Annotated in this window: 45 protein-coding genes and 1 other RNA gene (1 of these 46 cut by a window edge); 21 read left to right on the forward strand and 25 right to left on the reverse strand. The window is 71.2% G+C overall.

Going from position 1 to position 56,413, the window contains the following annotated elements; translation table 11 throughout:
• Window positions 1-99: 99 nt before the first annotated feature.
• Entirely contained in the window at window positions 100-2,139 is a 2,040-nt protein-coding gene (locus tag ABD240_RS09970; RefSeq protein ID WP_344337045.1) for a potassium transporter Kup, read from the forward strand.
• 158 nt (window positions 2,140-2,297) lie between these two features.
• On the opposite strand, the gene ABD240_RS09975 is transcribed toward ABD240_RS09970, so the two are convergent.
• Window positions 2,298-3,578 carry an Rv2578c family radical SAM protein gene (locus ABD240_RS09975; RefSeq protein ID WP_344337046.1) on the reverse strand — a complete coding sequence of 427 codons (1,281 nt, stop codon included), beginning with the start codon at window positions 3,576-3,578 and terminating at the stop codon, window positions 2,298-2,300.
• Window positions 3,579-3,805: 227 nt separating this feature from the next.
• Here ABD240_RS09975 and ABD240_RS09980 point away from each other — a divergent pair, with 227 nt between their 5' ends.
• Window positions 3,806-4,222, forward strand: coding sequence for a hypothetical protein (locus ABD240_RS09980; RefSeq protein WP_291798653.1), 417 nt, complete (start codon window positions 3,806-3,808; stop codon window positions 4,220-4,222).
• Window positions 4,223-4,358: 136 nt separating this feature from the next.
• Here the strand turns inward: ABD240_RS09980 and ABD240_RS09985 are convergent, their stop codons facing one another.
• The 3 genes from ABD240_RS09985 to ABD240_RS09995 form a co-directional block, all read right to left on the reverse strand.
• Window positions 4,359-6,608 (reverse strand): TRAP transporter permease, encoded by a 2,250-nt coding sequence (locus tag ABD240_RS09985; protein ID WP_344337047.1) that lies wholly within the window; start codon window positions 6,606-6,608, stop codon window positions 4,359-4,361.
• A gap of 118 nt (window positions 6,609-6,726) precedes the next feature.
• A complete protein-coding gene (locus tag ABD240_RS09990; RefSeq protein WP_291798658.1) occupies window positions 6,727-7,383 on the reverse strand; it encodes a DUF1850 domain-containing protein in 657 nt (218 codons plus the stop codon).
• Between the two features lie 3 nt (window positions 7,384-7,386).
• Window positions 7,387-8,415 carry a TAXI family TRAP transporter solute-binding subunit gene (locus ABD240_RS09995; protein ID WP_291798661.1) on the reverse strand — a complete coding sequence of 343 codons (1,029 nt, stop codon included), beginning with the start codon at window positions 8,413-8,415 and terminating at the stop codon, window positions 7,387-7,389.
• 243 nt (window positions 8,416-8,658) lie between these two features.
• On the opposite strand from ABD240_RS09995, the gene ABD240_RS10000 reads away from it, so the two are divergent.
• The 3 genes from ABD240_RS10000 (at window position 8,659) to ABD240_RS10010 (ending at window position 10,380) form a co-directional block, all read left to right on the forward strand.
• A complete protein-coding gene (locus tag ABD240_RS10000; protein WP_344337048.1) occupies window positions 8,659-9,627 on the forward strand; it encodes a TAXI family TRAP transporter solute-binding subunit in 969 nt (322 codons plus the stop codon).
• An 88-nt stretch (window positions 9,628-9,715) separates the two neighbouring features.
• Window positions 9,716-9,967 (forward strand): type II toxin-antitoxin system Phd/YefM family antitoxin, encoded by a 252-nt coding sequence (locus ABD240_RS10005; protein ID WP_291792977.1) that lies wholly within the window; start codon window positions 9,716-9,718, stop codon window positions 9,965-9,967.
• Window positions 9,964-10,380 carry a type II toxin-antitoxin system VapC family toxin gene (locus tag ABD240_RS10010; protein WP_291792974.1) on the forward strand — a complete coding sequence of 139 codons (417 nt, stop codon included), beginning with the start codon at window positions 9,964-9,966 and terminating at the stop codon, window positions 10,378-10,380. The genes ABD240_RS10005 and ABD240_RS10010 overlap by 4 nt, the downstream gene beginning before the upstream one ends.
• An 86-nt stretch (window positions 10,381-10,466) precedes the next feature.
• Here the strand turns inward: ABD240_RS10010 and ABD240_RS10015 are convergent, their stop codons facing one another.
• The 4 genes from ABD240_RS10015 to ABD240_RS10030 form a co-directional block, all read right to left on the reverse strand.
• On the reverse strand, window positions 10,467-12,002 hold the full coding sequence (locus ABD240_RS10015; RefSeq protein ID WP_344337049.1) for a sensor histidine kinase: 1,536 nt from the start codon (window positions 12,000-12,002) through the stop codon (window positions 10,467-10,469).
• The gene (locus ABD240_RS10020; RefSeq protein ID WP_291792968.1) at window positions 11,987-12,664 is read right to left on the reverse strand and encodes a response regulator transcription factor; all 678 of its coding nucleotides are present in this window, start codon (window positions 12,662-12,664) and stop codon (window positions 11,987-11,989) included. The genes ABD240_RS10015 and ABD240_RS10020 overlap by 16 nt, the downstream gene beginning before the upstream one ends.
• Window positions 12,665-12,805: 141 nt before the next feature.
• On the reverse strand, window positions 12,806-14,389 hold the full coding sequence (locus ABD240_RS10025) for an AbgT family transporter (RefSeq protein WP_344337050.1): 1,584 nt from the start codon (window positions 14,387-14,389) through the stop codon (window positions 12,806-12,808).
• A gap of 88 nt (window positions 14,390-14,477) precedes the next feature.
• A complete protein-coding gene (locus tag ABD240_RS10030; RefSeq protein WP_291792962.1) occupies window positions 14,478-15,854 on the reverse strand; it encodes a M20 family metallopeptidase in 1,377 nt (458 codons plus the stop codon).
• Between the two features lie 339 nt (window positions 15,855-16,193).
• Here ABD240_RS10030 and ABD240_RS10035 point away from each other — a divergent pair, with 339 nt between their 5' ends.
• The 3 genes from ABD240_RS10035 (at window position 16,194) to ABD240_RS10045 (ending at window position 22,391) form a co-directional block, all read left to right on the forward strand.
• Window positions 16,194-19,622: a carboxyl transferase domain-containing protein gene (locus ABD240_RS10035; RefSeq protein ID WP_344337051.1), complete on the forward strand. Its 3,429-nt coding sequence runs from the start codon at window positions 16,194-16,196 to the stop codon at window positions 19,620-19,622.
• A gap of 102 nt (window positions 19,623-19,724) precedes the next feature.
• Window positions 19,725-21,578, forward strand: a complete 1,854-nt coding sequence (locus ABD240_RS10040) for a class I adenylate-forming enzyme family protein (RefSeq protein ID WP_344337052.1) — start codon at window positions 19,725-19,727, stop codon at window positions 21,576-21,578.
• Between the two features lie 102 nt (window positions 21,579-21,680).
• Entirely contained in the window at window positions 21,681-22,391 is a 711-nt protein-coding gene (locus tag ABD240_RS10045; RefSeq protein ID WP_291792953.1) for a TetR/AcrR family transcriptional regulator, read from the forward strand.
• Between the two features lie 153 nt (window positions 22,392-22,544).
• Here the strand turns inward: ABD240_RS10045 and ABD240_RS10050 are convergent, their stop codons facing one another.
• The 5 genes from ABD240_RS10050 to ABD240_RS10070 are packed head-to-tail and all read right to left on the reverse strand — an operon-like array spanning window position 22,545 to window position 27,821.
• Window positions 22,545-23,435 carry an ABC transporter permease gene (locus ABD240_RS10050; protein ID WP_291792950.1) on the reverse strand — a complete coding sequence of 297 codons (891 nt, stop codon included), beginning with the start codon at window positions 23,433-23,435 and terminating at the stop codon, window positions 22,545-22,547.
• Window positions 23,435-24,379 (reverse strand): ABC transporter permease, encoded by a 945-nt coding sequence (locus ABD240_RS10055; protein WP_344337053.1) that lies wholly within the window; start codon window positions 24,377-24,379, stop codon window positions 23,435-23,437. Before ABD240_RS10055 ends, ABD240_RS10050 begins: the two co-directional genes overlap by 1 nt.
• Window positions 24,376-25,251, reverse strand: a complete 876-nt coding sequence (locus ABD240_RS10060; RefSeq protein WP_344337054.1) for an ABC transporter ATP-binding protein — start codon at window positions 25,249-25,251, stop codon at window positions 24,376-24,378. The genes ABD240_RS10055 and ABD240_RS10060 overlap by 4 nt, the downstream gene beginning before the upstream one ends.
• Window positions 25,248-26,303 (reverse strand): ABC transporter ATP-binding protein, encoded by a 1,056-nt coding sequence (locus ABD240_RS10065; RefSeq protein ID WP_291792940.1) that lies wholly within the window; start codon window positions 26,301-26,303, stop codon window positions 25,248-25,250. Before ABD240_RS10065 ends, ABD240_RS10060 begins: the two co-directional genes overlap by 4 nt.
• A 6-nt stretch (window positions 26,304-26,309) precedes the next feature.
• Window positions 26,310-27,821, reverse strand: coding sequence for an ABC transporter substrate-binding protein (locus ABD240_RS10070; RefSeq protein WP_344337055.1), 1,512 nt, complete (start codon window positions 27,819-27,821; stop codon window positions 26,310-26,312).
• Window positions 27,822-28,074: 253 nt separating this feature from the next.
• On the opposite strand from ABD240_RS10070, the gene ABD240_RS10075 reads away from it, so the two are divergent.
• Window positions 28,075-29,499, forward strand: coding sequence for a short-chain fatty acid transporter (locus ABD240_RS10075; protein ID WP_344337056.1), 1,425 nt, complete (start codon window positions 28,075-28,077; stop codon window positions 29,497-29,499).
• A gap of 71 nt (window positions 29,500-29,570) precedes the next feature.
• On the opposite strand, the gene ABD240_RS10080 is transcribed toward ABD240_RS10075, so the two are convergent.
• The 3 genes from ABD240_RS10080 to ABD240_RS10090 form a co-directional block, all read right to left on the reverse strand.
• Window positions 29,571-35,006 (reverse strand): DEAD/DEAH box helicase, encoded by a 5,436-nt coding sequence (locus tag ABD240_RS10080; RefSeq protein ID WP_344337057.1) that lies wholly within the window; start codon window positions 35,004-35,006, stop codon window positions 29,571-29,573.
• A 112-nt stretch (window positions 35,007-35,118) separates the two neighbouring features.
• Entirely contained in the window at window positions 35,119-36,903 is a 1,785-nt protein-coding gene (locus ABD240_RS10085; protein ID WP_344337058.1) for a hydantoinase B/oxoprolinase family protein, read from the reverse strand.
• Window positions 36,900-39,185: a hydantoinase/oxoprolinase family protein gene (locus ABD240_RS10090; RefSeq protein ID WP_344337059.1), complete on the reverse strand. Its 2,286-nt coding sequence runs from the start codon at window positions 39,183-39,185 to the stop codon at window positions 36,900-36,902. Before ABD240_RS10090 ends, ABD240_RS10085 begins: the two co-directional genes overlap by 4 nt.
• 176 nt (window positions 39,186-39,361) lie before the next feature.
• Here ABD240_RS10090 and ABD240_RS10095 point away from each other — a divergent pair, with 176 nt between their 5' ends.
• Window positions 39,362-40,042: a GntR family transcriptional regulator gene (locus ABD240_RS10095; RefSeq protein WP_344337060.1), complete on the forward strand. Its 681-nt coding sequence runs from the start codon at window positions 39,362-39,364 to the stop codon at window positions 40,040-40,042.
• Window positions 40,043-40,127: 85 nt separating this feature from the next.
• Window positions 40,128-41,456 carry an MFS transporter gene (locus ABD240_RS10100; RefSeq protein ID WP_344337061.1) on the forward strand — a complete coding sequence of 443 codons (1,329 nt, stop codon included), beginning with the start codon at window positions 40,128-40,130 and terminating at the stop codon, window positions 41,454-41,456.
• 153 nt (window positions 41,457-41,609) lie between these two features.
• Here ABD240_RS10100 and ABD240_RS10105 read toward each other — a convergent pair whose 3' ends face one another.
• A complete protein-coding gene (locus ABD240_RS10105) occupies window positions 41,610-42,572 on the reverse strand; it encodes an HAAS signaling domain-containing protein (protein ID WP_291792920.1) in 963 nt (320 codons plus the stop codon).
• Complete coding sequence (locus ABD240_RS10110) at window positions 42,569-42,916, reverse strand: PadR family transcriptional regulator (RefSeq protein ID WP_344337062.1); 348 nt, start codon at window positions 42,914-42,916, stop codon at window positions 42,569-42,571. Before ABD240_RS10110 ends, ABD240_RS10105 begins: the two co-directional genes overlap by 4 nt.
• Before the next feature lie 117 nt (window positions 42,917-43,033).
• On the opposite strand from ABD240_RS10110, the gene ABD240_RS10115 reads away from it, so the two are divergent.
• The 5 genes from ABD240_RS10115 to ABD240_RS10135 are packed head-to-tail and all read left to right on the forward strand — an operon-like array spanning window position 43,034 to window position 46,385.
• Window positions 43,034-43,906 carry a DUF1707 domain-containing protein gene (locus ABD240_RS10115; protein ID WP_344337063.1) on the forward strand — a complete coding sequence of 291 codons (873 nt, stop codon included), beginning with the start codon at window positions 43,034-43,036 and terminating at the stop codon, window positions 43,904-43,906.
• Window positions 43,903-44,748, forward strand: coding sequence for a DUF1707 SHOCT-like domain-containing protein (locus ABD240_RS10120; RefSeq protein ID WP_344337064.1), 846 nt, complete (start codon window positions 43,903-43,905; stop codon window positions 44,746-44,748). The genes ABD240_RS10115 and ABD240_RS10120 overlap by 4 nt, the downstream gene beginning before the upstream one ends.
• A 46-nt stretch (window positions 44,749-44,794) precedes the next feature.
• Complete coding sequence (locus tag ABD240_RS10125; RefSeq protein ID WP_344337065.1) at window positions 44,795-45,691, forward strand: DUF1707 domain-containing protein; 897 nt, start codon at window positions 44,795-44,797, stop codon at window positions 45,689-45,691.
• Window positions 45,688-45,963, forward strand: coding sequence for a hypothetical protein (locus ABD240_RS10130; RefSeq protein WP_344337066.1), 276 nt, complete (start codon window positions 45,688-45,690; stop codon window positions 45,961-45,963). Before ABD240_RS10125 ends, ABD240_RS10130 begins: the two co-directional genes overlap by 4 nt.
• Window positions 45,960-46,385, forward strand: coding sequence for a hypothetical protein (locus ABD240_RS10135; protein WP_344337067.1), 426 nt, complete (start codon window positions 45,960-45,962; stop codon window positions 46,383-46,385). Before ABD240_RS10130 ends, ABD240_RS10135 begins: the two co-directional genes overlap by 4 nt.
• 129 nt (window positions 46,386-46,514) lie before the next feature.
• Here ABD240_RS10135 and ABD240_RS10140 read toward each other — a convergent pair whose 3' ends face one another.
• The 5 genes from ABD240_RS10140 to ffs form a co-directional block, all read right to left on the reverse strand.
• A complete protein-coding gene (locus ABD240_RS10140; protein WP_344337068.1) occupies window positions 46,515-47,048 on the reverse strand; it encodes a type 1 glutamine amidotransferase domain-containing protein in 534 nt (177 codons plus the stop codon).
• Between the two features lie 198 nt (window positions 47,049-47,246).
• Window positions 47,247-48,182 carry a cation diffusion facilitator family transporter gene (locus ABD240_RS10145; RefSeq protein WP_344337069.1) on the reverse strand — a complete coding sequence of 312 codons (936 nt, stop codon included), beginning with the start codon at window positions 48,180-48,182 and terminating at the stop codon, window positions 47,247-47,249.
• A 161-nt stretch (window positions 48,183-48,343) separates the two neighbouring features.
• Window positions 48,344-49,276: a DUF808 domain-containing protein gene (locus ABD240_RS10150; RefSeq protein WP_344337070.1), complete on the reverse strand. Its 933-nt coding sequence runs from the start codon at window positions 49,274-49,276 to the stop codon at window positions 48,344-48,346.
• 303 nt (window positions 49,277-49,579) lie between these two features.
• Entirely contained in the window at window positions 49,580-50,029 is a 450-nt protein-coding gene (locus ABD240_RS10155; RefSeq protein WP_291793920.1) for a MaoC/PaaZ C-terminal domain-containing protein, read from the reverse strand.
• 49 nt (window positions 50,030-50,078) lie between these two features.
• An RNA gene (gene ffs / locus ABD240_RS10160) (signal recognition particle sRNA small type) lies at window positions 50,079-50,174 on the reverse strand.
• Window positions 50,175-50,415: 241 nt separating this feature from the next.
• Here ffs and ABD240_RS10165 point away from each other — a divergent pair.
• Window positions 50,416-50,772 (forward strand): VOC family protein, encoded by a 357-nt coding sequence (locus tag ABD240_RS10165; RefSeq protein ID WP_344337071.1) that lies wholly within the window; start codon window positions 50,416-50,418, stop codon window positions 50,770-50,772.
• Window positions 50,773-50,888: 116 nt separating this feature from the next.
• Here ABD240_RS10165 and ABD240_RS10170 read toward each other — a convergent pair whose 3' ends face one another.
• Window positions 50,889-52,058: an RtcB family protein gene (locus ABD240_RS10170; RefSeq protein WP_344337072.1), complete on the reverse strand. Its 1,170-nt coding sequence runs from the start codon at window positions 52,056-52,058 to the stop codon at window positions 50,889-50,891.
• Between the two features lie 428 nt (window positions 52,059-52,486).
• Here ABD240_RS10170 and purU point away from each other — a divergent pair, with 428 nt between their 5' ends.
• Window positions 52,487-53,341 carry a formyltetrahydrofolate deformylase gene (gene purU, locus ABD240_RS10175; protein ID WP_291793928.1) on the forward strand — a complete coding sequence of 285 codons (855 nt, stop codon included), beginning with the start codon at window positions 52,487-52,489 and terminating at the stop codon, window positions 53,339-53,341.
• Between the two features lie 74 nt (window positions 53,342-53,415).
• On the opposite strand, the gene ABD240_RS10180 is transcribed toward purU, so the two are convergent.
• Window positions 53,416-53,886, reverse strand: a complete 471-nt coding sequence (locus ABD240_RS10180) for an NAD(P)H-dependent oxidoreductase (protein WP_291793930.1) — start codon at window positions 53,884-53,886, stop codon at window positions 53,416-53,418.
• A gap of 78 nt (window positions 53,887-53,964) precedes the next feature.
• Between ABD240_RS10180 and ABD240_RS10185 the strand changes: the two genes are divergently transcribed.
• The 3 genes in view from ABD240_RS10185 to ABD240_RS10195 are tightly spaced (at most 2 nt apart) and all read left to right on the forward strand, a layout consistent with a single transcriptional unit that may run on beyond the window.
• A complete protein-coding gene (locus ABD240_RS10185) occupies window positions 53,965-54,978 on the forward strand; it encodes an alpha/beta fold hydrolase (protein WP_344337073.1) in 1,014 nt (337 codons plus the stop codon).
• Window positions 54,979-54,980: 2 nt separating this feature from the next.
• Entirely contained in the window at window positions 54,981-55,955 is a 975-nt protein-coding gene (locus tag ABD240_RS10190) for a Sir2 family NAD-dependent protein deacetylase (RefSeq protein ID WP_344337074.1), read from the forward strand.
• Window positions 55,891-56,413, forward strand: partial view of a TIGR03085 family metal-binding protein gene (locus tag ABD240_RS10195; RefSeq protein ID WP_291793937.1) — the 5' portion only. It continues 254 nt past the right edge of the window; 523 of the gene's 777 nt are visible here — the first part of the coding sequence; the start codon lies at window positions 55,891-55,893; the stop codon falls past the right edge of the window. Before ABD240_RS10190 ends, ABD240_RS10195 begins: the two co-directional genes overlap by 65 nt.

Here is a 56,413-nt window from a genome sequence, read left to right on the forward strand (position 1 = left end):
GGAGTTAGCGCTTCTGATCCTCGGGGACCTCGACCCCTACCCGCCGAACCTCACCCGGCGCGCCCCCCACCGGATGTCCGAAGAGCCACACTGTGAGTCATGTCCCCTACACGGCGCACCCCACGCACGGGCACTCGGCACAAGGCACACGATTCCGAAGGCACAGCCGCCGCTGCACCCGGGACGGCGCCCGACGACAGGACCGCACGCGGCCGCGGCGGGTCCGCCGCCGTGATCGGCAGCCTCGGTGTGGTGTTCGGGGACATCGGCACGAGTCCGCTCTACGCCATGCGCACAGCCTTCAGCATGGACCACAACGCCGTGGCGCCCACGCCTGCGAACGTCTACGGCATCATCTCCCTGGTGCTCTGGACGCTCACGCTCATCGTCACGGTCAAGTACGTGCTGCTCGTGACGCGGGCGGACAACGACGGACAGGGCGGCATCCTCGCACTGGTGGCCCTCCTGCGACGGCGGATCACCGGCCGCAGGGGCGTCCTCGTCGTCACCGCGCTGGGCATGCTCGGGGCAGCGCTGTTCTACGGAGACTCCGTCATCACCCCCGCGATCTCCGTGCTCAGCGCCGCGGAAGGCCTCACCACTCTCTCACCGGGCCTCCAGCCCCTCGTGGTGCCGGTCTCCGCAGGCATCCTCGCGCTGCTCTTCGCGGTGCAGCCGTTCGGCACGGGAAAGGTGGGACGTGCATTCGGGCCCGTCATGCTGGGCTGGTTCCTCGTCATGGCCGCGCTCGGAGTGCCGCATGTGCTCGCCCATCCGGAGATCCTCATGAGCCTGTCCCCGCACTGGGCGGTCGAGCTGATGCTCCGCCAGCCCTTCGCCGCCTTCGTCCTCCTGGGCGCCGTGGTGCTCACGGTCACCGGGGCCGAGGCCCTCTACGCGGACCTGGGGCACTTCGGTGCCCGGGCAGTGCGGACGGCCTGGCTGGCCGTGGCCCTTCCCGCCCTCGCCCTCGTCTACCTCGGCCAGGGCGCGAGCGTCCTCACGGCCCCGGCCTCGGCGAGCGATCCCTTCTTCCGCCTCGCGCCCTCTGCTCTCCAGGCGCCGCTGCTGGTGCTTGCGATGGCGGCGACGGTCATCGCCTCCCAGGCGGTGATCTCCGGGGCCTTCTCCGTCACCCGCCAGGCGATCCGGCTGGGTCTGCTGCCGCGGCTCACGGTGCGCCACGCCTCGGCCCGGGAGGAGGGCCAGATCTACCTGCCCACCGTGAACTGGGCGCTCTTCGCCGGTGTGATGTCCCTGGTGCTCGTCTTCTCCTCCTCCGAGAGGCTGGCGGGGGCCTACGGGCTCGCGGTGACCGGGACGCTGCTGCTGGAGTCTGCGATCTTCCTGGTCTTCGCCCGCGCGGTCTGGGGCTGGGGGCCGTGGCGGATCGCAGCCTACGTCTGCGCGGTGGGTCTGCTGGAGTGCCTGCTCTTCGCGGCGAACACCGTGAAGCTGCTGGTGGGCGGCTGGCTGCCTCTGCTGGTCGCCGGCATCGTGCTCGTGCTGATGGTCACCTGGCGGCAGGGCTACGGCCGGGTGGCTGCGGAGCGCCGGCGCATCGAGGGGCCGCTGCTCCCGTTCGTGCAGGCCCTCGCCGAGGAGCCGATCGCCCGGCCTCCCGGCACTGCCGTGTTCCCGCACCCGGACGCGCGGACCGCACCCTTGGCGATGGTCCAGTGCGTCCGGAGCCTTCGCGCGCTCCCCGGGAATGTGGTGCTGGTGCGCCTGGTCGATGCGAACGTGCCGCATGTGCCGGCCGAGCAGCGCATCCGGGTGGAGGACCTGGGCCGTGCGGCCGGCGGCGGGGCTGCAGGCAGTGCGCACCGCAGCGTCACTCCGTCCCGGTGCGGGATCGTGCGGGTGACAGTGTCCGTGGGTTTCACGGACTCGCCTGACATCCCCCGCAGCCTCGCGCTCGCCGCACGGCAGCTGGAGGAGGCTGGCATCGCGCTCGACCTCGACGAGGTGCGCTACTTCCTCTCCGTGCTCGCGCTGCAGCCGCGTCGCACTCACCGGCTGCGCGAGTGGCGGCAGAAGCTGTTCCTCGCGCTGGAGAAGAACCAGGCGGATCGCACCGAGGCCTTCCGTCTGCCGCCGGACCGCACTATCGTGCTGGGCTCTGAGCTGGAGGTCTGAGCAGGGCGAGATCCGACCGCTCGTTCAGCGACCTCACGTTTCGCAGTGTTTGACGGTGTGCGCGCGGCTGCACGCATCCACACCGTCAAACACTGCGAAACGAAGGCACGAGCGCGGGTGCAGCCGGCAAGGCGGATCAGACACTGTGCGGAGCGGGCTCAGAACAGTGTGGGCACCAGCGGTTCCAGCGCGGGAATGCCGCCGAGGCCTGGGGTGCTGCCCGACGTGCGGCCGAGAGCGCTCCCCGTGGTGTCGCCCGGTCCGCCTCCCGAGGCCCCATGGGCTGAGCCGCCGGCCTCCTCGCCGGCCCCGATCTTGCGGCCGTAGCCGCCGCGCCTGCCTCCCGGCGCTCCCGGCGCCCCCGGCGCGGCGGTCTTCTCCCGCTGTGCGCGCAGCCGGGCGAAGCGGCGGGCCTCCGGGGTGTCCTCGTCGGCGGAGGCGCTGAGCCCGTGCTTCCTCAGCAGCGGGCGCATGCGCTCGTCCAGCCATTCCCGGTACCGGGCAGAGGCATAGGAGGAACCTGCGTACATGCGCTGATACCGGGACGAGAGCTCAGGGTGCTCCCGGTCGATCCATGCGAGGAACCACTCCCTGGCCCCCGGCCGCAGGTGCAGAGCACCGTAGACCACGCGCGCGGCCCCGGCCTCCCTGATGGAGCGCAGCGCCTCGTCCAGCTGCGCACGGGAGTCCGTGAGCTTGGGCATGACGGGCATGAGGAACACCGTCACGCGGAAGCCCAGATCCGCTGCCGCGCGCACCGTCGCCAGACGCGCGGCGGTGCGGGGTGTGCCCGGCTCCACGGCCTGCTGCAGCTTGTCGTCGAAGACCGCGATCGACATCGCGAGATCCACCTCCACCTGCTCCGCGGCCTGGGCCAGCAGCGGCAGATCCCGCCGCAGCAGGGTCCCCTTGGTGAGGACGGAGAAAGGGGTGCCGCTCTCCGCCAGCGCGGTGATGATCCCGGGCATGAGCCGGTAGTGGCCCTCAGCGCGCTGATAGGGGTCCGTGTTGGTGCCCAGCGCGACATGCTCCCGTGACCACCGCGGGCGCGCGAGTTCTGCGGCCAGGACCTCCGCCGCATTCACCTTCACCACCACCTGCCTGTCGAAGTCCCTGCCGGCATCCATGTCCAGATAGGTGTGGGTGCTGCGTGCGAAGCAGTACACGCAGGCGTGCGAGCAGCCGCGGTAGGGGTTCACGGTCCAGCGGAAGGGCATCGAACTGGCCGGCGGCACCTTGTTGAGCGCGGACTTGGCGAGGACCTCATGGAAGGTCATCCCGGCGAACTCCGGCGTGCGCACGCTCCGCAGCAGTCCGCGGAGGCTGAAGAGCCCAGGGGCGGCTTCCGCGGGAGCTGAAGCGGGGGAGGGCTCCGCGGCATCCGCACCCGAGGCCGGCTCAGGTGTGCGGGAGGTGGCGGCTTCCGTGGTCCAGCGCATGACAGCAGTCGAACACACGTTCTAAATCATGTCAATGCAGTACCCCCCCCGGGGCGGTGGGCGGGAGGCTGCGGTGCCTCCGGTCTCGGCCCATGGGTGTGAGGTGGCCGTCATCCTTCGCAATCAAGCCCCTCCGGCGGGGGCGGCTCCGATAGTGTGGCTCCGCTCCCGTGCGTGCCGGTGCTCAGGTCCGGCGCGCACATCCCGGCAGACGAAAGGCCTCATCCATGTCGCGATCCCTCACCACTGCGATCCTGCGAGGCGCAAGCGGCGCCACCATCTTCAACGCCGGCGTGGAGAAGCTGGGTCTGAGCGAATCGAGCGCCGGCTACCTGCAGTCGATGGCGGCGAAGGGGTTCCCCGTCCTGGCGGAGCTCGACGCACAGCAGTTCGGCAAGCTGCTCGCCGCTGCGGAGATGGCGGTGGGTGCCGCTCTGCTCGCGCCGTTCATCCCCACGCGCCTGGCCGGACTGGCATTGGGCGGATTCAGCGCGGGGATGCTCACCATGTACTTCCGCACGGAGGAGTTCACCAAGGGCGACGGCATCCGGCCCCAGGGAGAAGGCGTCTCCGTCTCGCACAACGTCTGGCTCGCCGCGATCGCTGCGGCACTCGTCATCAGGGGCGGCTCGCGCAGGAAGTGAGCCGCGCATGCACGCAGCCGCGCAGGCGGTGCGAAGGCCCGTCCGCACCGGGTGCCTCCCGGTGCGGACGGGCCTTCGCCGTGTTCGCCGGCGATGAGCGCTCGGCGGCGTGAGCGCATGCGGACGACGGTGCCGATCAGCTGCCCCGCTCGTCCTCCCGGCCTGCGGTGGCGGAGTGCGTCCCCGGCTCGGGCTGGGGGCTCGCGGCGGCCCCGGGCTGGGAGCCCGTCCCCGGCTCGGGCTTGGGGCTCGCGGCGGCCTCGGCGGCGGCCCTGCGCGCCTCCTCCGGCTCTGCTCCCTCCCGCTCCTCCATGGGAGTCACGACCACGGGGCTGATCCGCTGGGCGAGGACCTGCCAGACCACGAATGCGAGGATGACGAGCGTGCCCACCCACAGGAAGACGTCCGAGGCCACGGTCACGCCGAACAGGCTCTCCGCCCAGCCGGTCCACTCCGGGGCCACGAGGGCGAGCAGGGCTGCGACGGCCAGCACGATGCGCTGCCACACGCCGGCCGGCCGCAGGAGATAGCCCTCGATCGCGACTGCCGCGCCCACCAGTGCCACACAGCCGGTCACCGTCGCCACGGTCACCTCCCACGGCGTCCCCGTGAGCAGGAGTGCCGAGTACGCGAACATCAGCGGGATGAAGTACAGGCCCTTGGCGAAGATCCATGCGTGGAAGGCCGAGCGCATGGGCGAGGAGTTCGCGATGCCCGCGGCGACGAAGGCCGCGAGCGCCACCGGCGGGGTCACGTTCGAGTCCTGGCTGAACCAGTAGACGATGAGGTGCGTGACGATGACCGCGAGACCCAGCTCCTGCAGGGCGGGGCCCGCGAGGATGATGAGCACCACGTACGAGGCCGTCACCGGCAGACCCACGCCCAGGATCAGCGAGGCCAGCGCCACCATGATGAGCGTGAGCAGCAGGCTGCCGGCGAATGCGCTCACCAGCACGTCCGAGATCACCAGGCCCAGGCCGGTGAGGCCCACGACCCCCACGATGATGCCCGCGATGGCACAGGCCGCACTCACCGGCAGGGTGTTGCGCGCGGCGATGACGAAGACCTCGCCGATGTCGCGCAGGCTCAGCCGGCTCATCGACCGCAGCATCGCCACGACGAACAGCGCCGCAGTGGCGTAGAGGCCCGCCCGGCCCGGCGGCACGTACTGCAGGAGGAGCACGATGAGGAGCACGAGCGGGGCGAGGAAGTGCCAGCCGCCCTTCATGACCTCCTTGAAGACCGGCAGCTGGTCCTTGGGGATGCTGGACATGCCGCGCTTGCGCGCCTTGATGTCGACGAACAGGTAGACGGTCCCGAAGTACATGAGGGCCGGGATGATCGAGACGAGGACGATCTCCGCGTACGGGATGCCGGTGCGCTCAGCGATGAGGAAGGCGCCCGCGCCCATGATGGGCGGCAGGATCTGCCCGCCCGTCGAGGCCGCCGCCTCCACGCCGGCCGCCTCCTCCTTATTGTAGCCCACCTTCTTCATCATGGGGATGGTGAAGGGGCCGGTGGTCGCGACATTGCCCAGGGCGGTGCCGGAGATCGAGCCCATCATGGCCGAGCCCACCACGGCCCCCTTCGCCGGCCCTCCGGGGGAGCGCCCCGTGAGCACGAAGGCGAGGCCGATGAAGAAGTTGCCGCCCCCGGTCTTCTGCAGAAGGGCGCCGAAGAGGACGAAGATGAAGACGAAGGTGACGACCACGCCCAGGGTCATGCCGAGGATGCCGTCATTGCCCAGGTAGACGTAGGCGGAGAGCCGCTCGATGGTGGCCCCCCGGTGGTTGAACGCCCCGGGGAACCAGGGGCCCGCCCAGGCGTAGAACATGAAGGCGAGCACCAGCACGGACATGAACCAGCCCACTGTGCGGCGGGTGGCCTCGAGCAGGAGCACGATGAGCACGATGCCCAGCACCCAGTCGGTCGTCTCGTAGGCGCCGGCGCGCCGGGCCAGTTCCGCGGCGTTGACGATGGGATACACTGTCGCGGCCACGGCGGCGAGGACGAGGAGTGCGTCGAGTGCCAGCAGGGGGACGGAACGGCCCCATGCGGACTTCGCGGCGGGGACCGTGAGGAAGATGAGCGTGAGCACCAGGAGCAGGTGCACGAGGCGCTGCTGCCGTGCATCCATGTCGAAGGTGATGCCGATGTAGAGCTGGAACCCGCCGAGCGCGAGGGCGAGTGCGAGGATGATCCATCCCATCGCCCGCTGCAGTCCGCCGGTGCCCACGCGCTGCTCCGCCAGGCGCTGCCACAGCGGCTGAGTCGAGTCCTCCTGGTCCTCGTCCTCGGCGCTCACCTGCGCGTTCTCGCGGAACGCGTCCGGGAGCAGCTCGGCACCGTGGTCCTGGGAGGCATCCTTGAGGCCGGGCCGGCTCATGCCTGCCTCCCCGCCAGGACGGGCTGCCCGACCGCCGTCAGCTTCCGGTATCTCTTCTGCTCCTCGGACATATTCTGCTCCTCAGCTTCTTCGCCCAGCTTCTTCGCGCTGCGGCTTCTCAGCTCAGCGCGCACTCGGCATCGGCGGCCTTCAGCAGCCTGAGCGCCGAGACGCGCTGTGCGGTGATCGTGATGCGCTCTCCCGGCATGCAGGCCGAGAGCGCGAGTTCCGTGGTGTCGATCCGGAGGCGGTGGTCGACCTCGGGGGCTCCCGCGCGCAGGTGCATCTCCGCGCCTATGTCCCTGCCCATGTCGTCGATGACCCACCACCGGCCCTCCTGGCGACCGTGGCCGTGGCCCTCGATCTGGCCCATTCCCGCCCCGAACTGCCTGAGCCGCGTCCTCTCGACGACGAGCCGGCCCTCGTCCACCTGCAGGTCCTCTTCGATGGGCAGCCCGTCGATCGAATGGACGTAGGAGATCGAGAAGCGGTCGTGCCCGACGACGGCCAGGGTGCGCTCGCCGCCGGAGACGGTGACAGCCGGCCAGACGGGGGCGAAGGCGGCTGCCGCGGCTCCCGCGGCGAGCACCGCGAGCCCCACGGAGACGGCGGCTCGTGAGGTGCGCCTGGGACCCGAGGCGCACCTCGGCTCCGCGCTGTGCGCCGGCACCGCACCGCTCGCCGGACTCGTGCCGCCTGCGGGACCCGCACTGCCCGCGAGACCCTCCCCACCGGCCGGCTCCGCACCGCCCGCCGTGCCCCCGTGCGAGGTCACCGCTCAGCCGGCGAGGTCTGCCGGCACCTCGATGCCGGCCTCCTCGAAGTACCGCATAGATCCGGCGTGGAACGGCACGGGGGAGTGCTCCATGTTCTCCGGGGTGATGTAGTCCTCGAGCGGTGCGTAGACCTCGGACAGCTGGTCCAGGTTGTCGAAGACGGCCTGCGTGAGCTCGTAGGCCTGGTCCTCGTTGAATCCCTCCGGGACCACGAGCACGTTCCACGTGGCGATGGTCTGCACGTCCTCGTCCACGCCGGTGTAGGTGCCCCCGGGGATCGTGTGCTCCGTGTAGCCGCCCGCGCCGTCGAGGATCTGTGTGATCTCGTCATCGCACATGGGGACCAGGGACACATCGTCCGTCGCGGCGAGCTCGTTGATGCCGCTGTGGCCCTCGCCCACCACCCAGGAGCCTGCGTCGAGGCCGCCGCTGGTGAGTGCGTTCGAGGTCTCCGCGTAGCCCAGCTGGCTGCGGTCGATGTCCGAGGTCACATCCAGGCCCAGGGACTCGAAGACCTGATTGGTCGTGGTCTCGTTGCCGCTGCCCACATCGCCCACCGAGTAGCGGTGCCCTTCGAGGTCCGCGAAGCACTCCAGGCCGAGCCGGTCCTGGATCGAGCTCAGAGTGACCGTGTGGTAGACGTTCGGGTAGAGCACTGCGAGGGCGCGGGTGGTGATCGGCTCCTCGTCGTCGAAGTCGCCGGTGGCGTTGTACGCCTGGTCGACCGAGTCGCCCTGGGCGATCGCGATGTCCGCGGAGCCGGAGTCGATGAGCCGGAGGTTCTCCACAGAGGCGCCCGTCGCCTCGACGGAGGCGGAGGTGCCCTCGAGGTTGTCTGCGATGACGCCGCTGAGCGCCCCGCCGATCGGGTAGTAGACGCCCGAGGTGCCCCCGGTGGCGATCGACATGCTCGAGATGCGGTCCATCTCCTCACCGTCGCCGCCCGCATCGGCCGGCTGACAGCCGCTGACCACCAACCCGACTGCGGCAGTGAGTGCGAGTGCGGCGGTTGCGCGGGGGTGTGCCTTCATGGGGAGCTCCTCGTCGAGTCGTGGCCGAACCGAGGTCGCAGTGCATGCGACCATCTCCCCGCAAACTATGATGTCACTCACAGCGATGTGAACGTCAGCGCCCATTCTTGAGGAAGACTTGAGACTCGGGGGAAGCCGCGGCGGCGGGGCTCGCGGCCGAGCTCATGGCCTCGGGGCCCGCAGGCGAGGCGGCCGACGGGATTCACTGCGGAAGGGCAGACGGGTGGAGCGAAGGGGGAGCGGATGCGGATGCGGATCGGGCGCCCGGCGGCCCTGCTCTGCCTCGCGCTGGTCCTCGCCCTGAGCAGCTGCACGGAGGCGCGGCGCGCGGCTCCGGCGGTCATCGCCACGGGGCCGCAGGGCGGCGTCTATCACGCGCTGGGGACGGCGTTCGAGGAGGTCAGCGCCGACTGGCGGGTTCCGCTCACCGCTCTGGCCTCGGGCGCCTCGGTCGCGAACCTCGAGCAGGTGGGCGCCGGGGAGGCGGATCTGGGGTTCGCGCTCGCAGACATCGCCGCGCTGGCCGTCGCCGGGGACCCACCCTTCGACTCGCCGCAGCCCATCAGCGCCCTCGCCAAGCTCTACGACAACCACACCCACCTGATCGTGCAGGACGGCTCCGAAGTCCGGCAGCTCGCCGACCTGGGCGGTGCGCTCGTGGCGCTGGGGCCGGAGGGCTCCGGCACGGAGCTCATGTCCGGCCGTCTCCTCGAGACCGCAGGTCTGATGGGCCCCGAGGCCGGTCCCGCCCGGGTGGAGACGGTGACGATGGACCTGCTGGAGTCCACGCAGGCTCTGGCCGAGGGTGAGATCGACGCGCTCTTCTGGTCCAGTGGGATTCCCGCCGAGGCCGTGACGGTGCTGGCGGAGACCACTGCGGTGAGGCTCATCGACCTCTCGGAGTGGGTCGGTCCGCTCACGGAGCGGTATGGCGGTCACTATGCCGAGGTTCCGGTGCCGGTGGATGCCTATCCGGGAGTGCCCGGTGTGCGCACGGTGGGCGTGGCGAGCCTGCTGGTCGCCCACTCGGGCCTGGCGCGGGGCACGGTGGACGCGCTCACCGAGGACCTGTTCGCCTCACGCGAGGCGCTCGTGGTGCACCATCCCTCGATCCGGCAGCTCAGTGAGCGGGCGGCCATCGGCACGCTGCCGGTGCCGCTGCATCCGGGTGCCGCGGACTACTTCAAGCGCGTGAAGACCGCCCAGCACTGAGGTCCTCCCGGCGGCGGGTGGGTGGGCTGCCATGCGGGGCAGTCCGTGGGCATCGCTTGCGTGCTACGTGTGGTGCTACGCTTGATCTATGGCCACCATCACGCATCGCGAACTCCGCAACAACTCAGCCGACGTGCTGCGTCGCGTCGCTGCCGGGGAGGCGATGGAGGTGACGAACCACGGAGTCGTCGTCGCACACCTCTCCCCTCCGGCGGCGCCCGTGCTGCCCTTCCCGGTATCGCGCCTCGCCCGGAGGAAGGGCGGCTGGTCGGCCCTTCCGAAGGTCGCGCTCAGGCACTCCGTGACTGAGATCATCGACGACGAGCGGAGGGAACGATGATGACGGGTGCCGCTGCCGCATCGACGATGACCTCGGTGGTCTATCTCGACACCTCGGCGGCGGTGAAGCTGCTCAGCGACGAGCGGGAGTCGGATCGCCTGCGCAGCTACCTGGACGAAGGGCCGACCCTCGTCTCCAGTGATCTCCTCGAAACCGAGCTGCGCCGGATCGGAATACGCCACGACATCGACCAAGTGCTGATCACCGCCGTTCTCGACGGTGTGACGCTCACCCCCTTGAGGAGGGACCAGTTCCGCGAAGCGGGTCTGTACCCGCAGATCGGACTGCGCAGTCTCGATGCACTGCACCTCGCCGGTGCGCTCGACATCGAAGCTTCGGCGATCCTGACCTACGACATCAGGCTTGCCGAAGCCGCCCGCGCGCACGGGCTTGAGGTCGTCGCGCCTGGGTGACCCTCTCTCCGCTCAATGCGCCGAAGGCGGCGAGAGCTTGGTGCAGAACCGTGGAACCGGACAGTCGCGCGGTCGAGGCGCTACTGCTATCGGGCCCCACTCAGCGTCACCACGGCCCTGCTGCCGTGCGGCTGAACGGGCTGGAGCTCGAGGCGCCCGCCGTCGAGCTCCAGCAGGGTCACGACGACGGAGAGCCCGAGGCCGGAGCCGCCCGGCCCATCGCTGTCACCGGAGCCGGACTCAGACGCGCGCCCGCCGCCGGTGCTGGACCAGGACTCGGCCTCCGAACCGACCTCGGCCTCGGCACCCATCGCGTCATCGGCCTCGTCCCCCGCCGTGGGGACGAGGGCGCGGCGCTCCGGCTCGCTGCGCCAGAACGGCACGAGTGCGGCATGCAGCAGATGCTCCGGCAGACCGGGCCCGTCGTCCTCCACGCTGATGTGCACACCGTCCTCCCCGCGGCGTTCGGCCGAGACCCGGACCCGCACGCCCCTGCCGCCGAACTTCAGCGCATTGTCGATGAGCACGTCGAGGGTCTGATCCAGAGTGTGCTCCACGCAGCGGACCACCAGGGCGGGCGGGACGTCGACCTCCAGGGAAGCGCCGAGCTCCTGCGCGATGGGTGCCCACGCCCGCGCACGGGCATGGGCGATCCGGGAGACGTCTGCGGTGATGCGCTCCGGTTCCACCTCGGCGGAGCGGGCCAGTGTCAGCAGGCTCTCGCAGGTGCGTGTGAGGCGGTCGAGCTCCTCCAGCGCCACCATGTGCGCCTCGCTCTGTTCCGGCGGGAGGGACAGCCCCAGTGATTCGACCCGCAGGCGCACCACGGCGAGCGGATTGCGGATCTGGTGCCCGGCGTAGGCGACGAACTGGCGCTGCCGCTCGAGCATCTGCGCGATGGTGGCGTTCATGCGGTTGAACGCGCGGGCGAGGCCGCGCAGCTCGCCCGGCCCGTGCCCTTCCGAGACCCGTGTCTCCAGATGTCCGCGGCTCACGGCCTCTGCGGCCTCGGCGAGCTGGGTCACGGGACGCAGCACCCAGCGGCTCAGAGGCCGGGCGGCCCATGCTCCTGCGAGGAGGACGAGCGCCACACCGGCCGCGGCCACTGCCCACTGCACGGCGACTCCGTGGCGGAGCGCTGCGGTGGGCGAGGCCGTGACGACGGCGCCGATCGTCTCGCCGCTGTCATTCACGGGCTCGGCCACGAGGAGGTCGTCGCCCGACCACGGCCAGATGCGTTCGTCCAGGTCCTGCCGCACTCCGGCCAACGCCAGCATGACGGGTTCCGCCGGTCCGGGGCCGGTGATCCCCGCCGCCTCCTGCAGGTCCCTCAGGGAGGTGCCTGCGCTGCTCCCGGCGACGAGCTCCCCATCGGCGTCGACGAGCACGGCGGCGATCCCGTAGAGGTCCTCGTAGGCCTCGAGCTCTGCCGTGAGCGTCTCCGCCTCCCCCGTGAGGACCGCGGTGCCGGCCAGAGAGGAGAAGCGGGCGGCGTCCGCCGTCCTGTCGAGGAGCATGTTGGTGGACGCCCGGTCCAGCACTGCCAGCGCGAACGGCACCGCGAGTCCGATCGTCGCAGCGATCAGGAGGCCCAGGTAAATCGCGATCAGTCTTTCGTGCACGGCCGCTCCCGCAGGCGGTAGCCCACGCCGCGCACCGTCTCGATCCGCTCGCTCCCGCCCAGTTTGGCGCGCAGGGCACTGAGGTGCACCTCGAGCGAGCGGGCGGTGGAGGGCCAGACGGTGCCCCAGACCTCGAGGATGAGCTCATCGCGGGGCACGGTGCGGCCGGTGCCGCGCACCAGGGCGGCGAGCAGGGAGAACTCCTTGGCGGTGAGTTCGACGGGTGTGCCGTTGAGCGCGGCCTGCCCGTTGCGGAGGTCGACGACGATGTCGCCGGCGGAGATCTCGGCCTCCTGCCGGTGGACCGATCTGCGCGCCACCGCCTCGATGCGTGCGGTGAGCTCGGCGATCGAGACGGGCTTGACGATGTAGTCGTCGGCCCCCGCACGCAGCCCTGAGACCCGCTGGGCGGTCTGGCCGCGTGCGCTGAGGATGAGGATGCCGGCCCCGGCCATGTCGAAGCGCGCCCGCAGCCGGGCCAGGACCTCGGCACCGTCCATGTCCGGCAGGCCCAGGTCGAGCAGCACGATGTCCGCCGTGGCGGCCGTGAGTGCGACGGCGCCGGTCGCGACGTGCTCGACCTCGAAGCCGCCGGCGGAGAGCACCTGGGTCAGCGCGGATGCCAGCCGCACGTCGTCCTCGACGATCAGCACACGAACCATGTCGAGAGTCTATGTGCCCCGCCGCGGCCGGCCCCAGACGACGTTTCGCACCTTCTGACGGTGTGCGCATGCGTGCACATGCGCACACCGTCAGAAGGTGCGAAACGAAGGTGGTACCGAGGCCGCAGCCCGCCGCGAGGCTCAGTCGGCCAGGTAGAAGTCCTGTCCCGGGCCCAGCGGCAGGTCCGCGAAGAAGAACACGGCCAGGATGACGGTCCACACCAGCCAGAACGGGATGACGAACGGCAGCATGCGGGCGATGAGCGAGCCGAGGCCCGCCTGCGGTTCGTACTTCCGCAGCATGCCCAGCAGCACCACCATGTAGGGGTTCATGGGAGTGATGACCTGGGTGGCCGAATCGCCCACGCGGAACGCCGCCTGGGTGGCGGCGGGCTCGTATCCCAGCAGCGCGAACATGGGCACGAACACCGCGGCCATGATCGTCCACATGCCGGAGCCGGAGATGATGAACAGGTTGAGGAAGCTGGCCAGGATGATGAAGCCCACCAGCGCGGCGAAGCCCGTCAGGCCGATGCTCTGCAGGCCGTTCGCACCCGTGACGGCGATCCAGGAGCCGATCCCGGACCAGTTGAACAGGGCGATGAACTGGCCCAGGATGAACGCCAGCACGATGAACGGCAGCATCTCCTTGAGCGCGTCGCTCATCATCCCCACGGCGTCACGGGTGGAGCGGATGGTGCCCACCACCGCGCCGTAGGCGATCCCGACGACCACGAAGTAGATGAAGACGAGGAAGACGATCGAGCTCAGCAGCGGGGAGGCGGGCAGGAAGCCGCCCTCCTCGTTGCGCCACGGCGAGGTGGGGATGAGCGTCGCCCAGAGGACCAGCGCGGTGAGCACCACGGCGCTGAGGACGGCGATGAGCAGGCCCTTGTTCTCCGCGGGGGTGAGCTTGGCGCGCATCTGCTCGGCGTCCGTGCCGGTGTCGCCCTCGACGGCGACCTCGTCGATCGGGATGCCCTGGCGGAACATCCGGGGCTCGATCACCTTGTCGATGATGAAGCCGGCGACGAAGCCCAGCACCAGGGATGAGGCGATGTTGAACCACCAGTTGGAGACGGGGTTGACGAGCGTGGCGTCGATGCCCGGCAGCGACTCCATGACGGAATTGGTGATGCCGGCGAAGAGCGCGTCCAGGCTGGTGGGGAAGATGTTCGTCGAGTAGCCGGCACCGGCGGCCGCGAAGCCGCCCAGCAGGCCCGCGACGGGGTGGCGGCCCGCCGCCTTGAACACCAGTGCGGCCAGCGGCGGGATCACCACGAAGGCGGAGTCGGCCATGATCGAGGCGACGACGCCCACGAAGCCCACCACGTACGGCAGCAGCCACTTGGGGGAGGAGCCGAACAGCTTGCGCACGGCGGCTGCGAGCATGCCGGAGTGCTGCGCGATGCCGATCGCCAGGAGGATGGGCATGACGGTGAGCAGCGGCGGGAAGCCGATGTAGTTCTCGCCGAGGCTGGTGGTGAGCCAGGTGAGGCCCTCCGCCGTGAACAGGCCCTTGATGACGGTGGGCTCGTCGCTGCCGGGCACCTCCACGACCACGTTCGCCCAGGCCATCGCGGTGGACACGATGCCGGTGATGAGGAAGAGGAGGAGGAACAGCATGAACGGCTCGGGCAGCTTGTTGCCCACGCGCTCGACGCCGTTGAGCAGCTTGTCCATGCGGGTGATCCGGACCTTGGGGTCCAGGGTCGGTTTGTCCATGGGGTCTCCGTTGGGTTGTGAGGGAGATGCCGCTCGGGTGCGGGCGGCGTGGGGATCTCCGCTGAGGATGAGCGAGGTGAGGGGCAGGTCAGTCGAAGTAGGTCTCGACGTCGATGGCGCCTCCGGCGGCCTCGAATTCGTCCGCGACTGCGCGGGCGAGCTCCGGGTCGTGGGCCACGTCCAGGAGCGTGGCGGCGAGCCCGTAGGCGCCGTCCGCCGCCGCCGATTTCGCAAGCTCGGAGGTCGCGGCCTCGGCGAACTCGCGGGTGTGAAGGGCGACCTCGGCGTCACTGATCCTGATGAGCGGGTGCATGCCCGGCAGCCGGAAGCTCACATTGCCGAAGTCCGTGGAGGCCGCGAGCGTCTCCGAGACCACTCCGCGGGGCAGCGGGTCGCGGCCGCGGCGCCGCTGGGCCTCCACCCAGCGGCCGGTCAGCGCCTCGTTGGTGCGCACGGACAGGGAGGGCGGGTGGTTGTCCCAGCTGATGGTCACACCGCAGTCCGTCATGAGCGCCGCGCCCTGCGCGATGCGGTGGACGCGTGACGACAGATCGCGCAGAGTGGCGGGCTCCGGGGAGCGCACGTACATCTCCACGCGTGCGTAGTCCGGGATGACGCTGGCGCGGTCGCCGCCGGAGGTGAGGACGGCGTGGATCCGGTCCGAGGGCGGCACCTGCTGGCGGAGCAGCCCCACGCCCTGATACATGAGCGAGGCCGCGTCCAGGGCGTTGCGTCCCATGAAGGGCTGCGCCGAGGCGTGGGCCGTGTGGCCGTGGAACTCCACCGTGAGGGTGCGGCGGCCCAGCCACAGCTGATCGGCGAGGTCGTAGCCGTAGCCGTGGGCCATGACGGCGGCGTCGAGGCCGTCGAACGCTCCGGCCCGCGCCATGACCTCCTTGCCGCTGTGGCCCTCCTCCGCCGGCGTGCCCAGGTAGACGATGCGCGCGGGCACGGCGGCCGGGTCCTCCTCGGCCAGCTTGGCCAGGCCCAGGAAGCCGCCGAGGCCCATCACGGCGATGACGTTGTGGCCGCAGCCGTGGCCCACCACGGGCAGGGCGTCGTACTCGGAGAGCACCGCGAGGGTGGGGGCGTCCGCCCCGGCGCTCTCCGGCGCGGGGAGCTCCGCGCGGATGGCGGTCTCGACGCCGTGCACGCCCTTCTGCGCGGTGATCCCGTGCCGGGCGAGCAGGTCCACGATCGCCTGGCTGGAGCGGTGCTCCTCGAAGGCGACCTCCGGGTGCGCGGCGAGGTCCAGCATGAGGTCGACCATCTCCGCGCGCACGCTCTCGATGTGCGCCTCGAGGCGGGTGTGCAGGTCCTCGCTCGCGCCCGCGAACGCGGAGCCGGGGTGGCGCTCGGTCTTCAGCGCGGCGGCGGTCGCGGCGTCGAGCTGGTCGGCGAAGTGTGTGGACGGTGCGACGGCGCGCGAGAGGTCGCGCACGGACGCGGATGAAGTTTCAGACATGGCGGTCACCTTATACATGGGGGTGTTTCAGGAGCGTTACGCGCGCGGCAGGGCTCGTCTCCTGCCGCGACGGGGACGGCTGAGCGCTGGGGGCCCGCGCACGTGCTCGGCCACCCAAGGATATGCGGGCGGTGGGCCCTTTTCACGGGTTCTGGTCGCTGCGCGGCCAGGGCACACCCCGGGGACGGGGGCTCCCGCCCACGTGTATGCGGGCGGCTGAGCACGCACGCGGGGTGTGCCCTCGCGGCGGCACCGGCGTCGCCTCCTGCCGTTGACACCACTGACCCGGCGTGCTTCACTTCACATTGACACAGATGTCAATACAGCGATGGAGCACCGATGTCCACTGTCCTCATTGCCAACCGCGGCGAGGTCGCCGTACGGATCATCGACGCCGTGCACGCGCTCGGGTGGACGGCCGTCGCCGTCGGCACCGAGGACGACCAGCTCCACTGCCGCCATGCCGACGAGGTGGTCCTCCTCGAAGGGACAGGGCCTGCGGCGTATCTGGACGTGCCCGCGATCATCGACGCGGCGCGGCGGACCGGTGCCCGCTGCATCCACCCCGGGTACGGCTTCCTCTCCGAGAGCGCGGCGCTCGCCCGAGCCTGCGCGCAGGCCGGACTGGTCTTCGCGGGCCCGTCGCCGGAGACCCTCGAGGTGTTCGGCGACAAGGCGGCCGCCCGCGAGCTCGCCCAGCGCTCGGGTGTGCCGGTGGTGCCGGCGACCGGCCTGTCGCCCACCGTGGAGGAGGCGGAGGAGTTCTGCCGGCTCCACGGGCCGGTGATGGTCAAGGCCGCGTCCGGAGGCGGCGGTCGCGGCCTGCGGAGGGTCACGGAGCCGGCCGAGCTGGCAGGGGCGATGGAGGCCTGCGCCCGGGAGGCCGCGCAGTTCTTCGGCTCGGCTGCCGTGTTCGTCGAGAAGCTCGTGGAGGCGCCCCGCCACATCGAGGTGCAGGTGGTGGGCGACGGCCGGGAGGTCCAGCACCTGTGGGAGCGGGACTGCTCCGTGCAGCGGCGCAACCAGAAGATCGTGGAGATCTCCCCGAGCCCCTCCCTGCCGCCGGAGCTGCGGCAGCGCATCCTCGACGCGGCGCTGCGGCTGGCCCGCGCCGTCTCCCTCACCTCGCTGGCGACGGTGGAGTTCCTGGTCTCCGGTGAGGACTTCTGCTTCATGGAGGTGAACCCCCGCCTGCAGGTGGAGCACACCGTCACGGAGGAGATCACCGGCGCGGACCTCGTCGCCGCACAGCTGCGGATCGCCGCCGGAGAGGACCTCGCGGCGGTCGGACTGGACCGGCCGCCGCGTGCGCAGGGGTACGCGATCCAGGCGCGGGTGAACGCGGAGACGATCGACGCCTCGGGCGAGGTGCTTCCCGCAGCGGGCCGGATCGACGACCTGCGCCTGCCCGCCGGCCGGTATGTGCGCGTGGACACCGCGCTCGCGGGCCGCTGCGCCGTCAGCCCCCGGTTCGATTCGCTGGCCGCCAAGGTGATCGGGCACTCGCCCACCTTCGCCGGTGCGGCCGCTGTGACGGCCGAGGCCCTGTGCGACCTCTCGCTCCGGCCGCTCACCACCAACCGCGCGCTCCTCCACGCAGTGCTCACCGACCAGGAGTTCCTCGCCGGACGCACGCACACCGGCTACCTCGACAGCGCGCTCCCGCGGCTCCTCGCGCACACGCTCCCTGCGGATGCGGAGGATCCGGGGGAGGGCGCCGCCGGTGCGGAGACCGGGGCGGATGCGCCGGGTGAGGCAGGGGTCCCGTCCGGCGGCGCCGGCGGTCCCGGGGGTGCCGCGGCTGTGGAGGTGCCCGCAGGAGCGGAGCGGATCACCGCGGGACTCTCCGGGGTCGTCGCGGCGCTCTCGCTGGAGGAGGGCGAGGCGGCCCCTGCGGGTGCTCCCGCGGCCGTCGTCGAGGCGATGAAGATGGAGCACCCGGTGTCCGCACCGCCGGGCCTCGTGATCGACCGCGTGCTGGTGTCCGTGGGCGACATGGTGGAGGCCGGCCAGCTGCTGGCCTACGGCCGAGCCCGGGAGGACGCGGGGGCGGCGGGCGCGCCTGCCTCGGCGAACGGCGCAGAGGTGACCGGTGCACAGGCGGCCGGTGCAGCGGGGCCCGAGGCCGGAGAAGGTGCCGCGGGCGGCCTCTCCGGAACCGGAGCGCCCGGGGAGCCCGCTGCCGGCGCTGATGCCGGAGCCGGTGCCTCCGGTGACGACGACTGGGCGGACGAGCTCGAGGAGCTGCGCCGCCGGCACACCTTCGCCGCGCAGCTGGGCGGGCCGGAGAAGATCGCCCGCCAGCACGCGGAGGGCAGGCTCACGGCACTGGAGCGGATCGCGATGCTGGCCGACGAGGGCAGCTATGACGAGATCGGCCCGCTCGCAGGTTTCAGCGAGTATGACGCGGAGGGCAACCTCGTGGGGGTGAAGCCGTCCAACCACCTCACCGGCACGGCCCGGCTGGACGGGCGCAGGGCGATCCTGGGGATCGACGACTTCACGATCCGCGGCGGGTCCGGCGACGCAGCTGTGCATGAGAAGCAGATCTTCGCGGAGGAGCTCGCCGGGGAGATGCGGGTGCCGGTCGTCCGCGTGCTGGACGGGGCCAGCGGCGGCGGCAGCGTGAAGAAGGTGCTGGAGGCGGGCGCGATGTACCTGCCCGTGAATCCCGGCTGGGATGCGGTGGTGGACAACCTCTCCCGCGTGCCCGTCGTCTCCGTGTGTGCAGGCCCCACGGTGGGCCTCGGAGCGGCGCGCTTCGTCATGTCCCACTTCGGTGTGATGGTGAGCGGACTCGGGCAGCTCTTCACCGCAGGCCCCCCGGTGGTGAAGGCGGCCACCGGCGAGGACCTGAGCAAGGAGGGCCTGGGCGGTGAGGCCGTGCACCGGGGGAACGGCACGGTGGAGCGGTTCGTCCCGGACGAGGAGACCGCCTGCCGTGTGGTGCGCGACTTCCTCTCCTACCTGCCGTCCTCCGTGGACGAGCTCCCGCCCGTCGTCGACTGCGCGGATCCGCTCGAGCGGGCGGAACAGTCTCTGGTCTCCGCCGTGCCGCGCAACCCCCGGCGGATCTACGAGATCGGCCCCATCCTCGAGGCGGTGTTCGACCGCGGCTCCGTGTTCCGCTTCGCGGAGTACGGCGACGGCACCTTCACCGCGCTCGCCCGCCTGGGCGGCCGGCCGGTGGGCGTCATCACCGCGGACCCCTCCCGAGGCGCCACCCTGTCCCGCGAGGGCGCACAGGCGGTGGAGCGGCTGGTGGACCTCTGCGAGACCTTCCACCTGCCGCTCGTGAGCCTCACGGACCAGGCCGGGATGACCATCGGCTCCAAGGCGGAGCGGGACGCCACGATCCGTGCGGGAGCCCGTGCGATCACGGCCGTGTACCAGGCCCGGATCCCGCAGGCGGAGATCATCCTGCGCCGCGTCTACGGCGTGGGCGGCGCCGGCATCGTCAACCGGCATCGCGCGGTCCGGAGCTGGGCGTGGCCCTCCGGGGACTGGGGCTCGCTCCCGCCGCAGGGCGGCATCGAGGCCGCCTTCCGCGCAGAGCTCGCCGCCAGTGAGGACCCTGCCGCGCGGCTGGCGGAGATCACGGCGGAGCTGGAGAAGGTGTCCTCGCGGTTCCGCACCGCGGAGACGTTCAGCGTGCAGGACATCATCGATCCCCGCACCACCCGCAGACGGCTGTGCGAATGGGCCGAGGACGCCTACCGGGTGCTGCCCAGGCTCGCCGGACCGCCGTCGTTCGGTGTGCGTCCCTGAGGCTCGGGGTACGAGGCAACGCCGCGGCAGGGCCGCAGACGCGCGTGAACGGACTCGCGCAGCAGTACAGGAGGAACACGATGTGGACGAAGGAGTACCGCGATGACGGCTGAGGAACAGACCGCTGGAGACGGCGCCGGCGGAAGCAGTGCCGGCGGAACCTGCGCCGGTGGAGGCACGGCCACGGGAGGAGAGGAGATCTTCGAGCTCCTCACAGCCGATGGGGTGACCCTGCTGGACCGGCTCGACCACTGGGCGGAGCGTCGTCCGGAGGCCGTGTGCATCTACGACGGGGAGGCGGGGGAGGAGGTGACGTACCGGCAGTTCGCTCGTGACACGGACAGGATGGCAGGCAGCCTCGCCGCACTCGGGATCCGCAAGGGCGACCGGGTGTCCGTATTCACCACCCACAGCGTCCTGGCCGCGCAGACCGTCTTCGCCTGCTGGAAGGCGGGCGCGATCTACTGCCCCGTGAACTTCTCCTACCGGGGGCGGCTGCTGTCCTACCAGCTGAACGACACCGGTCCGCGGCTCGTCATCACCGATGAGGACCTCGTCGGGCGCATCGACGAGGTGTGGGCGGAGCTCGAGGAGCCCGGCCTCGGGGCCGCGGTGCTGGGCCACGAGGGCACTGCGGGCGGCCTGAGGGAACACGCCTCGGCGACCGCCGCCTCGGGCACGGCCGGCCCGGACGCCCAGGGCTCTGCTGAGCCGTCCGGAAGCACCGGCGCGCCGCGGGTGCCGTGGAGCAGCCTCACCGCGGACCTGCCCCGGCCTGCGGTGACGGTGGGCCCCGGGGATCCGGCGAACATCGTCTACACCTCGGGCACCACCGGTCCCGCCAAGGGCGTCCTGCAGCCGCACCTGTGGGTCAACCAGTACACCTTCGGCATGCGCGGCAACCTCGACGAGGACGACGTCGTGTACAACGACCTGCCGATGTACCACGTGGGCGGTGCGTTCGCGAACTTCGGCAAGGCGGTCTGGGCCGGCTGCGAGACGGCGCTGTGGAACCGCTTCTCCGCCTCGGAGTTCTGGGACAGGATCGCCCTGCGCGGGGCGACCTCCGCGATCCTCCTCGACGTCATGGTGCCCTGGCTCATGAAAGCGCCTCCCAGTGAGACGGACCGGGAGAACACCCTGTCCAAGGTGCACATGCAGCCGCTTCCGCTCCATCACACGGAGGTCGCGCGCAGGTTCGGCATCGACTTCGTGTCCGCCGGGTTCGGTCAGACCGAATCCGGCGCGCCGCTCAAGCTGCTCCTGGACGAGTGCCCTCCCGGCACGGGCACGCCGGAACACCTGCTCAGGGGAAAGCGCAGGGCGGACATCCTCGCCGACTGCGCACGCCGGGGCACCACGGTGGTCGACGGAGCGCAGGTCACGGTGAAGGGCGCCATGGGCTATCCGGCGGCCTTCTGCGAGGTGGAGGTCCTCGACTCCTTCGAGAAGCCGTGCGCACCGGGGCAGCCGGGCGAGCTGGCCGTGCGGCCCAGGATCCCGGACCTCATGATGCTCGAGTACATCGGCAAGCCGGATGCCACCGCCCACGCCTGGCGCGGCGGCTGGTTCCACACGGGCGACTCGGCCCTCCGGGAGGAGGACGGCTCGTTCCGCTTCATCGACAGGCTGGGAGACCGCATCCGGGTGAAGGGCGAGAACCTGTCCTCGTTCCAGGTGGAGGACCTGCTCAACACGCATCCTGCCGTGCAGATGTCCGCCGTCTTCGCCGTTCCCGGCGAGGAGGGGGACGAGGACGACATCGTGGCCTACGTGGTGCCGGCCGAGGGTACTGCGGTGAGGGAGGAGGACCTGCGTGCGCACGCGGAGGAGACGATGCCCCGCTACATGCGTCCCCGCCACATCCGGATCGTCGCAGACATTCCGCGCACCCCCACGAATAAGATCGAGAAGTACAAGCTCCGCAGGGAGTTCGCGGAGGGCACGCGCGGCTGAGCACGGGCCGGCCGCGGGCGGCGGCCTCGCTCCGGACGACGGAGCGGGCCGCCGGACGGTCCTCCCTGCGGCACGACTGCCGACCGGACAGGGGGACCCGCGATGGCCCGCAGCCAGATGAGCGACGCGGACTGGGCGACTGCCCGGGACCTGCGACGTGACCAGGACTCCGCGACGAAGACCGCCCTGCTCCAAGGCGCACGGGCGGTCTTCTCGCAGCGGGGGTTCGCCGCCGCGACGATCGGGGAGATCGCCGCGGCCGCAGGCGTGTCCAGACCCAGCTTCTACGTCTACTTCGCCACCAAGGCCGAGGCGTTCCGCGAGGTCGCGGAGCAGCTCCGGGAGGAGCTCCTCGAGGCGCACCACCACACGGGTCCCACGGCCGACGATCCGGTCCTGCTGTCCCGGGCCTCGACTGAAGCCTTCATCGGCGTCTACGTCGAGAGCCTCGAGCTCGTGGAGGAGATCGCCGGCCGGGCGGAGCACGACGCCCGTGTGAAGGAGATCTACGAGGAGTCCGTCGAGCGTCCCGCGCACAGGACGCGCGGCCACATCCACCGGCTGATCGCGCAGGGGCTCGCAGAGCCCAAGGTCACCGTCGAGTACGCCGCCGCGGTCATGCGGCCGGTCCTCCTCGACTCCGCCCGCGCCATCCGCCGGGACCCGAGCACGCGCGAGCACGTCATCGACCAGGCGACGCGGCTCTACCTCGCGATCATCGGCTATGCTCCCGCGCTGCCCGAGGGCGCGCTGACCGCGCAGACGGAGCCGGGCCTGACGACGCAGGCCGAGCCGGACACGCAGGCGGACTGACGGCGCAGTCTGCGCCGGCCGCGGGCAGATCCACGGTGACCCCGTATGCCCGGGTGCGGGTCCGCAGCCATGGGCAGCGGAGCCCGTTCCCGGGGTGTGGGCACGGAGCCCGGGAGCGGCCTCCGCACGGTCAGGTGCGCCGCCGGTACGCGCTCACTTGCGCCGTTTGGGGTCCAACCACTCCTGGAACTCGTCGGCCATGATGTTCGCGGCGAACACCATGAGTGCGATCGCGATGCCGGGGACCAGGATCGCCAGCGGCGCCTGGCTCATGAAGGAGTAGGCGCGGGAGAGGACCGCGCCCCAGGAGGAGCCGGGCGCCTGCACACCCAGCTGCAGGAAGCTCAGGCTGGCCTCCGCGAGCATCGCGAGTCCGAAGACGATCGAGGTCTGCACGATGACCGGCTGGATCATGTTGGGCACGATGTGGGGGAGGATGATCCCACGGAGACCCCGGGCGCCGAACGAGCGGGCAGCCTCCACATAGGTCATGGTCTTCACGCTCAGCGTCTGGGCACGCGCCAGCCGCGCGATGGCCGGCGAGAGCACCACGCCCACCGCGAGCATGGCGTTGAACAGCCCGATCCCCATGGACGCGGTCACCCCGATCGCCAGGACGATGGCGGGGAAGGCGAGGAGGGCGTCGACCACCCGCATGAGGCAGGTGTCGACCCAGCCGCCCAGATAGCCGGCGGCGATTCCCACCGGCAGACCCAGCCCCAGCGCCACGACGACGGCGAAGAGCGAGGCGGCGATGGTGGCCTGTCCGCCGGCGATCATCCGGGAGAGGACGTCCCTGCCGAGGTCGTCCGTGCCCAGCCAGTGCTCCCAGCTGGGACCGGCGAAGACGGTGGTGAGATCCTGCGCGTCCGGATCGTAGGGAGTGAGCCAGCGGCCGGCGAGCAGCAGTACGAGCGCCGCGAGCAGGATCACGATGCTGGCGGCCCGGGCGATGCGCGGCCGCCGGAGGCGGGGACGGCCGGAGGGCCGGCCGGCGTCAGCGGCGGCACCGGCGGTGGGTGCGGAATGCGTCATAGCGGTCATCAGCGGATCCTCGGATCGATCACACGGTAGAAGATGTCGACGACGAGGTTGGTGAAGATCACCAGCAGCGCCATCACGAGCACGACTCCCTGGACGATCAGGTACTCGCGCTGGTTGGTGGAGGTGACGATGAGCGTGCCGAGCCCGGAGAGGCCGAACACGGTCTCGACGACGACCGAGGCGGACAGCAGGCGGGAGATCTGCAGGCCCACGATCGTGAGGAAGGGGAGGCTCGAGTTCTTCAGGGAGTGCACCCACAGGATGCGACGCCAGCTGAGTCCCTTGGCCTTGTGCGTGCGCACGTGATCGCTGGTGAGGTCCTCGACCATGGCGCTGCGCACCTGCCTGCAGATCTCCGCGCCGCCCACCAGGCCCAGGGCGATCGCTGGGAGGATCGCGGCGCGGATCGCACCCAGCGGGTCCGCGGTGAACAGCGGACCGCCGGGCCCGGGCAGCCAGCCGAGCGCCACGCTGAAGACGAGGATGAGGACCATGCCCAGCCAGAAGTTGGGGATGGCGAGCCCCAGCGTCGCAGCGGTCGTGAGGAACCGGTCGAGGCGCCCGCCGGAGCGCGAGGCGGAGATGATGCCGGTGGGCAGGCCGATGAGGACCGCGACGACGAGGCCCATGGTCGTGAGGATCAGGGTGACGGGGAGGCGCTCGAGGATGAGCCCGGCCACACCCTGCCCGGTCATGAACGACACGCCGAGGTCACCGGTGAGGACGCCTCCCACCCAGGACAGGTACTGCATGGGCAGGGAGAGGTCGAGGCCGAGCTCCGTGCGGATCTCCGCGAGCCGCTCCGGGGTGGCGTACTCCCCGGCGATCGCGTTCGCGGGATCTCCGGGGATGAGGCGGATGAGGAAGAAGACGATGAGGGTGGCGAGGACGAGGGTGGGGATCGTCGAGGCGACCCGGGTGAAGACGAGGGATGCGTACTTCATGCGCGTGCCTCCTGCGAGCCGTCGCCGTGCGCAGAGCTGCCGTTCAGCGCCCGGCCGGAAGCACCCACGGTGAGCTGGGAGGCGAGCAGCTTCTCGGTGTACTTGTGCCGGGGTGCGCGGGTCACCTCGGCCGTGGGTCCGGTCTCCACCGTCTTCCCCAGGTGCATGACGTGGAGCTGCTCGCTGATGTGGGCCACGACGGAGAGGTCGTGGCTGATGAAGACGAGCGCCAGATCGAACTGCTCACGGAGGTCGTCGAGCAGGTTGAGGATCTCCGCCTGCAGCGCCACGTCGAGGGCTGCGACGGACTCGTCGCAGATGAGCACCTGCGGATCGACGATGAGCGCCCGGGCGATGCAGGCGCGCTGCTTCTGGCCGCCGCTGAGCTGATGGGGGAATCGCTGCGCCTGGTCCATCCGCAGCCCCACCTGGGTGAGCAGGGCCTCCGCCCTGGCCTCCCGCTCCGCACGGCTGCCGATGCCCAGGACCTTCAGCGGCTCCATGACGCTGGAGAGGATGCGCCTGCGCGGGTCGAGCGCGCTGTGCGGATCCTGGAAGATCATCTGCGCGGTGGTGCGGAACCTGCGGCGATCCGCGGCGGAGAGCCTCCGGATGTCCTTGCCCTCCCACAGGATCTCGCCCGCGGTGACCGGGGCGAGGCCCAGCAGGGCGCGGGCGAGCGTGGACTTGCCGGAGCCGGATTCGCCGATGAGCCCGATCGAGGCGCGGGCGGGGACGTCGATGTCCACGCCGGAGACGGCCGTGACGGTGTGATTGCGCTTGATCCTGAACTCCACGGTCACGTTCCGCGCGGAGAAGATGGGGCGGGCCGCTGTCTCCGCCGTGGGCGAGGTGTGTGCTCCCTGGGTCATCGCGACTCCTTTCCGAGGCCGCCGACCACCGCGGCGGGCGAATCGGCGTGTGCGAGTGCGGTGAGGTCGTCGGCGATCGCGTCGACGCGGATGCAGCGTGCGGCACGGTCGTCCGCCTGCTCGGCCGCGGTCTGCAGCGGCGGGTGCGCTGTGCGGCACTCGTCCGCGACGAAGGCGCAGCGGTCCGCGAACCAGCAGCCGGACGGCTCCGTCCCCGGCACCGGGACGCGGCCGGGGATCGACATGAGGCGGTGCCCGCGCCGGGAGGGCAGCGGCAGCGCTCCCAGCAGCGCCGCCGTATAGGGGTGCCGGGGTGCGGAGAGCACCTCGCCGACCGCTCCCGTCTCCACGATCTCGCCGGCGTACATGGTGGCCATCCGGTCGCACAGCTGGCTCACGACGCCGAGGTCGTGGGTGATGAAGAGGACGGCCGTGCCCGTCGCGGTGCAGGCCTCGCGGATGAGCCGGAGCAGCTGGAGCTGGACCGTGGCGTCCACCGCGGTGGTCGGTTCGTCCGCGATGAGGAGCTCGGGCCCGCAGATGAGGGCGAGGGCGATGACCACGCGCTGGCGCATGCCGCCGGAGAGCTCGTGCGGATAGGCGTGGAAGCGGGCGGCGGGGTCCACGATGCCCACGGCGTCGAGCATCTCGACCGAACGCCGCCTCGCCTCGCGCACACTGACCTGCTGGTGAGCGCGGAGGGTCTCGACGAGCTGGCTGCCGATCGTGAAGACGGGATCCAGCGCCGTCATCGGCTCCTGGAAGACCATCGACATGCGCGCGCCGCGCAGCGAACGGTCCACGCCGCCGCCGTGCAGGATCTCCTCGCCCTGCAGCCGCACGGAGCCGGCCGTACGCGCGGTGCGCGGGTCGAGCAGCCCCATGATCGACAGGGCGGTGACGGACTTGCCGCTGCCGCTCTCACCCACCAGTCCGAACACCTCGCCCGGGGCGATGCCGAAGCTCACCCCCTTGACGATGGGCGCGACGCTGTCCGGGTCCTTGGGGTCCGCGAAGGACACTGCGAGGTCATCGACTTCGAGCAGATCCATCGGTCCTCACCCCACCTCTCTGATGTCGGTGAACTTGGGCTTGCCCAGCAGATTGGGCTGATAGCCCTCCACCTGGTTCGCATAGGCGACGATGGTGTCCTCGAAGACCAGCGGGACGAAGGTGGCGTTCTTAAACGCCGCGCGGCCGGCCTCCTTGAGCTCCTCCGCACGGGCTTCGTCGCTGTCCTGCTCGTGCGACCTGTCGACCGCCTCCTCGAGTCCCGGCGTGGCGACGCCGCCGGTGTTGTAGTAGCCGGCCTCGGCGAGGAGCTGCGCATACGTCTGCGCGGGGTCCGGCCGTCCGGTCCAGGCGGACAGGAGTGCGGGTGCACGGTTCTCGTCGAAGAACTCGGTGGTGGACTGCACCAGCTCCCGCGGCTGCATGTCGACCTGCAGGCCGATGTCCTCGTAGGCGTAGCGGATGATCTCCGAACGGCGGACGGTGTTCGCATCGTTGGGCAGGAGGATGGAGATCTCCGCGCCCTCCGCCCCGGCCTCGCGGATGAGTTCGCGTGCGCGCTCCGGGTCGTGCGGATACTGCTCCTCGCCCTCGACCGAGGCCCAGTGCTCCTCGGGGAAGTACGTGCTGGCGGGCCGGGCGTAGCCGAAGTACCCCACCTCGGCCATCTGCTCGCGGTCGACGGCGATGTTGAGCGCCTCCCGCACACGTGTGTCCGCGAGCAGCTCGTCGGAGAGGTCCAGATAGATCAGCGGCACGCGGATGCTGGGATCCGACTGCACCGTGATCGCCTCGTTGAGGGCCAGGCCCTCGGCATCGCCGGGGCCCACCTGGTAGGAGAAGTCGACCTGGTTGGTGATGAGGGAGTCCACGCGGGTCTTGGGATCCGTGAGCACGCGGTAGGTCATCCGGGGAGAGGCGTAGACCTCCTCGTTCCAGTAGTCGTCGTTGGCGACGTACTCCACCGCGCTGCCGCGCTTCCACTCCTTGAGCTCCCAGGGGCCCGTTCCCACCGGTGCCGATGCGAGCGCGTCCGGGTCCTCGAGCGAGGTGGGGGAGACCATCATGCCCGCACGGTCGGCGAAGATGAGGGGGAGCGCGAGGTCCGGCTCCGCCAGCTCCACGCGCACCGTGCGCGGGTCGACGGCCTCGACCGCGCTGATCGAGGCGAGCTCGGACTGCAGGTTGGAGCCCTCGGAGCGCGAGCGGTCCAGGTTGGCCTTCACGGCCTCCGCGTCCAGCGGCTCCCCGTCATGGAAGGTGACGCCCTCCCGGAGGGTGAGCACGAGGGTGTTCTGGTCCTCGTACTCCCACGATTCGGCGAGGCCAGGGCGGGGTTCGGTGGTCTCCGGATCGAAGCTCAGCAGGGTGTCGAAGACGGGGTAGAGGAATATGTGGTCGTTCCCGGAGTTGCCCGTGGCGGGGTCGAAGGACGAGACGTCACCGGGGACGGCGATGAGCAGCTCGCTCAGGCGGTCCTCGGCGGAGCCCAGTGACGAACAGGCGGTGAGCGCGAGGCAGCCGCATGCTGCGAGCCCGCGTGCGAGCAGTGATTTCATGGATCTCCTTGGCGTCATTGCCGTGGTGGAGATCACAGTAGTGAGGCGTTGACGCATGTGTCAACGGTGAATTGACGCGAATGTCAGGGATGGGTCGGAGGCCCGGCGGGGCCGCGGTGGTGGGTAGTGTGTGTCACACACGTCTGCCCTCGCCGGCGACGCGGTCCGCCCGGCGGCGCGGGCAGGTGAGGTTCCTCCTGATGGCCTCCGGCGACGATGCCGGAGACGAACCGGCGACGAAAGGACTGCTCCCGTGCTTCGAGTGATAGCCCGCCCGGTCGTCTACCTCGTGGAGAGGTGGCTTCCCGGCCCCCTCATCCTCGCGATCGTCCTCACCGTCATCGCCGCGGTGGCCGCCCTGACCATGACGGACACGACGCCCGGCGAACTGGTGATGGGATGGGGCGAGGGACTGATCGGACTCCTCGCGTTCATGACGCAGGTCTGCCTCGTGCTGCTGCTGGGCTACACCCTGGCGAACACGCATCCCGTGCACCGCCTGCTCGTCCGCATCGCCGGGCTGCCCAAGACGCCTGCCGCGGCCTACGGCTTCGTGACCGTCGTGGCCGGGCTCGCCTCCCTCATCAGCTTCGGCCTGGGCCTGGTGGTGGGCGGTGTGATGGCGGTCGAGGTGGCGCGTGCGGCCAGGCAGCGAGGGATGAAGCTCCACTACCCGCTGCTGGTGGCCTCGGGCTACAGCGGCTTCGTCATCTGGCACATGGGGTACTCCGGGTCCGGCCCGCTCAACGCCGCGACGGACGGCGGGGCGTACACGGACCTGCCCGGCGGGCTCATCGAGATCACCCGCACCACCTTCTCCTGGTGGAACATCACGGCCGCCTTCGTCACGCTCGCGGTGGTGACGGTGGCGATGATGCTCATGACCCCCAAGCGGGAGAACGAGATCGTCACGGCTCCGGACGCCATCTTCGCCCTGCCGGGCGGAGGCGGCGGCGGTGCGGGTGCGTCCGCGGACGCGGGGACCGGCACGGGCGGTGACGCCGCCGGTGCGCATGCGCAGACGGGAGAGGTGCGCGACGGCGCGCGCACGCCGGCCGAGTGGATGGAGCACTTCCGGGGCTTCACGGCCCTCCTGGGCGTCTTCTTCGGCATCTACCTGGTCATGCACTTCGGCAGCAACGGCTTCGACCTCAACCTGGACATCGTCAACTGGACCCTGCTCTGCCTCATCCTGCTGCTGGTGGGCAACGCGCGGGAGCTCGCCTCGCTCGTGGCCGAGGGCGGACGCACCGTCAGCGAGGTGCTGCTCCAGTACCCGCTCTACGCCGGGCTCATCGGGATGATGAGCGCGAGCGGACTCACCGTGATCGTGAGTGAGTTCTTCATCGACATCTCCAGCCCCGCGACCCTGGGCTTCTTCGCGTTCCTCGCAGCCGGGGTGCTCAACATGTTCATCCCCTCCGGCGGCGGTCAGTTCGAGGTGATGGCACCGCTCTTCGCGGCACCCGCGGACGCGCTGGGCGTGCAGCAGGAGGTCGTCGTCATGGCGATCGCCTACGGCGACCAGTGGACGAACATGATCCAGCCCTTCTGGGCGATCCCGCTGCTGGCCGTGGCGGGGCTGAAGGTCCGGGAGATCCTCGGCTACACGACCATCACGCTCATCCTCTCCGGGATCACGCTGGGCGGCACGATGCTGCTGGTGGGTGCGGGCTGAGCCGGTCGCACCGGACACACCGCCGGACACCCGGGCATACGTGGGTGGGCAGGCCCGTGTGCGGTGTCCGCTCAGCCGTAGAAGCGCAGCCCGCGGGGTGTGACGGAGAGACCCGCCTCTTTGAGCGCGGACGCCCACGGGTGGCTGAGCGCGGAGCGGCCGTCGATCGTCTCCAGCGTGAAACCGGCCATGCGGGCACGGTGCGCCGCGTCCACGAGGACAGCCGCCGCCCGCTCGGGATGTGCGTATTCCGGTGGGCTCTCCGCCTCAGCGGGGCCGGAGGACGACTCCGGCCCAGGGGAGGCCGCCGCGCCGAGGACGGTGCCCGCCTCCGGGAACGTGAGCATCGACCTCCCTCCGCGGGAGAGCCAGGCGACGAGGCGGCCGTCGTCGATGACGAGGAGTGCCCCGGCAGCCCGGGCGGGCCTGATCGGAGCGCTCTGCGCATGCGGACCCGGGGCAGATGCCGGCCACGGCAGTGCGCGGCCGAAGGGGTTGGCCGGATCCGCCGCCGAGAGGGCGACCGGACCGGGGCTTCCGGACTCGGCGAGCTCCCGCAGCCGGTCCACCGTGGTGTGCTCGGCGAACTGGGCTCCGCCCATCCCCGTGACGAAACGCCCCCGCACGGTGTGTCCGGCGTCCTCGAGTCCGGCGAACACCCGCTGCAGCACGGGGAAGCCGCCGGGCACCTTCTCCGCTTCTGCCGCGGCGCGGGTCACCACGCCGTGACGGTCCAGCAGGGACTCCGCGAAACCCAGCGCCCGTTCCGTGGGGTCCACGGGGTCCGTCCGAGTGAGCGTCCAGCGACCGCGGAGCAGCGGATCCGTCGCCGGCAGCGGGGACCCGTCCGGCTGCGGCCGTCCCGGGGTGCCGTGGTGCGGGTCTGATCCCGGTGCCGAGGCGGGGGACGTCCTGTCCGCGGCGGGAGGAAGCGAGCGATACGACGAGCTGTACGACGCCCCCAGCGGTGAGCCGCGCAGGCCCCTGCCGCGACCTCGGCGAGAGGCAGCAGCGCGCCCGCTCCGGCGTGCGGACGCGGCTGCTCCGCGGCTCGCCGCCCCGGCGGCCGGAACCTCATACGCGGCGCGGACGGGGGAGAAGGAGTCGGAGGTGACGAGCCCGCGCCGGGTCAGGCTCCACAGCGCCGCGCGGAGGCCGGCGGAGGAGACTCCCGCCGCATCCGCATGCAGGGCTCCCGGCGGCGCACTCTCCGTGCGTGTGCTCCCTGCTCCCGCCGCATCCACGCGTGCGGCGATCTCCCCCGCCGTCCATGCTCCGCCGGAGGAGAGTGCGGCGACGACCGCCTCCTCCAGCGTGGTGAATCCGTCATCCTCCTCCGCCGGCAGCGTCTCCTCCCGGAGCTCGGTGAGATGCAGGGACACGAGAGGGTCCCGCTCGGTTCCGGGATCCGGCGGCACTGCGGCGGGGTCCTGCGGCCCGGTGCCGGTCGGTGCGGCGGGTGACCGGGCGGACCGCCGGGCTGCGGAGGGCCGACTGCTCCGGATGGAGCCGGGCGGGCTCGCGGACGCCCAGCCGATCTCGCCGGAGCCGATGAGCTGGTCGAGGAGCTGCGGCGAGTAGTCCGCCACCCGGGCGGGGAGCACCGCCGACTCCCACAGGGATGCCGGCAGGGCGAGGCCGGAGAGCTGTTCGACGACCCGGACGAGTCCGTCCGCGCCGTGGAGCGGCCGCAGGAGGTGCTGTCGTTCGAGGAGCAGGCGGGCGTACGCGGCAGCCGGGACCGGGCGGGTGGCTTCCCTGGCGGCGCGGAGCGCGCGTCTGCGGATGCGGGCGAAGACGTCCGCGTGGACCCAGCCGTCCGGCAGGGCGATGAGGGTGCCTGCCTCGCGGAGGCGGCCGAGGACGGGCTGCACCGTTGCGGTTCCCGTCTGCAGGGCGCCGGCGGCATCCGCGGCGGAGAAGAGTCCGCGGGTCCGCGCGAATCTGCGCAGGAGCTCTCCCGCAGGGTCTGCACCGGGGTCGAGGAACTCCGCAGGCACATCCCCCGGCACGATGCTCTCGCCCAGGACCGCGCGCAGTCGCCCGGTGTCCTCGACGGCGGCCCACAGGACGTGTGCGTCCGAGCCGTTCGCGGCGGTGGTGGAGGGGGCGGCGCGGTCATCCTGGTCAGGACGGCGGGTCGCACGCAGACGGATCGCACGGCCCGAGGACTCCAAGGACCGGAGCGCGGACAGGGCTGCGGCCCGGTGGTCCTCTGCGGCGGTAGGGGAACCCTCTGCTGCACCACGGTCGCGGCCCTCGGCGTCAGCACCGGGTTCGGTGTCAGGTTCAGCGTCAGCACCGGGTTCGGGCGCAGCACTCGGTTCGGCGGACACGGTGTGTTCGGGTGCAGCCTCGGGCCCGGTGCCGGACTCGGAAGGTGCGGCATGTTCGGTCTCCAGCCGCCGTGCGACCTCGGCCGCCGTCAGCGGCCCCAGCGAACGGAGCAGGTCTGCGACGCCCTCGCTGCCGCGGACACGACGCCCCGGGACCACGCGCTGCAGCTCGGCCTCCACCTCGGCGATGATCTCCGGGTCCAACAGCTCTGCCGCTTCGCCGCGGCCCACGAGGTCCGCCAGCAGCGCCGGGTCCAGAGCGAGCGTGGAGGCGCGGCGTTCGGCCAGCGGACGGTCGCCCTCGTAGAGGAACTCACCCACGTAGCCGAACAGGAGGTCCCCGGCGAACGGCGAGGGCACCTGCGTGCGGACGGCGTGGATCCGGACACCGCCGCTGCGGATCCGGCGCATGAGCTCCTGCAGGCGGGGCAGGTCGTAGACGTCCTGCAGGCACTCGCGGGCGGTCTCGACGAGGATGGGGAAGTCCGGGAACTCCGCGACGGCCTCCAGCAGCTGACCGGCCCGCAGACGCTGCTGCCACAGCGGCGTGCGCCGGCCGGGGTCCCGGCGGGGCAGGAGGAGGGCGCGGGCGGCGCATTCGCGGAACCGCGCGGCGAACAGGGCGGAGCCGCCCACCAGCTGCTCGACCCGGTGCACGAGCGCCTCCGGTTCGAAGGTGAGCGTCTCCGGAGTCACCGGCAGGTCATCGGGCTCGGCCCTCGCCCCGGACCTCGGGTGCGGAATGTGCTCCCTCCCGGTGATCCGCGCCCAGCCTCCGTCCGCCGGCAGGCGTGCGACGATGCCGTCGTCCGCGGCCATGACGGAGGCGTCGCCGCCCAGCTCCCGCAGGCGCTCGCCGATCGCCAGCGCCCACGGTGCGTGCACGCGCCTGCCGTAGGGGGAGTGGAGGACGAGGCGGAGATCGCCGGTCTCCTCCGGGCAGATCTCCAGCAGGAGGTCCGTGTCCGTGGGGACGCACCCGGTGGCCTGCCGCTGTTCCGCGAAGAACGCACGGAGGTTGGCCTGCACGCGGTCCGTGCCCGAGGCCTCGGGCACCTCGGACTCCTGCTCCCCGGACTCCTGCCTCTCGAACTCGCGGACGAACTCCCCGATGGCCTCGCCCAGCTCCGCAGGCCGCCCGGGCCCCTCGCCGTGCCAGAAGGGCAGGCGGGCGGAGCGGCCCGGTGCGGGCACCACGGTGACTCGGTCCGTGGAGATCTCCTGCACCCTCCAGGAGCCCGCACCGAGAGTGATGATGTCGCCCACGCGCGATTCGTGGACCATCTCCTCGTCGAGCTCACCCACACGCCTGGCGCCGGTGGCTTCCTCCCCCTCCGGCAGCATGACGGAGTACGCACCGCGGTCCGGGATGGTGCCCGCGTTGGTGGTGGCGAGCCGCTGTGCACCGGGGCGCGCGGTGAGGGCGCCGGTCTCCCGGTCCCAGACGATCTGCGGACGCAGGCCCGCGAACTCCTCCGACGACCAGCGCCCGGCGAGCATGCCGAGCACCGATTCGAAGGCCGCACGGGTGAGGTTGCGGAAAGGGTGGCTGCGGCGGACGACGGTGTACCACTCGTCCGCCGTCAGCTCCTCCCGCACGAGTGCGGAGACCGTGTGCTGGGCGAGCACGTCGAGCGGGTTGGCCGGGGGCGAGAGCGGTTCGAGCTCACCGTGCTCCATGCGTTCGACGATGACGGCGGCCTCGAGCAGATCCCGCCGTGTGCGCGGATACACGATGCCGCGGGCGGTGCCTCCCACCTGGTGGTTGGCACGGCCCACCCGCTGCAGGCCGCTGGCGGCGTCCGGGGGAGCGGCGACCTGGACGACGAGGTCCACCTCGCCCATGTCGATGCCGAGCTCCAGGCTGGAGGTCGCCACGACGCAGCACAGCTCGCCGGACTTCAGCTCGTTCTCGACGAGGAGACGCTGCTCCTTGGAGACGGAGCCGTGGTGTGCGCGGGCGATGATCTCCGGAGGGGCCCCGGGCTCGGAGCCCGCAGCAGCTTCAGGTGGATCAGCTGACGGGTGGGGCTGTCGAGGTGCGGGCACGGCGTCCGGCAGCGGGAGCTCGGGGTCTCGTGCGGGAGGAGAGGTGCGGCCGACGGTGGAGCCGTTGGCGGAGTGCAGCACCGGCGCCGGTTGCGCGCCGTGCCGCTCCGCGTGCAGCTCGTTGAGCCGGGCGGTGAGCTTCTCCGCCAGTCCGCGGGAATTGACGAAGACGAGCGTGGAGCGGTGCGCGAGCACGTCGTCGAGGATGCTCGCCTCGATGTGCGGCCAGATCGATCCGGTGCGTTCACGGGCGGAGGCGCTGAGGACGGGTGTGCCGTCCGGGCTCCGGTCAGTGGCACCGCCGGCGATGTCGCCCAGATCCTCGACGGGAACCGCGATGCGCACGTCCGGCACCCGCTGCGCCGGGGGACGCACCACCGTCACGGGTGCCTCGCCGCCCAGGAACGACGCCACCGCGTCCACCGGGCTCACCGTGGCGGAGAGGCCGATCCGCTGCGCCGGGGCGGGCAGCAGCGCGTCGAGACGTGCGAGGGAGAGTGCCAGGTGGGAGCCCCGCTTGGTGCCCGCGACGGAGTGCACCTCGTCGACGATCACGGTGCGCACGCCGCGCAGCGTCTCCGCAGCTCGGGAGGTGAGCATGAGGAACAGCGACTCCGGGGTGGTGACGAGGATGTCCGGTGGACGGCGGACCAGCCTCGCACGCTCGGCGGCAGGCGTGTCGCCGGTGCGCATCCCCACGGAGATGCCGGAGCGCGGTTCGCCGCGGGCCTCGCGTTCGGCATCGACACCGGCGAGGGGCGCGTCGAGGTTCCTGCGGATGTCCGCGGCGAGGGCCTTGACCGGGGAGACGTAGAGGACGCGGGTGGCGGGTGTGCCGGCGCTGTCCGGGACGGCCTCGGCGGCGGCTGTCTTCTCCTGCGTCAGGTGATCGATGGCGTGGAGGAACGCCGCGAGCGTCTTGCCGGAGCCCGTGGGCGCCACGACGAGGGCGTGCGCCCCGGAGGCGACGGTCTGCCAGGTGCCGCTCTGCACGGGCGTGGGCTGGGAGAAGCGGCGGATGAACCAGTCCCGCGTGGCAGGGGAGAACCCCGCGAGCGCGGCCTGCCCGTCAGGTGTCTGCGGCTCGGTGGCGCGTGGTGCGTGACCGTCTGCTCCTGCCATGCCGCCATTATGTCTGCCGGCACGGACACGGGCCCGCTGCACGGGCCGGCAGCTCGGCCGGGTGCGGTCATCGCTCGGCGTGGAGTCGTCCGGGCCGGCCGGCGCATTCCGCCTACCGGCCGCGCAGCCGGGCGGTCTCCTCCTCGTCCACGGCGTACATGTCCTCGGTCCGCACGATCGCGTCCGCCGGCCCCCGGTACTCGACGGCCACGCCGTAGTGCTCCCGGGCGCTGCGCACGGAGACGTATCCGCCCACCACGTCGCGCAGCACCTCCTCCACCGGTCGGCGGTGCGGATCGCCGTAGCCCCCGCCGCCGGGGAACTGCAGGGCGACTAGCGAATCGTCCTCGAGGAACACCTGCGCCTTGCGCGGCAGCGGTTCGCCCGTGAGCGCATCGGTGAATGAGCCGGCCGCGCCCGCTGCTCCGCCCAGCGCGCCGGGGGCGGGGAAGTCCACGCGGTCCACGTTCGCATTCACGGACCAGGATCCCTTGCCGCTCCGCCGCACCCGGATCTGCTGGCCGAGGCCGCCGCGGTGCGCACCCGGACCTGCGGAGTCCGGCCGCAGCTCCCGCTGCATCTGCACGAGGGGAGTGAGCGTCTCCAGCACCTCCGTGGGAGCCGCGCGCACACCGGTGGGGAACCCGGTGGTGGTGAGCCCGTCCTTCCGCGGCCTGCCGCCGCTGCCGCCGGCGCCGAACGACGTGAGTGTGAAGTGTGCCGCCTTGCTGCCTGCGCTCGCCTCGGCGACAGCGGCCTCGGTGCCGACTCCGCCCTCGCTCACGAGACCGCGCCACACCGTCATCCACAGCGCGTCCGCGCTCGCCGCGGGCAGACCCTCCGGCACCGCCGGGCGCAGCGCCTGGAAGACGAGGCTGGGCAGGAAATGCCCCACGAGGTGCCGCGACGCCACCGGCGCGGGATCCACACAGCCCAGTACGCTGCCCTCCGGCGCCGTCGTGGTCACGGGGCGGAAGGAGCCCTCGTTGTGGGGCACCTCGGGCGCGAGGGCTGCCTTGATCGCGAAGGAGGTGTAGGCGCGGGTGTAGTTGAGCACCACATTCACGCCGTACCGGGACTGGGGCGAGGAGCCGGCGTAGTCGATCCCGATCTGCTCGCCGTCGACGGTCACCGTCACCGCCAGCAGCAGCGACTCGCCGCCGAACCCGTCCACCTCCATCGCCGCGGAGTACCGGCCGTTGGCCAGCTGCGCGATCCGCTCCCGCAGCGCCCGCTCCGAGCGGTCCATGATCTCCGCGGCCACGGAGTCGATCTCCTCCAGCCCGTGCTCGTCCATGAGCGCGAACAGGCTCCGCGCCCCCACCTGGTTGGAGGCGACCTGCGCGTAGATGTCGCCCATCGTCTCGTCCGGCGTGCGCACATTGGTGCGGATGAGCTGCTCCAGCGTGGTGTCCGGACCCGCCGCGGTCCGCAGCTTCATGAGGGGGATCCGCAGGCCCTCCTCGTACACCTCGCGCGCCTCCGCGGAGAGGATCCGGCCGCCGATGTCTGGCGAATGGCAGCAGCTGGCGAACCACGCCACCAGACGCCCCTCGCGGAAGAACGGGGTGGCGATCGTGATGTCGTTGATCTGGCCCGCCGTCATCCACGGGTCGTTGGTGATGAGCACGTCGCCGTCGGCCAGCTCGCTGTGGGGGAACCGCGCGGCGATGTGCTCCATGCCGGTCGCCATCGCATTGATGTGGCCCGGGGTGCCGGACCGCGACTGCCCGATCATCCGTCCCCGCGAGTCGAACACCGCGCACGCGAGGTCGTAGGACTCACGCACCACCGGGCTGAACGCGGTGCTGATGAGCGCGGACTGCTGCTCGTCGAGGATCGAGTGCAGGCGGTTGGCTACCAGTCCCACGACCACCGGATCGGCTGCGCGGTTCATGCTTCCTCCTCTGCTGTGGACGTGCCGGCTGCGGCCGTCGCTGCTGTGTCCGTTCCGGCCGTGCCCGTCCCGGCTGTGCCGGCTGCGGCCGCGAACGTCACACGGACCGTCTGGTCCGCGCCCATCCGGCAGTGTGCGCCGGGTGGGACGAACAGGGTCGACTCGGTCTCCTCGATGAGCGCGGGTCCCTGCGTCTCGAAGCCCTCCGGCAGGCGGAGGCGGGCGTAGACGGGCACCTCCCGGCGGCCGGCCTCGGGCCCGAGGCAGACCGAACGGTGGCCGATGAGCGGGCCGGACGCATCCGGGCCCGCACCGGTGGGGGTGCCGGCCTCGGTCGTCGCTGGTTCCGCCGCTCCCGCCGGAACGGGGGCACTGGCCGCGGCCTGTCCTGCCTCATCGCCGTTCGCGCCCTCGAAGCGCAGGGGCTGGTCCGGCTCCGGACCAGAGGCGCGCACCCGCCAGTTGAGCACCTCGATCCCCACGCCGTGCGGCGCCACCTCGCCGAACCGCTGGGTGTACACCCTGCGGAAGGCCTCCTCGAGCACCTCGGCGGTGGGGTCCGCGCCCTCCGCCAGCGGCACCTCCACCTCCGCGCCCTGACCGGCGAAGCGCATGTCCGCGGAGCGCTCGCAGTGCACCTGCGCTCCCGGCACCCCGGAGGCGAGCAGCAGCGCACGCGCCTCGTCCTCCAGCTCGCGGAAGGCGGCCTCGGCGGTGGTCTCGATGCCCGGCCGGACCACGGCGAAGCGGGAGCGGACCACGTCGATGGACGGCGGCGCGGAGAGGAAGCCCAGCGTGCTGAGCACTCCGGCGGCCGGCGGCGCGAGGAACGACGGGGAGCCCAGCGCCTGGGCCACGCCCGGGCCGTGGAGGGGGCCGTTGCCGCCGGAGACGAACACCGGCAGCCGGTCCACCTCTCGCCCCCGCTCGATGGCGTGGACGCGGGCGGCGTCGGCCATGTTCGCGTTGACGGTGGCGTGGATGCCCCAGGCGGCCTCGTCGACGGAGACGCCCAGCGGCTCCGCGATCTGCGTGCGCACCGCGCTCACCGCCGCCTCCCTGTCCAGCGGCATCCGCCCGCCCAGGAAGCTCGCGGGGTCCAGCAGCCCCAGGACGAGGTCCGCGTCCGTGACGGTCACCTGCGTGCCGCCCTGCCCGTAGCAGACCGGCCCGGGCTCCGAGCCCGCGGAGTCCGGGCCCACCGTGATGAGCCCCAGCGAGTTCACCCGGGCGATGGACCCGCCGCCCGCCCCGATCTCGATCATGTCGATGACGGGAGCCCGCACGGGGAGGCCGGAGCCGGGCTTGAGCTTGTGCGAGCGGCCCACCTCGAAGGTGTGGGCGAGCAGCGGGCGGCCGTCCTCGATCATGCAGAGCTTGGCGGTGGTGCCGCCCATGTCGAACGCGAGGAGATCCGCGTCGCCGGCCTCCCTGCCGAACGCGATGGCACCCAGCGCCCCGCCGGCCGGCCCGGATTCCAGCATGCGGATGGGGAAGCGCTGGGCCACCTCGATCGCCGTGACGCCGCCGTTCGAGAGCATGATCATCGGGGCGTCCTGCACTCCGATCCGGGTGAGGCCGGCGGCGAGCTCCGCCAGATAGTCCTCGACGACGCCCTGCACGTAGACGTTGGCCAGCGTGGTGGAGAAGCGCTCGTACTCGCGCACCTCCGGGTTGATGTCGCTGGAGAGCGCCACTCGCATGCCGGGCGCGGTCTCCTCGACGAGACGGCGTGCGCGCTGTTCGTGCTCCGGGTTGACGTGGGAGTGGAGGAAGCAGATCGCGACGGCCTCGACGCCGGCCGCCGCGAGCTCCTGCACGGCTCGCACCAGGAAGTCCTCATTCAAGGGCACGGCGACCGCGCCCGAGGCCAGGGTGCGTTCCGGCACCCCGATCCGCAGGTTGCGCGGCACCAGGGGCACCGGCATCTCGATGTCCAGGTCGTAGAGGTCGTAGCGGTGCTCGCGGCCCATCTCCACCACGTCGCGGAATCCCTCCGTGGTGAGGAGCGCGGTGCGGGCGCCGCGCCTCTCGATGAGCGCGTTCGTCACGAGGGTGGTGCCGTGGACCAGCCACTCCACCCGGGCGGGGTCGAGGGAATGGGCGGCGAGGACCTGCGCGAGGGAGCTCACCACGCCGTCCGCGGGGTTCCCGTGGGTGGTGAGCACCTTGCCGATCGCCACGATCCCGCTTGCGTCCAGGACGGAGATGTCCGTGAAGGTGCCGCCGATGTCCACGCCCACCCGGAGCGGGGAGACGTCCGTGGTTTCCCTGTTCTGCATGCGCCCTCCGGATGTGCGGTCGTGCGTGTCTGTGAACTGTTTCACGTTCATGGTGTCTGATCGTCGGACGATCTGCAAGGAGTCTGTGGGGAAGGGCGGCGTGCGCCGTCGGGACGGCCTCCGCCGTCGGAGGGAGCCGGCGGACTGCGATGCGGCGGGTCGTCTAGGTTGGTGGTGTGAGTGCAGTCGAGGAGCGGGTCCACAGTGCGGCCAATCGGGTGGCGGGTGAGATCCGAAGCAGGATCGTCAGCGGGGCGGTGCAGCCCGGGGTCAAGCTGCCGGAGGAGGAGGTGCGCGCTGACCTGGGCGTCTCCCGCAGCACGCTGAGGGAGGGCCTGCAGCTGCTGGTGCGCGAGAGGCTGGTGGTCCACGAGCTCAGCCGCGGCTTCTTCGTCCGCGTGCTCGGCCGTGACGACGTCGCCGATCTCTTCGCGGTGCGCGAGGTCGTGGAGTGCGGTGCGCTCGCGGCGGCCGGTCGCGGGGGAGGCGGCGCCACGAGCGGCATCGCCTGGCTGGCGGACCTTGAGGCGGGCATCGAGGCCGGGCGCAGGGCGGCCGTGCGGCAGGACTGGCAGGGGGTGGCCGCGGCGAGCATCGAGTTCCACCATGCACTCGTCGCACTGGCGGGATCCCCGCGGCTGGACGCGATGATCGCGCAGATCCTCGCGGAGTTCCGCCTCGCCTACGCGCACATGGATGAGCCGCTGGACTTCCACCTCCCGTTCCTGGAGCGGCACCGGGTGCTCGTGGACCTGCTCGCGGACGGGGCGGTGAGTGCGGCCTCCGAGTATCTGCGCACCTATCTCGCCCAGTCTCGTGCCGCTCTCCTGGAACGGGTTCCGGTCTCCTCGCACTGAGGACCCTTGATTTCGTCCGACGATCTGCGTAGCGTGACGCGGAGCACATCATTCCGTGTCCCCGCCGCAGCCGAGGAGCGAATCCATGGCCCCCGACACGCCCGCGACCTCCGATGCCTCAGCTCCGCCTCCGTCTCCCGCGCTCGTGCGCCGTGCGACCGTCGGCGCCTCCGTCGGCAGCGTCGTCGAATGGTTCGACGTGGCGCTCTACGGCTACCTCGCGGTCGTGATCGGCGAGGTCTTCTTCGAGTCCTCGAGTCCCACCGCCGCACTGCTGAGCTCGTTCGCCGTCTTCGGCTCCGCCTTCATCGTGCGGCCGCTCGGCGGGATCGTCTTCGGCGCGATCGGAGACAGGATCGGCCGGCGGAAGGTGCTCGCCACGGTCATCCTCACCGCCTCGGGCGCCACCTTCCTCATCGGTCTGCTGCCCGGCTATGCCACGATCGGGATCCTCGCGCCCGTGCTGCTGGTGATCCTGCGGCTGGTGCAGGGCTTCTCCGCGGGAGGGGAGATGGGCGGTGCCTCGGCCTTCGTCGCGGAGTACGCGCCCAGGGAGAGGCGGGGCTACCTCGTGAGCTTCGTGGAGATGGGGTGCATCCTCGGCTTCCTGCTGGGCGCCTCGACGGTGCTCGTGATGAATGCGGTGCTGAGTGAGTCGCAGATGCACGAGTGGGGCTGGCGGATCCCGTTCCTCGTCGCAGGCCCGCTGGGTGCGGTGGGCCTCTACATCCGCTCGCGGCTGGAGGAGACCCCGGAGTTCACCGCGCTGCGGGCGCAGGGGCGCGTGCGGAAGAACCCGCTCAAGGAAACCCTGGTCCGGCACTGGAGGGCCGTGCTCATCGTCGCCGGGTTCGCGCTCTTCCAGAACGTCGCGATCTACGTGATCCTCACCTACGTGCCCACCCACCTTTCGGTGACGCTGGGGTTCAGCGCGCTCCTCGGCTCCGTCTCCGCCGTCGTCATGATGGCCGTGCTGTGCGCGCTCATTCCCGTGACCGGACTGCTCTCCGACCGGGTGGGGCGCCGGCCGGTGCTGCTCTTCTCCTGCGTGACCTCGCTCCTGCTGGGCGTGCCGCTGTTCCTCGGGATGCAGACGGGCAGCGCCGTCCTCGCCGTCGCCTGCCACGTGCTGCTCGGCATCCTGCTGAGCTTCTTCCTGGGTCCGGTCCTCGCCGCGGCGAACGAGCTCTTCTCGACGGACGTGCGCTACGGCGGGTTCTCCCTGGGATACAACGTCTCCGTCTCGCTCTTCGGAGGGACCGCGCCCTTCGTCGTGACGCTGCTCGTCGCGGAGACGGGCTTCGCGGCGTCCCCCGGCATCTACCTCGCGGCAGCTGCGGTGGTCACGGGCATCGTCGTCCTCTCGGTGAGGGAGACCGCGCCGGCGCGAGCGCGCGGGCCGCAGCTGAGCTGAGGCCCGCGCCTGTGACCGGACGCAGCCGCCCACATAGGCATGGGCGGCTGCGCGCATTCCGGGGCACAGGAAACCCGAGGGCCCGGGAACGTGTCCGGACACCCATGCATACGCGGGTGTCCGGACGCGTTCGCGGTCGTCGCCGTGTCGTCGTCAGCAGCGGCGCTGGGAGCGCAGCGCCCGGAGGGTCGCGATGAGGTCCCAGGCGAAGATGACCCACACGCCTGCGAGCGTGAGCAGCTGCGTGTCGAAGAGGCCGTCGCCGTCCAGGGCAGGGTGCAGGACCGGCTGGGTGAGCAGCGCGACCGTGAGGAATGCCGTGAGCACCGCATCGACCGCGATGCCGGTGAACGCATTCGCCGGTGTGAGCCGAGCCTGCACGGCCTTCCATGCCTCCGTGACCGCGAGCAGTGCCAGCAGCGCCCAGTAGCCGGCCAGCCACCCCGCCCCCAGTTCTGGATTGACGAAGGTCTCGCCGTTGTTGAGGTGCCCCACGTAGAGGAACGTCGTGGGGACGAACGGCAGTGCGGCGAGGAGCGCCAGGAGGACCAGGCTCACGGTCGCATCCGCGCGCACGGTGGAACCCGACGGCGCCCTGCCCTGCAGCATCTCGACGGTCCACTTCCTGCGGTTGCCCGGGGCGGCCTCGGGCGCGGTGGTCCGTTCGACGACCGCCAGCAGGAGGGTGACGGCGGCGAACGCGGTCAGCACTGCCCCGATGGCCTCTCCCAGGGTCGCGCCGATGAGCCCGCCGAGGTGCGGCTCCGGTTCCGTCGCCGCGTAGACGACGCCGTTCGCCACCAGTGCGCACACGCCAGCGAGCGGCAGGATCCAGCGGACGCACCAGAGGAACACGGGGTACCAGTCCGGGCCGATGAGGTGCTGCGGCGTCCGTGCGTACTCGCGTGCGAGCCGCGCGGGATCTCCCAGCTCCTCGAGGACCTCGCGCTCGACGGCCGCATGCTCCGGCTCGTCGTGGTCCGGCCCCGCCTGCTCCAGGCGGGCCTCGACCATCTCCTCGATCATCGCCGCGACCTCGCGGGCGATCTCCTCCCTGCCGGCCTCCGGCACCCGTGCCGCGACGGCATCCGTGTAAGCGGTGGTGAGCGTACTCATGACTGCGCGTCCTTCCAGAGGGCGGTGAGGCTCGCGGTGAGGGCGAGCCAGTCGTCGCGGAGGGTCTGCGCGACCTGTGCGCCGTCCTCCGTGAGGGTGTAGTACTTCCGCGGCCGGGCTTCCTCCGTGTTCCATTCGGCCGCGAGCAGGCCCTGCTTCTCCAGGCGGCGGAGAAGCGGGTAGAGGGTGTTGGCCTCCACGTGGATGCCGGACTCCTCCAGGCTGCTCAGCAGTGAGTAGCCGTACTGCGGGCGTCTGCATGCGACGAGGCTCGCGAGGACGACGGTGCCCCTGCGGATCTCCTGCAGGTGCGTGGCGAGGGCCTCGGGCTCGGAGGTGCTCATATCTCACACGATACTGTGTGAGACACAGTAATGCAATGGGCACTGTATGTGCGGCTCCGGCGGATGCCCGGGCCGGCCTCGGTGCGGTGCATTCTCCGAGCGGTGCAGAATACTGGTATGGCCCAGCCCCGTGTCACCGACAGACCCTCCTTCACGCAGCGCGACGCCTACCGCGACGTGCTCTCCCGCGGATACGCGGAGGGGCGGCTCGACGATGAGGAGTTCGAGGCCCGGCTCACCCGCATGGGCAGGTGCGAGACGCTCAAGGGGCTGGAGGCGCAGATCTCCGGCCTGCCTCGCGGCGGTCTGCCCGTGCCGCAGGGTGCGCGGGTCACTCCGGGCGAGGCCGGCCGCGGACCTCGGAGAGTGCGCTGGGGGCGTGTGTTCACCGCAGCCGCGGCCGTGGGGATCGTGGGCGGTGTGCTCGCCGGCAACGGCGGGGCGCTCCTCCCCTCATCGTCCGGCGACGACGCCGGTGAGGTCCCCGAGTCCGCCGGTGAGTCGGAAGAGGACCCCGTCCTCGACAGGGCGGCCGTGCTCCGCGGCCTCGAGGCGCTGAGCGAGGAGAGCACGGAGGTCTCCGACGTCTCCCTGTATCCGGGATACGCCTCCGCCCAGGTGGCTGTCGGCGGCAACCGGTACGACGACCTCCTCCTCTACGACGGGCGCGAGCCGGAGTCCAGCCCCGGCGGCACCTACGAACCGGGCACGCGTGACGCGCTCGTGTTCGACGTCCATCAGCTCGACCCGGAACTGGTCGCACGCATGGTCGAGTCCGCGCCGGAGGTGTACGAGGAGACGACGGGCATGGCGGGCGTGGCGCCGGAGTCCGTCTGGGCGCGGGTCGATTCGTCCGGCTCCCGGTACGTGGGAGTGGACATGTCGCGTCCCCTCATCGAGGTGCGCATGGCCGCCAACGACTATGGCGAGGGCGGCGGTTCGGTGGTCTGGTCCGCGGACGGCGGCGCGCTCGTGAAGGTGGGCGAGTGAGGGCGGGCGGCGCGCGGAGCGGCCTCCGGCCCTCCCGCAGCGAGAAGGCGCGCTACACGGATGCGCTGGCGGCCGCCATGGCGGAGGGCCGGCTCACGGACGCCCTCTACGAGGAGCGGCTGGCCGCTGCGGAGCAGGCCGTGAGCTTCGCGGAGCTCGAGGCGCTCGTGGCGGATGTGCCGTTCGACTCGGCCGATCCGCGGGAGCGCCGGCGCGGCGGCGGGGTGGCGGCGCTCGCGGTCGTGCTGCTGTCCGGCGGTGCCGCGTTCGGCCTCGTGAGGGCGGTCGCCGGTGGGGACGACGTGCCCGAGGCCGTGGCCGAGGCCGGCACCCAGGGCGGCGGCGACGGCACCGGCGAGGACGCCGGCGGGGCAGAGGCCGATCCGCTCGAGCTCGATCTCCATCTGGACACCGTTCCCGCGATGGAGGACGGCAGTGTGCCCGCCGCGATCGAGGCGGCACAGGAGGCGGGTCTCGTCGACATCGACAGGGTCACCCTCAACGACGGGTTCACCTACGTCGACGGTCGTGACGGGGAGGGCGAGTACTTCTCCCTGTCCGTACAGCCCGACCGTCTGCCCACCCTCAGTGAGGGCTCGGAGTGGCGGGGCGTCTTCCTGGACCTCGACGCAGTGGACTTCGACCTCGACGAGGTCGTCAGCCGTGCGCGCGAATACGATCCGAGTGCGGGTGAGGCCGTCCGCTCCGTCATGGTCTACAGGGGCACCGGCGGCCCAGCCGACAGCGGTGAGGGCGGCACTCTCGTGGACGTGGACTTCGAGGAGTCCGATGAGCCCTTCGGCGTGACGATGCGCCTGAGCGACCTCGAACGGGTGGAGTGAGTGGTTCCGTGGAGCGGGTGCGGCCCGCCTGGGGCAGAATGTGCCGGTGCTCTCCCCACGTGCCGCCGACCGCCCTTCGACCGTCCAGCGCGAGGAGTACCGGACGGTGCTCGCCAAGGGCTTCGCGGTCGGCCGTCTGGACCGTGCTGAGTTCGACAGGCGGCTGAGTCTGGCGGCGGAGGCGGCGACGCTGCAGGACCTCGAGCGGCTGATCGCGGATCTGCCGCGCGGCGAGGTCCCGGTGCCGGTGCGGCCGGCGGCGGGTGCGGAGCGGAGCGCGCAGGCATCGGGGCCGCCGCGCTGGAAGGTCGCCTGCGGCATCGCGGCGGTGGCGGGCGCAGTGCCGGGCGTGTTTCTCGCCGCGGCGAACGGATACCTCGCCGAGGACTACGCGACGCGGGCCGTGGAACGTGCCGAGCTGGACGAGGCCGGGCTCCTGGGCACACTCGCCGCGAACTACCCGGACCCTGAGCTGGACGCGGAGACGATCCGCACCGGGCTGGCGGCGTTCGAGGAGCAGGGGGAGGCGGCCTCGGAGATCGTGATCAGGGCGGCGCACGTCACCGGCGAGATCCCGGTGGGCGGGAACCGCTTCGACAACGTCTCCATCCGCCCAGACGGCAGCAGCGCGACCTGGCCCGGAGGGACGTACCGGCCCGAGGACGGGGAGCGTCTGCAGTTCGACGTCATCGTGCTGGACGCGGACCTCATCGCCCGCATGCTCGAGGTGGCGCCGGTGGTCTTCGCGGAGGAGACCGGGCAGGTGCCGGAGGTGGACCACGTGGAGGTCTCCGTCCCGCCCGGCCCCGGCACCGAGCTCGGCGCGGATCCGGACGCTCCTCGCATCACGGTGGCCATGCGAGGACCGGATGCCGGCAGGGGCGGCGGATGGGTCTCCTGGACCGCGGACGGGCAGACACTCCCGGAAGTGTTTGCACCATGAGCCGAGGTCTGCTCCACCGTCTGCTCCTGGGTCTCGCCCCGTGGGTCGCGGCTCTGGTGGCGATGTCCGCGACCTTCGCAGGTCTGAAGGCGGTGGCGGAGTGGCGGGCGTCCACAGCCGTCGCCGCGGCAGAGGAGCAGGCCGCGGAGGAGCGTGCGCTGCGGGAGGCGCAGGTCGGAGAGGCGGCGGACGGCGAAGGCTACTGGGGCCCGTCTATGCCGCAGCGCAGGAAGCGGGCATCGACCTCGCTCTCGACGGTGTTGAGCCGATGACCGAGGACACCGTGCCCAGCCTTCTCCGGGCGCTGCGGGACACGGAAGTGGACGCTGCCGAGGAGATCCGGCTCGATGCCGAAAGCTCCATCGTCACGGGGCGTGAGGCGGGCGGAAGCGTCCGGGAGCTGCGATTCGAGGCGGACAGCGCGCCCAGCGCGGAAGAGGCTGCGGGCCATCGCCGAAGCTCCGGAGCCCATCTCGACCTGGAGAGCCTGGAGCACTTCAGTCTGGAAGACGTGGTGGAGCAGGCGCGGGAGTACGAGCCGGGCGCGGGCCTGGGCATCAGCTACGTGAGGATCTACGGCGGAACCGGCGATGTCGAGACCCACGGTGAGTTCGGCAGTCTCGTGGACGTGAGCTTCGAAGGTTCGTACTCGGCCGTGACGATGCGCCTGGACGACCTCGAACGGCTGGACTGAGCGGGCGGCGGACACGCGCCTGCAGCGGGCATCTGCAGTGGGCGGCGGCAGTGGTGCTCGCAACGGGCGGCGGGGATGAGGGCCCGCCATCTGCGCCGGGTCCGGAGGCGGGCTCCTCAGGTCAGCCGTTCAGCTCAGGGCGCGGAGGATCTCACGGTTGAAGGCCTCGAGGTCGCCGGGGTTGCGGGAGGTGATGAGGTTGCCGTCCACTACGACCTCGCTGTCCTCCCAGCGGGCTCCGGCGTTGAGCATGTCCACCTTGATGCTGCCCACCGAGGTGAGCCGGCGTCCTGAGGCGAGCCCGGCCTCGGCGAGGATCCACGGCGCGTGGCAGATGGCGGCGACGGTCTTGTCCTGGTCGAAGAACTCCCTCACCAGCCGGACCGCGTCCGGATCCGTGCGGAGGGCGTCCGCGTTGAGCGTGCCGCCGGGCAGGACGAGCGCGTCGTAGTCCGCTGCCGAGGCGCCGGCCACCGGCGCGTCGACCGTGAAGGTGTCCGCGTGCTCCCAGTCGCCCTGCATGGCCTGCAACGACCCCTCTGCGGGTGAGACCAGCGTGGTGGTGGCGCCTGCCTCGTCGAGTGCGGCGCGGGGGCTGGTGAGTTCGACCTGCTCCACCCCTCGGGTGAGGAGGAACGCGATCTTCCTGTCGGTGATGCTCATGTCGACTCCTTCGCGGATGGGGTGCGATGTGCTGGTGGGACAACACCGGGCCGCCGTCACCCTATTCCGGCAGGGAAGGCTGTTTCTGTGAGGGGTGCGGAGATCCGTTCTGCGCGTGGTGCGGAGACGCGGGGATGCGGACCTGCGGGCATGCAGGCGCACGGGCTGCGAGTCGAGGGAGTGCGCCGCTGCCGAGGCTCACGAGTGCGGCAGGGGCTCCTCGGCAGAGCAGTCGGAGGGTTCGAGCTGGAAGGTGCAGTGCTCGATCCGCTCCGCGAAGTGCTCTCTCACGCACGCGCGCAGCTCGTCGAGGACGACCCTCGTGTGCCCGGAGGTGAGGCAGGCGGGGTGCACCTCCACGTGCGCAGTGAGCACGGGCAGGCCGGTGCCGATGGTCGACACGTGCAGATCGTGGACCTCGTCGACGTGGGCGTTCTCCAGCAGGTGTGAGCGGAGGTCCTCGAGGTCGATCCCGCGCGGCACCGCCTCCATGAGGATGCGCACGGAGCTGAGCAGGATGACCACCGCGCGGGGCACGATCAGCCCGGCGATGAGGAGGCCGGCGAGGGTGTCCACCGGCGTCCAGCCGGTCGTGGCGATGACGACGGCGCTCACGATGACCGCGACGGAGCCCAGGGCGTCGTTGAGGACTTCGAGGAAGGCCGCTCTGAGGTTGAGGTTCGCGTTCCGACCGCCGGCGAGCACGCAGAGCGAGGCGATGTTGCCCGCCAGCCCGATCAGGCCGAACACCAGCAGGCCCTGGGCCGGGACCTCGGGCGGGGCGAGGAGGCGGGAGATCCCCTCGACGAGCGCGTACACGCCCACTGCCATGAGCAGGAGGGACTGCGCGGAGGCGGCCAGGACCTCGGCCCTCTTCATGCCCCAGGTGTGCCTGGCGGTGGTGGGGCGCAGCATGAGGGAGGCGGCGATGAGTGCGAGGAACAGGCCGCCGGCATCCGTGAGCATGTGCGCGGTGTCGACCAGCAGTGCGAGGGAACCGGTGATCACGGAGCCCACGAGCTGAGCGAGCATGATGGCCGCGGTGATCGCGAAGGCGATCGCGAGGCGCCTCCTGCTGGCGCCCGCGCCGTGGGAGTGCGGGGTGCCGGGGGCGTGGTCGTGCGGGTGACTCATGGTGCGTCTCCGATCTGTCTGCGCACCTCTAATATAAACACATATGCATATGTTTGTCTGTGGCGTGTGTCACGGAGTGATCGCTTCCCCGGCCGGCGCTGCGGGGCCGGCCAGGGAAGCGATCACGCGACCGGAAGCGGTGACGGCAGTCTCGAGTCGGGTCAGTGCTTCGTGGGCAGGGGGAGGAGTGTGAGGACCCCCAGGACGAGCGAGCCCACGAGGAAGCCCAGCACCATGGAGCACAGCGTGTTCGCCAGCCACGCGAGGACGGGGCCGAGTCCGGCGATGTGGTGGAGGGGCTCCTCGAGGTGGTGCACGAGGTCGTAGGGGAGCGCGAAGCCCAGCTCCGCCATCCCGACGAGCAGGATGTGACCGCCCACCCAGAGCATGGCGAACGTGCCCACGAAGGACAGCACGCGCAGCACCACGGGCATGGCGCGCACCAGCAGGTGGCCCGTCCGCTGCGAGGCGGCGGAGGAGCGGCGGGTCATGGCGAGTCCCACGTCGTCCATCTTCACGATGATCGCCACCGCTCCGTACACCAGTGCGGTGATGCCCACCCCCACGACGATGAGGATGAGGGCGCGGGACCACAGCGACTCCGCCGCGATCTCGTTGAGGGAGATGACCATGATCTCGCAGGACAGGATGAAGTCCGTGGTGATGGCGCCGCGCACCACCTTGTCCTCGGCCTCCTTGCCGCGCACCTGGCTGGGCTCCGCGGAGCGCTCCGCGTGGTGTCCGCGCAGCTTCTCCCAGATCTTGTGCGCACCTTCGTAGGAGAGGTAGGCACCGCCCAGCATGAGCAGGGGCGTGAGGATCCACGGGGCGAAGGTGCTCAGCACCAGCAGCGCCGGCAGGATGATGAGGAGCTTGTTGACGAGAGAACCCTTGGTGATCCGCCAGATCATGGGGAGTTCCCGCCTGGGGGAGACGCCCGTGACGTACTGCGGGGTCACGGCGGCATCGTCGATGACGACGCCTGCGGCCTTGGCTCCCGCCTTCGCGGCACCCGCGGCCACGTCGTCCACGCTGGCGGCGGCGAGGCGGGCCAGTGCGGCGACGTCGTCGAGCAGGGCGACGAGGCCGCTCATCGGACGTCTCCCGCGTGAGCTTCTCCCGCGGGTGCGGGTGCGGCGACCTGGGGGAGGGGTGCGGAGTGCACGCGGCGGGGCCTCGTGTGCGGCGCGAGAACGGAGCTCATCGCTCAAGTTTACGGAGGAAGGGCGCATCCCTGCCGGAGCGCAAGCTGAGGAGTGCGTGTGAGGCTGGGCCGCCGCGCACCGAGTGCGGATCTCGGGGTGAGATGCCTTCAACCCACAAGTTACGTCTGCGTAGTGGCCGCCCAGCACGGCCGCTACGCAGACGTAACTTGGAGGAGGGACGGGGCGCGCGGGTCAGGTCGCAGTTGAGCGGACCAGGAACTCGATCCCCAGGTCCAGCACGGTCTTGTCGTCCTGGTTGATGAGCGAGGCGCTGCCGGTGGCCAGCCGCCGGCCGGCACGGGGCGCGCCCAGGGAGTCGATCACCATGGAGCCCGTGAGTGAGTCGCCGGGGCGGACCGGGCGGAGGAAGCGCACGCGGGAGAGCTCCTTGCCGGCCACGATGTCGTACGTGCGGAGAACCGCCTCCACGGAGAGCTTCTGGTAGATGCTGAGCGTGTGGATGCCGCTGGCGATGAGGCCCCCGTACTCGGAGCTCTCCGAGGCGCCGGCATCGGTGTGGAAGTACTGCGGATCCCACATCCGCGCGTACTCGACGATCTCCTCGGCACTCACGGTGTGGGAGCCGAACGGCAGCTCGACGCCCACGGGAAGCTGCTCTGCGGGAAGAAGTGAGCCGGTCATCGCGTCCTCCGCCTGCGGGGCGGGGCGCATCGGCTGAGCCCCGGGGATGAATGAGGACTTCCCACGCACCCGCCAGAGCTCACTTACCCTTGCTGCCTTTCGGCCCTGGGGGAGTTCGCAAGATGACGCCACGTGGGAAGCCGCAGACCACTCTAGACCAGGGTGCGTCCGGACGGAAATCGACAGCCCGAGGCTGGAGCCGGGACCGCCGCGAGCTTCTGTGAAGCAGGTCTCGCCTGGGCGGCCTCCGGCTCCTATGCTGAGGGAGCGAGCCGAATGGGCGGGGCCGAACGCGCGGGGTCATGTGCTCGTCCCGCAGGAGCCTTCGTGCCGGCCGGCATGCGCTGAGCTCGCGACGAGCACCCACCGAGCAGAGGGAGGCGGCCATGACCGCACTCGGAATGATCACCGTGGACACCACCGACGCCCGCCGCCTCTCCGCTTGGTGGGCGGAGAGGCTGGGCGGTGAGGTCGTCTTCGACGCCGAGGGGTGGTTCTGCGTGGTGAGCGTCCCCGGCTGGGGCACGGACCTGGGCTTCCAGTACGTGGAGGAGCCCTCGCCGGGGAAGAACCGGCTGCACCTCGATCTCGTGCGGGACGAACAGGAGGACCGCGAGGCCGCCATCGCCGCATGGACGGCTGCCGGTGCCGTGCACCTGGGGCTGCGCGGAGAGAGCGATTTCCAGTGGGACACCTTCGAGGATCCGGACGGCAACGAGTTCTGCATCGCCGCAGGGCACTGAAGGCCGGCCTCGGGCATCCGCGCAACCGCCCGAGGCCGGCCTCGGACGCCGGCGCGGCCTCCTGAGGCCCACCCACCGGCACGCCCGAGGCCGGCCCGCCGGACCCGCCTGCCCGCTCAGTCGCCCTTCACGTTGACGATCTGGCGGAGCGTGTGGAGGACCTCCACGAGTTCGCCCGCATCCTCCATCACCTGATCGATCGGCTTGTAGGCCTGCGGGATCTCGTCGATGAAGGCGTCCGTGTCGCGGTACTCGATGCCGGCCATCGCCTCACGCAGCTGTGCGTGCGTGAAGGTCTTCCGCGCCGCCGTCCGGGAGTACTCGCGGCCCGCGCCGTGCGGGGAGGAGTTCAGGGACGGGGCGAACCCCCTGCCCCGCACCACGTAGGAGGCGGTGCCCATGGACCCCGGGATGAGGCCGAGCCGGCCCTCGTCGGCCTGGATGGCTCCCTTCCGGGACACCCAGACGCGCTTGCCGTAGTGCACCTCGGACTCGGTGAAGTTGTGGTGGCAGTTGATCCGCTCCTGCTCCTCCACCTCCTCGCCCATGGCCTCCGCGAGCTGGCGGGAGACCCGGTCCATCATCTCCTCGCGGTTGAGCAGGGCGAAGTGCTGGGCCCACCGCAGCTCCGCGATGTAGCGGGTGAACTCCGGGGTGCCCTCGACGAGGTAGGCGAGGTCCGGGTCCGGCAGCTCGATCCACCACTGCTTCGCGAGCCGCTGCGCCGCCCTGATGTGGTGCTGCGCGATCTTGTTGCCCACACCGCGGGAGCCGGAGTGCAGGAACATCCACACCCGGTCCTCCTCGTCCGCGGACACCTCGATGAAGTGGTTGCCGGAGCCCAGGGAGCCCAGCTGGTGGCGCCAGTGGCCGGCGTAGTCGGACGGATCGAAGCCCTTGGCTTCGGCGAGCTCCTCCAGCTCCGCGATGCGCGGTGCGGCGGTGGCGACGATCTTCCGGTTGTAGTGGCCGGCGGACAGCGGCACGGCCCGCTCGATCGCCTCGCGCAGGGCGGCGAGATCGCGGCGGATGAGCTGCTCCCGGGCGAACTGCGTGCGCACGGCGATCATGCCGCAGCCGATGTCCACCCCGACGGCCGCCGGGATGATCGCACGGAGGGTGGGGATGACGGACCCCACGGTGGCGCCCTTGCCCAGATGCGCGTCCGGCATGAGGGCGAGGTGCGGGTAGACGAACGGCATCTCTGCAGTGGTGCGTGCCTGGTCGAGCGTCTTGGCGTCGATCAGGGAGGCCCAGGAGATCAGCCGCTTGGTGACATGCTCCATGATTCCTTTTCCTTGAGTTGCGCTCCGGGGCGCGTGCGTCGGAATCAGGAGCGGGAACCCGGCGAATGCCTGTTCCCCGTGCGCGTCGTGCTGCAGTCACGTGCGCAGGAGTCTGACCTGACGAAGAACGCCCCGGACCTGTGAGGGTGCGGGGCGTCTGTGACTGCGTGTGCGGTCAGACGACTCGCGCCGGAGGGGTCGCGAAGAAGCGGAAGCGGAGATCCCGTTCCGATTGCTTCCTATGAGACAGCGAGGCCGTCATGTCGTCCCTTCCGGTGGCGTGCTGCGCCGGTCGGCGCAGACGTGCTGCGCCAGCGGGCGCAGAACCGTGCCGAATACGGCACAAGAGACAAAGCTAGGTGCCGCCGAGGCGCCTGTCAAGAGTCCCGGTGCGCTCACCTGCGACGGCGCCCGCCTACTATGGCCCGATGAACGTTCCGCACTCCTCCGTCGTCACCCTCCACTGCCAGGACCGCCCGGGCATCGTCGCCGCCGTGTCCGCGGTGCTCGCCCGTCACGGCTGCAGCATCACCGAGTCCAAGACCTTCGAGGACAGGCTCAACGAGAAGTTCTTCGCCCGCTTCGCGTTCACCGGCGCGGGCACGGATCAGGGTGCCCTGCAGCGTGACTTCGACGCCGTCGCCGCGGAGTTCGGCATGGAGCTCCGGCTCGTTCCGGCAGATGAGAAGCTCAAGGTCGTGGTCATGGTCTCCAAGTGGGTGCACTGCCTGCGCGACCTCCTCTACCGTTCGCAGGCCGGCCACCTGCCCATCGAGATCACCGCGGTCGTCTCGAACCATCCGGACCACCGCTCGCTCACGGAGTGGCACGGGGTGCCGTTCCACCACGTGCCCGTCACCAAGGACACCAAGCCCGAGGCCGAGGCCCGCCTCCTGGAGATCGTCGAGTCCACGGGCGCGGAGCTGGTGGTCCTGGCCCGCTACATGCAGGTGCTCTCACCGGAGCTCACCGAGCGCCTCGAAGGCCGCTGCATCAACATCCACCACTCGTTCCTGCCCAGCTTCAAGGGCGCCAAGCCGTACCACCAGGCCTTCGCCCGCGGCGTGAAGATGGTGGGTGCGACGGCGCACTACGTCAACAGCGACCTGGACGAGGGCCCCATCATCGTCCAGCGCGTGGCGGAGGTGGACCACTCGTTCAGTCCGGCGGACCTGCAGCGTCACGGACAGGACGCAGAGGTCGCAGCGCTCACGGATGCCGTCCGTGTCCACGCGGAGCACCGCGTGATCCTCCAGGACGGGCGCACCGTCGTCCTGCGCTGAGGCGCGTCCTGGAGAGAGCCGGCGCCGAGAGCTTGTCCCCGTGCGGCCTCGGCACGGCTCCGGCGGATCACGCCTCACTCGAGGGCGCGCGCCATGACCGTCGCGGTCATCTCCGTGACCTGCTCCAGGTGCGCGTCCTCGACGGCGCCCGTCCACACCACCGGATCCGCCGCGAGGCTCCAGCCCAGCCCGGTGGTGATGGCGCTCATGGCCTTCTCCGCGCCCGTCGTGTCGTAGCCGCCGTGGATCCAGTAGGAGAAGGGGCGTCCCGCGGTGGGTTCGCGGACGTGGTCGTAGACGGTGTCGAAGAAGTGCTTGAGCGCGCCGGAGATGTAGCCGAAGTTCGCCGTGGTGCCCAGGACGTAGGCATCCGCGGCGAGGACCTGTTCGACATCGGGTTCGAGGGCCGCGACCTCCACGAGTTCGAGCGGGCCGTCCTCGGCCAGCTCTGCGAGTTCCGGGAGCTCTGCGGCCGCCAGCGCGGCCCGGGAGATGCGGCGGGTGGATTCCGTGGGCGAGTGGTGGATGAGGAGGATGCGTGCCATCCCTCCACGCTACGTGCGGAACGCCCTCGTGGATATAGTCGAGAGCAGCACGATTTCCTTCAGCAGAGAGGCTGAGACATGGCAGAGCAGGCCCCCTCCCCGGCAGACCGCCCCACCGGCAGCACCGACGAGGCCTCGGGCGCTCCTGCCGGAGGCCGCACCGCCGCACCCGCCGGCCACCCCCACGACAACGCCTCCGTGGCGAACCGTCTCGCCGCGCTCCCGCAGACCGCGCGCGCGGAGGTGTTCACGCAGTCCGCGAACGGCCTGGAGTTCAGCGGTTACCGTGCCGAGCCCGCGGCACCGGACCCCGGCCTCGGCGTCGCGGTGCTCGTCCACGGCTGGCCGCAGTACGCGAGCTGCTGGGAGGACGTGGCCGGGACGCTGCTGGCGGCCGGCATGCCGGTGCTCGCCTACGATCAGCGCGGCTACTCGCCCGGCGCGCGCCCGGAGGCGGTGGAGGACTACGACGTGCGCCACCTCGTCGCGGACCTCGATGCACTCACGGCGGCGCTGGGGATCGAGCGCTTCCACCTGGTGGGGCACGACTGGGGTGGGGTCATGGGCTGGGCGTACGCGGCGGCGCATCCGGAGCGGCTGGAGACCTTCACCTCGGTCTCCTCGGCGCACACGCTCGCGCACGGTCAGCGGATGAAAGAGGACGAGGACCAGTACGCGCGGATGGAGTACCTGCGGAAGATCCGGCACCATCCGGAGGAGTTCTCCGCTGCCATGCTCCGTGACGGCGGTGCACGCCTCGCCTCGTTCTATCAGGACGCGATCCCGGCACCCGTCGTCGCCTCCTACCTCGAGCGGTTCGCGCAGCCGGATGTCTTCGACGCGGTGCTCAAGTACTACCGCGCGCTGGGTTCGGCGGACCCGCTGCCCACCACTCCCATCACGGTGCCCACGCTCTACGTCTGGGGCAGCGAGGACATCGCCTTCACGCGGGGAGCGGCCGAGCTGACCGGTGAGTTCGTGGAGGGGCCGTACCGGTTCGCGGAGCTCACCGGTGCCTCGCACTGGCTGCCGGAGGAGCGTCCGGACGCCGTCGCCGAGGCCGTGCTCGCCTGGGTGCGGGAGCACGCCTGAGCATGGCCGTCATCAGGGACCCGCTGCGCGGACGCGTGCGGCCGGAGGCGGCCTCGCACCCGGACGAGGAGATCATCGCGCGGCTGCTGCGCGTGGGCGCGGAGCACACGGTCGCGCTCGCCGGCGCCGGCCTCAGCACGGACTCCGGCATCCCCGACTATCGCGGGCCCACGGCCTCGCCGCGCTCGCCCATGACCTATCAGGCGTTCCTGGCCGGGCCCCTGCAGCGCTCACGGTACTGGGCGCGCAGCTGGGTGGGCTGGGACCGGATCGACTGGGCGCGCCCCAACGCCGGGCACAGGGCGCTGGCCGGTCTGGGACTGCGCGGTCTCCTCACCCAGAACGTGGACGGCCTCGACCGCCTCGCCGGCACGGAGCCGGTGATCGAGCTCCACGGCAGGCTGGACCGGGTGATCTGCCTGGACTGCCGCGAGCGGTACTCGCGCCAGTGGATGCAGGACGAGCTCACGCGGCTCAACCCGGACTTCCTCGACCGGATCCAGGTGGACCCGCATGAGATCGAGGCGGCACCGGACGGGGACGCGGAGCTCGAGGAGACGCGCGGCTTCCGCGTGGTCGACTGCCCCCGCTGCGGCGGGCTGCTCAAGCCGGACCTCGTGTTCTTCGGCGAATCGGTGGACAGGGACCTCGTCGCCCGGGCGCAGGCGATGGTCGCCGAGGCCCGCGCCCTCGTGGTCCTCGGCAGCTCACTGGCCGTGCTGAGCGGGCTGCGGTTCGTGCGGCAGGCGGCGAAGCAGGGTGCGCTCGTCGTCATCGACACCGACGGCCCCACCCGCGGCGACGAGCTCGCAGATATGCGCTCGCTGTCCGGCACCTCGGAATTCCTCGCGGCTTGGCACGAAGCAGCGGGTCGGCCTCGACTTGCACACGCCCGTGATGCAGGCTTGGAGCATGACGCACCTCGCACGCGAAGAACGTCTTCGGCTGGCCTCGCTCCTTCGGACAGTGGGACCTGACGCTCCCACCCTGTGCGAAGGCTGGAAGACACGTGATCTCGCCGTCCATCTGGTCATGCGCGACCGCGACCTGCCCGCCATGGCGGGGGAGCACCTCAAGCTGTTCGCGAAGCGCCACGAGCGCGTGGACCAGGTGCTGCGGGACACCCCCTGGCCGGAGCTCATCGGCAAGATCGCCTCCGGGCCCACCGTCTGGAACCCCAGCTCGTGGGGCATCGGCGTGGACTCGCTCATGAACACCGCGGAGTTCCTCATCCACCATGAGGACGTCCGCCGTGCCCAGCCCGGCTGGCGGCCGCGGCAGCTGGGCACCGAGGTCCAGAAGGACATGCTCCCGATGGTCCGCAGCCTCGCGCTCGCCTACGCGCTCCGCCGCGGCATCCACCTCGTGCTGCAGCCGCGGGGGTTCGACGAGATCCGCGCCGGCCGCACCAACAGGCCCACCGTGACCGTCTCCG

It is taken from the genome of Brevibacterium salitolerans, from assembly GCF_039531405.1.
GTDB classification, from domain to species: Bacteria; Actinomycetota; Actinomycetes; order Actinomycetales; family Brevibacteriaceae; genus Brevibacterium; species Brevibacterium salitolerans.

What these genes read in the sequence shown, in the direction of transcription:
- ABD240_RS09970 (WP_344337045.1), top strand. Translation starts at nt 100, where the DNA reads ATGTCCCCTACACGGCGCACCCCACGCACGGGCACTCGGCACAAGGCA.
- ABD240_RS09975 (WP_344337046.1), bottom strand. Translation starts at nt 3,578, where the DNA reads ATGCGCTGGACCACGGAAGCCGCCACCTCCCGCACACCTGAGCCGGCC.
- ABD240_RS09980 (WP_291798653.1), top strand. Translation starts at nt 3,806, where the DNA reads ATGTCGCGATCCCTCACCACTGCGATCCTGCGAGGCGCAAGCGGCGCC.
- ABD240_RS09985 (WP_344337047.1), bottom strand. Translation starts at nt 6,608, where the DNA reads ATGAGCCGGCCCGGCCTCAAGGATGCCTCCCAGGACCACGGTGCCGAG.
- ABD240_RS09995 (WP_291798661.1), bottom strand. Translation starts at nt 8,415, where the DNA reads ATGAAGGCACACCCCCGCGCAACCGCCGCACTCGCACTCACTGCCGCA.
- ABD240_RS10000 (WP_344337048.1), top strand. Translation starts at nt 8,659, where the DNA reads ATGCGGATGCGGATCGGGCGCCCGGCGGCCCTGCTCTGCCTCGCGCTG.
- ABD240_RS10005 (WP_291792977.1), top strand. Translation starts at nt 9,716, where the DNA reads ATGGCCACCATCACGCATCGCGAACTCCGCAACAACTCAGCCGACGTG.
- ABD240_RS10010 (WP_291792974.1), top strand. Translation starts at nt 9,964, where the DNA reads ATGATGACGGGTGCCGCTGCCGCATCGACGATGACCTCGGTGGTCTAT.
- ABD240_RS10020 (WP_291792968.1), bottom strand. Translation starts at nt 12,664, where the DNA reads ATGGTTCGTGTGCTGATCGTCGAGGACGACGTGCGGCTGGCATCCGCG.
- ABD240_RS10025 (WP_344337050.1), bottom strand. Translation starts at nt 14,389, where the DNA reads ATGGACAAACCGACCCTGGACCCCAAGGTCCGGATCACCCGCATGGAC.
- ABD240_RS10030 (WP_291792962.1), bottom strand. Translation starts at nt 15,854, where the DNA reads ATGTCTGAAACTTCATCCGCGTCCGTGCGCGACCTCTCGCGCGCCGTC.
- ABD240_RS10035 (WP_344337051.1), top strand. Translation starts at nt 16,194, where the DNA reads ATGTCCACTGTCCTCATTGCCAACCGCGGCGAGGTCGCCGTACGGATC.
- ABD240_RS10040 (WP_344337052.1), top strand. Translation starts at nt 19,725, where the DNA reads ATGACGGCTGAGGAACAGACCGCTGGAGACGGCGCCGGCGGAAGCAGT.
- ABD240_RS10045 (WP_291792953.1), top strand. Translation starts at nt 21,681, where the DNA reads ATGGCCCGCAGCCAGATGAGCGACGCGGACTGGGCGACTGCCCGGGAC.
- ABD240_RS10050 (WP_291792950.1), bottom strand. Translation starts at nt 23,435, where the DNA reads ATGACCGCTATGACGCATTCCGCACCCACCGCCGGTGCCGCCGCTGAC.
- ABD240_RS10055 (WP_344337053.1), bottom strand. Translation starts at nt 24,379, where the DNA reads ATGAAGTACGCATCCCTCGTCTTCACCCGGGTCGCCTCGACGATCCCC.
- ABD240_RS10060 (WP_344337054.1), bottom strand. Translation starts at nt 25,251, where the DNA reads ATGACCCAGGGAGCACACACCTCGCCCACGGCGGAGACAGCGGCCCGC.
- ABD240_RS10065 (WP_291792940.1), bottom strand. Translation starts at nt 26,303, where the DNA reads ATGGATCTGCTCGAAGTCGATGACCTCGCAGTGTCCTTCGCGGACCCC.
- ABD240_RS10070 (WP_344337055.1), bottom strand. Translation starts at nt 27,821, where the DNA reads ATGAAATCACTGCTCGCACGCGGGCTCGCAGCATGCGGCTGCCTCGCG.
- ABD240_RS10080 (WP_344337057.1), bottom strand. Translation starts at nt 35,006, where the DNA reads ATGGCAGGAGCAGACGGTCACGCACCACGCGCCACCGAGCCGCAGACA.
- ABD240_RS10085 (WP_344337058.1), bottom strand. Translation starts at nt 36,903, where the DNA reads ATGAACCGCGCAGCCGATCCGGTGGTCGTGGGACTGGTAGCCAACCGC.
- ABD240_RS10090 (WP_344337059.1), bottom strand. Translation starts at nt 39,185, where the DNA reads ATGCAGAACAGGGAAACCACGGACGTCTCCCCGCTCCGGGTGGGCGTG.
- ABD240_RS10100 (WP_344337061.1), top strand. Translation starts at nt 40,128, where the DNA reads ATGGCCCCCGACACGCCCGCGACCTCCGATGCCTCAGCTCCGCCTCCG.
- ABD240_RS10105 (WP_291792920.1), bottom strand. Translation starts at nt 42,572, where the DNA reads ATGAGTACGCTCACCACCGCTTACACGGATGCCGTCGCGGCACGGGTG.
- ABD240_RS10110 (WP_344337062.1), bottom strand. Translation starts at nt 42,916, where the DNA reads ATGAGCACCTCCGAGCCCGAGGCCCTCGCCACGCACCTGCAGGAGATC.
- ABD240_RS10115 (WP_344337063.1), top strand. Translation starts at nt 43,034, where the DNA reads ATGGCCCAGCCCCGTGTCACCGACAGACCCTCCTTCACGCAGCGCGAC.
- ABD240_RS10130 (WP_344337066.1), top strand. Translation starts at nt 45,688, where the DNA reads ATGAGCCGAGGTCTGCTCCACCGTCTGCTCCTGGGTCTCGCCCCGTGG.
- ABD240_RS10135 (WP_344337067.1), top strand. Translation starts at nt 45,960, where the DNA reads ATGACCGAGGACACCGTGCCCAGCCTTCTCCGGGCGCTGCGGGACACG.
- ABD240_RS10140 (WP_344337068.1), bottom strand. Translation starts at nt 47,048, where the DNA reads ATGAGCATCACCGACAGGAAGATCGCGTTCCTCCTCACCCGAGGGGTG.
- ABD240_RS10145 (WP_344337069.1), bottom strand. Translation starts at nt 48,182, where the DNA reads ATGAGTCACCCGCACGACCACGCCCCCGGCACCCCGCACTCCCACGGC.
- ABD240_RS10150 (WP_344337070.1), bottom strand. Translation starts at nt 49,276, where the DNA reads ATGAGCGGCCTCGTCGCCCTGCTCGACGACGTCGCCGCACTGGCCCGC.
- ABD240_RS10155 (WP_291793920.1), bottom strand. Translation starts at nt 50,029, where the DNA reads ATGACCGGCTCACTTCTTCCCGCAGAGCAGCTTCCCGTGGGCGTCGAG.
- ABD240_RS10165 (WP_344337071.1), top strand. Translation starts at nt 50,416, where the DNA reads ATGACCGCACTCGGAATGATCACCGTGGACACCACCGACGCCCGCCGC.
- ABD240_RS10170 (WP_344337072.1), bottom strand. Translation starts at nt 52,058, where the DNA reads ATGGAGCATGTCACCAAGCGGCTGATCTCCTGGGCCTCCCTGATCGAC.
- purU (WP_291793928.1), top strand. Translation starts at nt 52,487, where the DNA reads ATGAACGTTCCGCACTCCTCCGTCGTCACCCTCCACTGCCAGGACCGC.
- ABD240_RS10180 (WP_291793930.1), bottom strand. Translation starts at nt 53,886, where the DNA reads ATGGCACGCATCCTCCTCATCCACCACTCGCCCACGGAATCCACCCGC.
- ABD240_RS10185 (WP_344337073.1), top strand. Translation starts at nt 53,965, where the DNA reads ATGGCAGAGCAGGCCCCCTCCCCGGCAGACCGCCCCACCGGCAGCACC.
- ABD240_RS10190 (WP_344337074.1), top strand. Translation starts at nt 54,981, where the DNA reads ATGGCCGTCATCAGGGACCCGCTGCGCGGACGCGTGCGGCCGGAGGCG.